Source organism: Mesorhizobium sp. BR-1-1-10, from assembly GCF_020165595.1.
GTDB lineage: Bacteria > Pseudomonadota > Alphaproteobacteria > Rhizobiales > Rhizobiaceae > Mesorhizobium > Mesorhizobium australicum.
In genome coordinates this window covers 1-55,609 of record NZ_JAIUIL010000020.1, presented here as the reverse complement: position 1 = coordinate 55,609, position 55,609 = coordinate 1, and the positions used below count along the sequence as shown (strand labels likewise).

Genomic DNA, 55,609 nt, shown 5'->3' with positions numbered 1-55,609 from the left:
GTAGGGCAGTAGGGCAGTAGGGCAGTAGGGCAGTAGGGCAGTAGGGCAGTAGGGCAGTAGGGCAGTAGGAATGGTTCCCTAGCCAATCTTTTCCCCCTACTCCCTTACTGCCCTACTCCCCTACTGCCTTCTCTTCTAATGCGCTTCGCGCCGGTAGATCCAAAGCTGCGTCGGGGGGATGTTGCGGAAGATGAAGTCGAAATGCTTCACCGTGTAGTCGCCGCGGCCGGCCGGGATCGGCGACATCGGACCATAGGTCAGCTGCACGATCGGCCGGCCGACCGGAATGCGATCGAGCAGGCTCTCGATATAGGCGATGCGCTGGGCGACCGGGAAATTGAGCAGCGGCACGCCGGAAACGACGCTGTCGAAGATCATCCCGCTCCTCTCGCCAAGCGTGGCGTTGAGGTTGAAGGCATCGCCCTCGATGACGTTGACGCCGGGGTAGATCTGGCGCAGGTGGCGCACGAAATCGGTGGAATATTCGACCGCGTAGAGGTTTTCGGGCCGCACGCCCTGGGCGAGGATGGCGCGGGTGATGACACCGGTGCCGGGGCCGACCTCGAGCACCGGCAGGCCGGACTTCGGATTGACGATCGAGGCCATCTTGCGCGCGGTGATCGAACTGGTCGGAACGATCGAGCCGACTGTCTTCGGCTTGTCGATCCAGCCCTTGAAGAATTTGAGTTCGTCGTCGAACTTCTCGGCAAACGCCTTCCGCAGTCCGTGACCACGTGCCATGCAAGCTCTCCTCAGCGCGCCCCTTGAAACTACTTAACATCTGGATGACGCAAGGCAAGGCGCGGCCTTGCCTATGGCGTGGATAAGATAGTTTTCGTCGCGTCTCAATGCTCGCCGAAAGACTCGAAAAAGTCCTTCATGCGGGCGAAAAAGCCGCTCGATTGGGGCGAATTGTCCTGCGAGGAAAGCTGTTCGAACTCTTCCAGCAATTCGCGCTGGCGGCGCGACAGGTTCTGCGGCGTCTCGACCGCGGTCTGGATGTAGAGGTCGCCGACATTGGGCTGGCGCAGCACCGGCATGCCCTTGCCCTTGAGCCTGAACTGGCGTCCGTTCTGCGTACCTTCGGTCACCTTCACCTTGGTCTGCGTGCCGTCGAGCGTCGTCACCTCGAAGGAGCCGCCAAGTGCGGCGGTGGTCATCGAGATCGGCACCTTGCAATAAAGATCGGCGCCGTCGCGCTGGAAGAATTCGTGCGGCTTGACCGCCAGAAAGATATAGAGGTCGCCCGATGGCCCGCCGCGCAGCCCGGCCTCACCCTCATTGGCCAAGCGGATGCGGGTACCGTCCTCGATGCCGGCCGGGATGTTGACCGACAGCGAACGCTCCTCGGTGACACGGCCCTGGCCGGCGCATTTCGGGCAGGGATCCTTGATTGTCTGGCCACGGCCCTGGCATTGCGGGCAGGTCCGCTCGATCGAGAAAAACCCTTGCGTGGCGCGCACCTTGCCGTGGCCGTTGCACATCGAGCAGGTGACCGGCTGGGTGCCCGGCTTGGCGCCGCTGCCGGAGCATTCGGTGCAGGAGATCGAAGCCGGCACGCGGATTTGCGCGGTCTTTCCCGCGAAGGCTTCCTCCAGCGAGATTTCCATGTTGTAGCGCAGGTCGGCGCCGCGCTCGCGGCCACCGGAAGAGCGGCGCTGGCGGCCGCCCATCATGTCGCCGAAAATGTCCTCGAAGATGTCGGCGAAGCCGCCGGCGCCAAAGCCCTGCGCGCCATTCATCCCACCCTGCTCGAAGGCGGCATGGCCGAAACGGTCATAGGCCGCGCGCTTCTGCGGGTCCTTCAGCGTCTCGTAGGCTTCGTTGATTTCCTTGAACTTGTGCTCGCAGGAATGATCGCCGGGGTTGCGGTCGGGATGGAATTGCATGGCCAGCTTGCGAAAAGCGCTCTTGAGCTCCTTCTCGTCGGCGCCCTTCTGCACGCCCAGCGTTTCGTAGAAATCAGCTTTCATTTTTTCCCGCAGTCCGGATATTCAACGTCTTGATGCAATGTTGCGTCGGTTGCCGGCACGTTGTTTCGATTTAGGAGCGGTGCTGCCCGTATGCTAGGGCCGGCGCGAACTTGTCCGTGGTTTTCAGTGATTTTTTCGGCAGTGCTCGCACTTTTTCAGCGAGGGTTGCAAAAAAGCCCGGCCTTGCGCCGGGCTTTTCGCATTGTCTTGCCGTCAAGCCGCTCAGGCCGACTTCTTCTTGTCGTCATCTTCGTCGATTTCTTCGAAATCGGCGTCGACCACGTCAGAGTCCTTGGCGGCATCCGCCTTGGCGTCGGCTTCCGCCGCTTCCTTCTGCGAGGCCTCGTACATGGCCTGGCCAAGCTTCATGGAAGCTTCGGCAAGCACCTGGCTCTTGGCCTCGATGTCGGCCGGATCGTCGCCCTCGGCAGCGGCCTTCAGCGCCGCGATCGCGTCCGAAATCGCCGTGCGCTCGGTCTCCGAGACCTTGTCGCCATATTCCTTCAGCGACTTCTCCGACGAATGCACCAGCGCTTCGGCCTGATTGCGGGCCTCGACGACGGCGCGACGCTTCTTGTCGGTATCGGCATTGGCCTCGGCATCCTTGACCATCTTCTCGATGTCGGCGTCGGAAAGTCCACCCGACGCCTGGATGCGGATTTGGTGCTCCTTGCCGGTGCCTTTGTCCTTGGCCGAGACGTTGACGATGCCGTTGGCGTCGATGTCGAACGTGACCTCGATCTGCGGCACGCCGCGCGGCGCCGGCGGAATGCCGACCAGGTCGAACTGGCCAAGCGCCTTGTTGTCGGCGGCCATTTCACGCTCGCCTTGGAAGACGCGGATGGTCACGGCGGACTGGCTGTCTTCGGCCGTCGAGAACACCTGGCTCTTCTTGGTCGGGATCGTCGTGTTGCGCTCGATCAGCCGGGTGAACACGCCGCCCAGCGTCTCGATGCCGAGCGACAGCGGCGTCACGTCGAGCAACAGCACGTCCTTGACGTCGCCCTGCAGCACGCCGGCCTGGATGGCGGCACCGAGTGCGACGACCTCATCCGGGTTGACGCCCTTGTGCGGCTCCTTGCCGAAGAACTGCTTCACGATCTCCTGGATCTTGGGCATGCGGGTCATGCCGCCGACCAGGACCACTTCGTCGATCTCGCCAGCCTTCAGGCCGGCATCCTTGAGCGCCGCCTTGCACGGCTCGATGGTGCGCTGGACGAGGTCTTCGACCAGGCTTTCGAACTTGGCGCGCGTCAGCTTCAGCGTCAGGTGCTTCGGTCCGGTCGCGTCGGCGGTGATGAAGGGCAGGTTGATTTCGGTCTGCGTCGTCGACGACAGCTCGATCTTGGCCTTTTCAGCCGCCTCCTTGAGGCGCTGCAGGGCGAGCTTGTCGTTCTTCAGGTCGATGCCCTGTTCCTTCTTGAACTCGGCCGCCAGATATTCGACCAGGCGCATGTCGAAATCCTCGCCGCCGAGGAAGGTGTCGCCATTGGTCGACTTCACCTCGAACACGCCGTCGCCGATTTCGAGCACCGAAATGTCGAACGTGCCGCCGCCAAGGTCATAGACGGCAATGGTCTTGCCTTCCTTCTTGTCAAGGCCATAGGCGAGCGCTGCCGCTGTCGGCTCGTTGATGATGCGCAGCACTTCCAGGCCGGCGATCTTGCCGGCGTCCTTGGTGGCCTGGCGCTGGGCGTCGTTGAAATAGGCCGGAACGGTGATGACCGCCTTCTCGACCTTCTCGCCGAGATAGGCCTCCGCCGTTTCCTTCATCTTCTGCAGGATCATGGCCGAGATCTGCGAGGGCGACTGCTTCTTGCCGCCGGCCTCGACCCAGGCATCGCCATTGTCGCCCTTGACGATCTTGTAGGGGACAAGCTTCTTGTCCTTCTCCGTCACCGGATCGTCATAGCGGCGGCCGATCAGGCGCTTGACCGCGAAGATGGTGTTTTCAGGATTGGTGACCGCCTGGCGCTTGGCTGGCTGGCCAACGAGACGTTCGCCGTCGCCCGAGATGGCGACGATGGAAGGCGTCGTGCGCGCGCCTTCCGCATTCTCGATTACCTTCGGCTCCTTGCCATCCATGATGGCGATGCACGAATTGGTGGTGCCGAGATCGATACCGATTACTTTTGCCATTTTTCTAGTCTCTCCGCTAAGCAGGCTCTCAGGACCCGGTAAGGCGTTCCGACGAAAGCCCCTGTTCACAAGAAATACCGTCCATCCACCGGTTCTCCGGCGCCGCACGGCTTGGCGCGTATATAAGAACAGGCGGCATCGCGCGCAAGCATTCTGCGCAACGCTTCCGTGAACCTTTCCGCGCCGGCCCGCGACTGATGTCCAGGTGCCGCATGGTGCGGCCCCGGAAAGGAAGCCCCCATGACCAGCAACCCAGAGACTCCATGGTCTCCGGGACCAACAGGAGCTCGGCGCGACCACCGCCTTCGGGACGGGGTCGATGCGCTGGGCTTCCCGCTGATTCCGTTGACCCTGCGCAGGAGCAGGCGTATCGTCACTATGAGGAAAGCAGACAATTCGATCAGGGAAGAACGAGCCGGACCACCGCGCCTTGCCCTGATTTGCGCGGCAAGTCCGGACGTCTCTCCCCTGGACTACGGGGGTAGTGTCATGTCTCGCATCCGCGGCGCGTTCGTGCCTTTTCTTGAGTTCGACAACCGCTTGCGCGGTGCATTGCAGGCCGCCGGCCTGCTGGCTCTGGCGCTTGCCGCCAGCCTGTGGCTGGGCGCGGCCGCCCAAGCGCAGGAAACCCAGATTATCTATCCAGGCTCGATGGCGGTCACCGGCTTTCCCGGCACCATCATCCCCAATGTCGATGAGGGGTTGCCGCCCGGCGTCGATCCGGTCGACGAGACCTTCATCGACATCTCGCGCGCCACCTTGCGCGTCTTCGACGTTTCACACCTGGGTGGTCCGGCCTCGGGCCAGCTCGTTTTCACGCCGCCGCCTTTCGAGGTGACAGCAGGCCAGATCGGCGAGGTGTTCGGCCTCACCTATGATGACGGCGTGCGCGACGGTGTGCCCTCTGGCGTTCCCAACCTCTATGCCGCCGCCACCTCGCTGCATGGCATTGAGATCGTCACGCCGGACGCAGACAAGGACGGCAGGCCGGAGCGGCAGCGCCGCGGCACGGCGGGCGCCATCTTCATGGAGGGCCAGTTCGGCACCGAAAACGGCGGCGGACCGGGCACCATCTGGAAGATCGACGGCATCACCGGCCAGGTCGCCAAATTCGCCGACATCGACACCAACAGCGGACCTGGCATCGGCAATATCACCTTCGATCCCGCCCACCGGCAGTTCTTTGCCTCCGATCTCGACACCGGCCTGATCCATCGCATCGACGCCGGCGGCAGACTGGTCGACACGTTCGACCATGGCGTCGCCGGCCGGCCGGCGCATGGGCTGGCCCCGGTCGCCGACGATGGCGCGGTGATGGACGTACAGGGCGCGGCCTTCGACACCGAGGACCCCGACAGCTGGGGCTACACCCAGGACGAGCGTCGCGTCTGGGCCGTCTCCTATCATGGCGGCCGGCTCTATTATTCGGTTGGCGAAAAGTCGGAAATCTGGTCGGTGGGCATTGCCCGAGACGGCACCTTCGCCGGCGATCCCCGCTGGGAACTGACTGTGAAGGCCGACAAGGACTACGCCGTCACCGACATCGCTTTCGACAACAGCGGCTTCATGTATCTCGCCCAGCGCGGCCCGATCGAAAACCGCTATGATTACAGCCGCTTCGCCGATTCCGGCAAAGGCGAGGTCATCCGCTACTTCAGGGAAAATCCCGACGATCCCTCGACGGAATCGGTCTGGGTGGAAGCGCCGCAGGAATATGCGGTCGGCTTCCCGCAAGGCAACAGGCAGTCGGCCGGCGGCCTCGATCTGCAATATGGCTACGATGCCGACGGCAATCTCGACACCTCGGTCTGCACCCAGACCTTGGTCAGCACAGGCGACAAATTGCGCGACAACCCCGAGTTCGCCGAAAAGCTCGCCGAGGGCGGGCCGCTTGCCGTGCACGGCGTGCAGATCACGTCCAAGGAGCTGGTCAAGCCGGCCAACGTGCCGCCCTTCGGCTCCTGGTTCGTCGATTTCGACGGCTATTTCGAGGATCCCGAAGTGGAAGGCCATGTCGGCGACGTCGCCGTCTGGCATCCCTGCGAGGGCCGTGCCGGCTATTATCAGGAAATACCGGGCGGTTATGAGCCCCCCTTCTACCCGCCGGATTTCCCGCCGCCGGGCAATCTGCCTCCCTGTCTCGATGTCGAGAACGTGCAGTATTACTGCACGCCGCGCGGTCTCGAGGCCGATCTCTATCTCCATGACCATGCCGGCTTCGGCGGTGATTCGATCAAGGCCCAATCCAGGACGCCAGGCGTCGCGGTGACCTCACCTATGTCACATGCGCCGGGCAAGCCTTACACGATCGACATCACCGGCCACTATCCGGGCGACAGAGTGGATGTTGGACTCTGCTTCTACAGGAAGTCCGACAAGGACAAGGGTGGCTACTACCCTTGCTGCAAGATGACCTTGCCGCTCCGGACCCCAGCCGTCAGCTGCGAACGTTGAGGAGGCAAAGATGAACAGTCTTGCCCCATCCCCGCTCGCGGCCAAATCCCCAAAAACCGTCATGGAGACGATCATGAAACCCCTGTCACTCGCCAGGCGCGGCGCGCGCTGGCTGATGGCGGCCGGGATCGCGGTCGCCCTTGCGCCCGCACTGCCGGCATCCGCCGCCCAGACCGTCCAGGCTGTCACCAGCCAGGATGTACAGCCGCTGCAGCTCGACAATCCGCGCATCATCAACCCGGAACCCGGACGTGTCGTGCCGTTCTTCACCAAGACCGGTGGCCAGCGCAGTTGCGACTATGTCTACTATACCTTGACCTTCGGACTGCGCGGCAATCCGCAAGGCTTTGCCAATCCTGCCCTCGAGGCGGCGCTGAAGAAAGCCAAGCTCGACTTCAAGGACCAGCTTCCGCACGGTCTTTCGATCGTCAATGTGACCGTCTCCGGCGACGGCACCGATGCATCGGGTGGGGCCTTGCCGGGCGCTGTCGTAAGCAATTCGGCCGGCCCCAACGACACGGCAACGGTTTCCGATTTCCGGATTTCCGCCAGCGATCTCGATGGCTCGGGCGCACTGAACGAACGCGTCATCACCTTCCGCATCACCGCCAAGATCGACCACGCCGCGTTTCCAGCGCCGGTCAACGTCGACAACCAGGGCACGATCAAGGTCACCGGCGGCACCGGCGCGGGCACCATCATCCCGTCGCAGGATCCGGGCAAGCCGGACGACGGCAACATCGCGACCGGGGAAAAGACCTCGATCCGGATCGACCTCACCAAATGCGACAAGCAACCTCCACCTCCAACCGACCATGAGTGTTTCAAGGTCGAACGCGGCACGGTCGACTGCGTGCCCGGCGGTGGCGCCTTCATCTACCACATGCCTGTCGGCCCCGAGATGGGCGGCAAATGGGTGCAGGTGTCGACGACCTCGCCAGGCATCAGCATCATCCCTGACACCCAGAAGGTGCCGGCGGGCGGCGGCGTGCTCAACTGGAAGATCGTCGGCGCGTCACCCGGCGACGTCATCCACCTCATCGTCACCGGTATCGAGACCTATGCAGGACCGAAGGAGGGCTGGGGCCTGTGCTGCACGCAAACCATCGACATCGTCATCCCGCGTGACCAGAGGTGCCCACCCAGGGATAAGGAACCGGACCTCAAGGTCGAAAAGCATGCCGACGTCACACGCTGCACGATGGGCGGCGGCTGCGACTTCACCATCCGGGTCACCAATGTCGGCACAGCGCCTTACAACGGTAAGATCGTGCTCGACGAGGTGACGCTGCCGGCCGGCTCGACGCTGAGTTCAGGGCCCAATCCGCCCTGGATCTGCGCGCCGGGAACCACCCCGATGACGTGCACCTACCCGGGGACCACGCTCGCTCCGGGAGCCTTTGTCGACCTCAAGCTCGGCTTCAAGCCGGCCGGAGGCTGGCAAGGCAGCGTGCTGCGCAACTGCGCCACCTACAATTACGGCGCCAGCGGCAAGCCGCTGTTCGGCAGTCAGGCCAATGACCGGGGCTGCGCGTCGATCCCGATCTGCCGGCGCGGCGACCGCAATCCGGATTGCCAGCCGCCGGTCGAGAAGAAGGTCGACCTGATCCTCAAGAAGCGTGCCCGCACCGAAGTCTGCACCGCCGACGGCGTCTGCACCTTCATCATCGACATCATCAACAACGGCACATCGACCTACAATGGGCCGCTGACGGTGATCGACAACTACCCCGGCGGCGCGCCGGCGTCCTCCACCTTCGGCCCGAGCCCGCCCTGGACATGCGGCCCCAACGGCCCCGGCCAGTTCCGCTGCGACAATGCCGGCATCTCGCTGCCCGCGGGCGCCTCGACACCGATCTTCGTCAAGGCGGTCATGCCGGCCGGCTACCGGTCCGACACGGTCGAGAACTGCGCCGAGGTGAAGGCCATCCCCGGGGAGGTCGATCTCACCAACAACAAGGCCTGCGCCAAGGAACGCATCCGCCATCCCAACAGCGGCCAGCCGGCCTTGCGCATCACCAAGGTGTGCAACGGCTCGCTGGCCGGCGCGGCGCTGGTTTCCTGCCGCATCACCGTCGCCAACGTCGGCACGGCTGCCCCCACCGGTCCGGTGCGGGTCAACGATGCCGCCACGCTGGTGTCGGGCGGAGCGCCTGTCCAGATCCAGACCGTAACCCCTGACGGCGCGGAATGGGCATGCGGACCGGTTCCGGCCAATGCGTTGTCGTGCCAGATACCAGGCGCCGTCATGACGCCCGGAACCTCCAGGCACTTCGACGTGACGGTTTCGGCCAATGGCGAATTCGAGAACTGCGCGCGCGGCTCCTATGGGCCGGCGCAGGGCGACGACGTCGTCTATCCGATCGGCCAGGCCTGCGCCAAGGGCGGCGGCTCCTCGACCATCCGTGTCGAGAAGACCGGCGACCGCGAATGCAGGCTGGGCCAGCCCTGCTCGTTCGACATCACCATCACCAATGACGGGACGAGCCCCTTCTCGGGCCCGGTCCGCATCGGCGACGCGATCGGCGTCGATGGGCTTGGCCGGCTGGAAGGCGTCGCGATCACTTCGATCGAGCCGCCCTTCGGCTGTTCGCCGGAACCGACGACCTTGCCGGCCTCCTGCATCGCCAACCTGACGCTCGGCGCCGGCGAAAGCCGCTCGCACCGTGTGACCGTGGTCATCCCCGACGATGGGCGTCTTGCCAACCTGCAGGGCAACGTCAACGGCCGGAACTGCGTTGGCGTGCTCTCTCCCGACACACGGGTGCAGGGCGGCGGCGACGTGCTGTCCAACGACGCGACCAACGTGCAGGGCGATCGCGGCAGGGCCTATGCGTGCCATCCCTTCATCATCACGCATGAGGTGAAGAACCAGTGCTCGCCGGGCTTCGTCATGAACGATGCCGGCCGCTGCGTCTGCCCGGAAGGCACCACCTTCCGCAACGGGCAATGCACCAACCTTCTGCCGCTGCCACCTCCGCCGCGCTGCGTGCTGCTCGAAGGCCAGATCCGCACCGAGGACGGACATTGCGTCTGCCCGCGCGGCACGGAGCTGGAGAACGGAAAATGCGTCGGGACCGACAAGCCCGAGCAGTGCACCATCCGTGGTCAGGTCCACAATGCGGACGGGGACTGTGTCTGCCCGCAAGGCACCGAGGTGCGAGACCGGGCCTGCCGCCAGATCCGGCCAAAGCCGCAGCAGTGCCGCATTCCTGGCCAGGTCCGCAATGCCGATGGCGATTGCGTCTGCCCGCAAGGCACCGAGATGCGCAATGGCGCCTGCCGTCCGGTCCGGCCGAAGCCCGAGCAGTGCACCATCCGTGGCCAGGTCCACAATGCGGACGGGGACTGCGTCTGCCCGCAAGGCACAGAGGTGCGAGACCGGGCCTGCCGGCCGATCAGGCCGAAGCCTGACCAGTGCACCATCCGTGGCCAGGTCCATGACTCCGACGGCAATTGCGTTTGCCCGAGGGGTACCGAGGTGCAAGGCAATGCCTGTCGGCGCAAGCAGCCGCAGTTGGAGCAGTGCGACATACGCGGCCAGGTCCACAACAAGCGCGGCGAATGCGTCTGCCCGCGTGGGACCGAGGTGATCGACGGCGCATGCCGCAAGCCCAGGCAAGAGAGCGAATGCGCGCCGGGCTCGCAGATGGTCAACGGCCAGTGCCAGCCGATCTTCACGCGGCACTGTCCGGAAGGCATGGTCGGGCGGTATCCGAACTGCCGGCCGATGCGCGGGCAGCCATCGCTGGAAATCGATCCGGGCCAGTTGCTGCAATTGCTGCCGCGGCGCAGGCAGCCGATCGACCAGCAGCAGGACCCGGTGCCAAACAGGGTGCTGAAGCTTCAGCAGCAATAGGCACCCGCGCGACGCCAAACGAAGACCCGCTGGAGCAATCCGGCGGGTCTTTCTTCATGATCCAGGCAGGCGGAGGTTGGCGGCGACAGGATAGGGAACGCCGCGACGTTACCCCTGCCTGTGGAACCGCTGTACTGGCGCCCTCGACAAGTCCGCGGGAGCGCTTTAGGCAGTCGGTACGCAGCGATCGTATCAAAAGGGCGCCCGGAAAGGCCGCGACATGAGCAAAAAAACCTTGATCGCACCGTCGGTGCTGGCATCGGATTTCTCGAAGCTCGGTGACGAGGTCGAGGCGGTGGCGGCGGCCGGTGCCGACTGGATCCATCTCGACGTGATGGATGGGCATTTCGTGCCAAACATCACCTTCGGCCCGCCTGTCATCAAGGCGATCCGCAATCGCACCAAGGCCTTTTTCGACTGCCACCTGATGATCGCGCCAGCCGATCCCTACCTCGCCGCCTTTGCCGAAGCCGGCTGCGACGGCATGACGGTGCATGCCGAGGCCGGGCCGCATCTCGACCGCTCGTTGCAGACAATCAGGAACCTCGGCAAGAAGGCGGGCGTCTCGCTCAATCCGGCGACGCCGGAAACGGCGATCGAATATGTGCTCGACCGGCTCGACCTGATCCTGATCATGACCGTCAATCCGGGTTTCGGCGGGCAGGCCTTCATCCCGGCGATGGTCGACAAGGTGAGAAGGATCAAGGCGCTGATCGGTGACCGGCCGATCCGCATCGAGATCGACGGAGGCGTCTCGCCGGAAACCGCCCCCTTGGTCACCACTGCCGGCGCCGACGTGCTGGTGGCCGGTGCTGCCATTTTCAGGGGTGGCAGTGTCGAGGCTTACCGCGCCAACATCGAAGCGATCAGGGCGGCGGCCGACAAGGCCGCCGGCTGACACAGCGCGGTCATTCCGGCACCAATTGCTACGGATCGGCGTCGTTGTACATCCGAATCAGGTTGCGCGACGATCTGATTCGGGCAGTCGTCCGCTGTCTTTGCGCGCGACAGAAAAGATGCTCGCATGGGAGCACAAGAAACAGATGATCCTGCGTGCATACAAAACACGTTAAACTTCTGCTGGTTGTAGAAATATTCGAATTCTCGCGATCGGCCCCGCGGATTGGGTATATTCCATTGTCCTAAAGTACAATAGCGCGATCTTCTGCTTGAGTGCCGGAAGCGTCACGCTATATGGTACGCGTACGGAGAGAGAATCTCGGACTCGAATTGCCCAAGACGACAGTAAGGGGACAAGGAGTCGCTTTTGACATACGGAGCTGCCAATCTGAACGACGACGGCACAGGAGCCAAGAGCACGCTTGCCAGCACGGTCTATCACCAATTGCGTGATGATCTTCTCAGCGGCGCTCTTGAAACCGAAAGCAAGCTGCGCGTCGAGTGGGTCGTTTCCAAGTATGGCGCCGGTGCCTCTCCGGTTCGTGAAGCCCTCAATCGCCTTGCCTCCGAAGGTCTCCTTGGCCGCCATGACCAGCGTGGCTTTTTCATCATGCCGGTCAGCGCGACGGAACTCGAGGAACTGACGCGCACGCGCTGCTGGCTCGAGGAGCGGGCGCTGCGCGAATCCATTGCCCACCGCACCGCCGAATGGGAAGAACAATTGGTGCTGGCGCTGCATCGCCTGGGGCGGGCCTCACGGCTCTCGCCGCAAAGTAGCTCGTCGCTCAATCCGGAGTGGGAGAAAGTGCATCGCACTTTTCATCGGGTGCTGATCTCGGCGTGCCGGTCGCACTGGCTGGTTGGTTTCTGCGACCAGCTTTCCGATCACGCCTACCGCTACAGGCAAATGGCCAATGACGGGGAGAGCATCCAGCGCGACGATTTCGCCGAACACCGGCTGATTGCTGAAAATGCGCTGGACGGCAATGCGGATGGTGCCGTCCAGGCCCTGATCGATCACTACCAGCTGACCGCCGCCATGTGCATGGAACGCTTCAGGCAAGGCGAGGCACCCGCCGGTCCGGGTAAGCGCGCCCAGCGTTGACGGCTGTTTGGTCGGCGCCCTCTGCCGTCCCATCCCTCGGACCTTTTCGGTGGACGCCGGGCAGCCGGCTGCGGCCTTGACGGCGGGGCTGGGAAACGCGAACTCTTCGTCGCGTGCCGCCCAAGATCGCGGCCGGCGTCACCTGGGAAGATTTCATGAGCAATCATCTGTTCGATGCGTTCCGGTCCCGGATGCCGGCGCTTGGGCGTCTGTTGATGGAAACCGATGATGGATGCTCGCTCACCTATGGCGACATGCTGGCACGGTCGGCGCAGCTTGCGCATGCGCTCCTGCAAATGGATGTCGCGCCCGGCGACCGGGTTGCCGTGCAGGTCGAGAAGAGCCCGGAGATGGTTTTGCTCTATCTCGCCTGCGTGCGCGCCGGCGCCGTCTTCCTGCCGCTCAACACCGCCTATACGCTGGCCGAGCTCGGCTATTTCTTTGGGGATGCCGCACCTCGGGTGATCGTCTGCGATCCGGCACGGTCGGCGGACATCCGTGGGGTCGAGCCGTCCGGTGCCGTCGTGGTCACGCTCGACCGCGGTGGCCAGGGATCCCTCGCGGACCAGGCATCGCGTCAGTCTTCCGAGTTCCACGATGTGGAGCGCGGCGCCGACGACCTTGCGGCGATCCTCTACACGTCGGGAACGACCGGCCGTTCGAAAGGCGCCATGCTCAGCCATGAGAATCTCGCCTCGAACGCGCGGGTGCTGGTCGAGCAATGGCGTTTCAGCAGGGATGACGTGCTGATCCACGCGCTGCCGATTTTCCACACGCACGGCCTGTTCGTCGCCACCAACGTCACCCTGATGGCCGGCGCCTCGATGCTGTTCGAGCAGAAATTCGACGCGAGCCGCATCGTCTCGCTGCTGCCGCGCGCCACCGCGCTGATGGGCGTGCCGACCTTCTATACCAGGCTGCTGCAGCAGGACGGGCTGGATCGCGAGGCGGCGAAAAACATCCGGCTGTTCGTGTCTGGTTCGGCGCCGCTGCTGGCCGAAACGCACAAGGCCTGGCGTGAGCGCACCGGCCACGCCATCCTCGAGCGCTATGGCATGACCGAGACCAACATGAACACCTCCAACCCCTATGAGGGCGAGCGGCGCGCCGGCACGGTCGGCTTTCCCTTGCCCGGCGTGTCGCTGCGCATCGCCGATCCCGATTCCGGCAAGCCGCTCGCCCAGGGCGAGGTCGGCATGATCGAGGTCAAGGGTCCGAACGTGTTCGGCGGCTACTGGCGCATGCCGGAAAAGACCAAGGCGGAATTCCGCGCCGACGGCTTCTTCATCACCGGCGACCTCGGCATGATCGACGCCGACGGCTATGTCCACATTGTCGGTCGCGGCAAGGACCTGATCATCTCAGGCGGCTACAACGTCTATCCGAAGGAGCTCGAAAGCGAGATCGACGCGCTCGACGGCGTCCTGGAAAGCGCCGTCATCGGCCTTGCCCATCCGGACTTCGGCGAAGGCGTCACCGCGGTCGTCGTACGCTCGCCCGCGTCGCGGATCAGCGCGGCCGAGATTCTCGACGCCATCACCGGCCGCATGGCGAAGTACAAGCATCCCAAACGGGTGATCTTCGTCGACGACCTGCCGCGCAACACGATGGGCAAGGTACAGAAGAACCTTTTGCGCGACAGCTACAAGGATCTCTACGTCTCAAATAAAGCCGGCTAAGCAGATGTCGCGCTCCGGCGCGCGCGAACGCTGGCTCAGGTCGGGTACAACAGTTCGGCGACATGGTCGGCGATCGCCAGGCTCGCCGTCAGACCGGGGCTCTCGATGCCGAACAGATTGACGATCCGGCCCACGCCGTGATCGGCCGGTCCCTGAATCACGAAGTCCGCCGCTGGCTGTCCGGGGCCCGAGAGCTTCGGCCGGATGCCGGCATAGGCCGGCTGCAGGGCGCCATCCGCGAGATCGGGCCAATAGCGGCGGATCGCCTCGTAGAAGACGGCGCTTCGGCTGGGATCGACAGTGTAATCCACGCTGTCGATCCATTCGACATCGGGGCCAAAGCGCGCATTGCCGGCGAGGTCGAGCGTCAGGTGGACGCCGAGGCCCCCTTCGACCGGAACCGGATAGATCAGCCGCGAAAACGGCGACCGCCCGGGAAGCGCGAAATAATTGCCACGCGCCAGCCACTGCCGGGGGATGAGATCCCTTGGGAAACCCTCGATCCGACTGGCCACGGCCTGCGCATCGAGGCCGGCTGCATTGACGAAAGCGCTGGCCTCTACGGCGAAGGTCTCGCCATTGGCGTCGCGCGTGTCGATCCGGATCCCATCGGCTTCGATCGTCGCCCCGGCAACGCAGGTGAGGAAAGCGAAGGACACGCCTGCGGCTTCAGCGTCACCGCGCAGCGACAGCATCAGCGCGTGGCTGTCGACAATGCCGGTTGATGGCGACAGCAGCGCGCCGGCGCATCTCAGCGCCGGCTCCAGGCTTTCGGCCTCGGCGCGTGTCAAAAGCTGGAGATCGTCGACCCCGCAGCGTTTCGCATTGGCCTCGATCGCCCGCAGCCCGCCCGTCTGGCCGGGTTCGCTGGCGACGATCAGCTTGCCGGCGCGGCGATGGCCGACAGTGTGTTCGGCGCAGTATGCATAGAGCTGCCGGCGCCCTTCGACGCACAGCCGGGCCTTCAGGCTGCCGGGCGCATAATAGAGCCCGGCATGGATGACTTCGGAATTGCGCGAGCTGGTGACGGTGCCGATCGCGTCGGCCTTTTCGATCACCACCACCTCGCGGCCCGACAAGGCAAGCGCCCTGGCGACGGCAAGCCCGACGACGCCTGCTCCGGCGACGACACAATCGATTGTCTGCATGGCCTCGCTCTCAGCGCGGAGCGACAGCCTCGAACACCTTGTCGCCGTCGATCCAGACGCTTCCTATGTCAAGATCGTCCGACAGCGCAACGATGTCCGCCGCCGTGCCATTGGCGAAGCGGCCAAGCCGGTGCGACTGGCCGATCGCCTGGGCCGGGTAGAGCGAGGCCATGCGCAAGACTTCGGACAGCTCGAGCCCGACAGTGCGGTGCATGAACCGGATGGCCGAGATCATGTCGAGGTCGGCACCGGCCAGCGTCCCGTCGGCAAGCCTGAGGCTGCCATCCCTGCGGTAGATGGTGCGGCCGTTGAGCGTGAACGAACTCATCTCGGTGCCGATCGTCGCCATCGCGTCGGTGACCAGCACGATCCTGCCCGGTCCCTGCTTGGCGTCGAGCGCGATCCTGATCGTGGCGGGGTGGACATGGATGCCGTCGGCGATCAGCCCCGCCGACAAGGCGCCGATGTCGATCGCGGCGCCCGCCAGCCCGGGCTCGCGGTTGCCGATCTGGCTCATCGCGTTGAACAGGTGCGTGACGACGCTGGCGCCGGCCTCGGCAAAGGCTTTAGCCGTGGCATGGCCAGTGTCGGAATGGCCGAGGCTGACGATGACCCCGGCCTTGGCCAAGTCCTTGACGCGGGCAGGATCGACGGATTCGGGCGCGATCGTGGTGAGCAGCACCGGCAGCTTCTGTCGCGCCGCGATCAGCATGGCCTGGTCGGCGTCCGTCATCGGCCGGATCAGCGCCGGATCATGCGCACCCTTGCGGGCAATCGACAGATGCGGACCTTCCAGATGCAGGCCGAGGAAACCCGGCACTTTTTGCAGCGCTGCCGCTTCGCCGGCGGCAATCGCGGCGGCCGTGATTGCGGGCGTGTCGGTGATCAGCGTCGGCAGCAGCGCCGTCGTGCCGAACGGCGCATGCGCGCGGCAGATGGTCTCGATCGAGGCGACATCGGGATGATCGTTGAGCATCACACCGCCGCCGCCATTGACCTGGATGTCGACGAAGCCCGGCACCAGCATGCCGCCGCCGGTGTCGACGGCACGGATATCCCCGGGCAGCGCGCCTTGCGGCAGCATGGCTTCGACGAGGCCGTCGCGCACGACAAGGGCCGCGCCTTCGTGCCAGTCGTCGCCGTCGAAGATGCGGGCGCCGGTCAGGGCAAAACGGTCGCTCATACGGTCTCCGTCACCTTGCGAAGGTTGCGCGGCGCGTCCGGATCGAGGCCGCGATGGCGGGCAAAGGCCTCGACGAACATGTAGAAGGAAACGATCAGCGTCAGCGGATCGGTCAGCGGGTGACCGGTGGCGACATGCGGCAGGCGCGTGGCGCGATTGGCGAGCGCCGAGGTGACGAAAACCGGCGCGCCCTTGGCCGCCAGGCTGTCGGCGGCGTCGGCCACTGAGGGCTCGGACGCGTCGCGAGCGGCCAGCGCCAGCACCGGAAAGTCGGGGCCGATCAGCGCCAGCGGGCCATGCATGACTTCGGCCGCGCTATAGGCCTCGGCATGCATGCCGCAGGTCTCCTTGAACTTCAGCGCCGCCTCGTTTGCCATCGCCGCCGACGGACCGCGGCCGAGAATGAACAGGGACTTCTGCTTCTCGATCGTCTCGGCCAGCACGCTCATCCAGTCGCAGGCGATCGCCTTGCCGAAATGCTCGGGCAGGCGGGCCAGGGCCGCGAGAAGCGCGTCGTCGCCGGTCGAATGCGCCATCAGGGCAAGACCGGCAACGGCGGAATTGATGAAGGTCTTGGTTGCCGCGACGCTGCGCTCCGGCCCGGCGAGTATGTCTATCGCATAGTCCGAGGCGCGCGCGAGCGGCGAATCGGCGGTGTTGGTGACGGCAATGGTCAGCGCGCCGCCGGCTCGTGCGGTTTCGGCCATCGCGACAATGTCGGGGCTCTTGCCCGACTGCGAGATCGCCAGGCAGGCCGAGCCGTCAAGCCGGAGCTTGCGGCCATAGATCGAGGCGATCGACGGTCCGACCGAGGCGACGGCAAGGCCCGCGGTCAATTCGACGGCATATTTCATGAAGGTGGCGGCATGATCGGACGAGCCTCGCGCCACGGTGACGACGAAATGCGGGTCGCGCTCCTTGATGCCGCGCCCTGCTTCGGCCAGCACGGCACCGGAGCCGTCGAGCAGGCGGGCGACGGCTTGCGGGATCTCCTCGATCTCGCGCTGCATATGCGTGGTGTTGGCAATCATGATCGGCCCTCTTCGCTCGGCCCTGTCAGCCGCAGTTCGGCGACGAAATCATAGGCGTCGCCCCGGTAGATGGAGCGGGTGAACTCGATCACCTTGCCGCTCGCCAGGTAGGAAATACGCTCGATATGCAGGCCGGCAATGCCCGGTGGCACTTCGAGCAGGCGCGCATCGCCCTCGCCGAGATTGGCGGCGGAGATGCGCTGCACCGCGCGCACCGGCCTGTTGCCGGTCAATTCCAGCGCCGCGTAGAGCGAGGAGCCAATTCCAGCCGGGTCCGGCAGCACGCTGGCCGACAGCGAAGCGCGTTCGATCGCCAGCGGCGTGTCGTTGGCGATGCGCAGGCGCGCCACGCGCGCCACCAGTTCGCTCGACGACAGGCCAAGCACCATCATCTCGTCGGGCGAGGGCGCGTAAAGGCCACGGTCGAGCCAGGCCGAGCGCACCGCCATGCCGCGCCGCGCCATGTCTTCGGTGAAGGAGGTCAGCCGCGACAGCGACTGCTCGACGCGCTCCATGCGCGGCGCCACGAAGGTGCCCGAGCCATGGCGCTGCACCAATATGCCGCCCTTGACCAGGTCTTGCACCGCCTTGCGCACGGTGACGCGCGAAATGTCGGCCTTGGTGGCGATGTCGCGCTCGGAAGGCAGCGCGTCGCCCGGGCCGATCAGGCCGCGGTTGACGGCGTCCTCGATGCTTTTCCTGAGCTGCAGGTAAAGCGGCGCGCCGCTTTGCGAGGATTGTTTGAGCGTGGCGAAGATCTGGTCGGCGGCATCGCTCATCGCGCAGCCTCCGCGCGTCCAGCGAAAAGGCGTGCCGCCATCTGCACGGCACCGCCTAGCGCATCGTCGAGCGGTTCCTTCAGCAGGGCGCGGTAGCGCGCCGACAGGCGCGGCGTATAAAGCGGCGCCAGCCCGCCGAGCAGGCAGAGCGGTGCTCCGGCGGCGAGGTCGAGCGCGCCAAGCGAGGCCTCGACATCGGCGACCGCCTTGTCGAGGATCCAGTTGGCGACAATGTCGCCTTTTTGCGCGTGCTCGAACACTTTCGGCGCGAAGCCGCCAAAATCGCCGGGCTTGGCGTTGGTGGTGAACTCGACGACGTCCTCGGGATTGTTGCGGAAAACGGCCATCATGCTGTCGGTCAGCGGCGAGGCCTGGCGCACGCCATCATGCGCGAGCAGGGTCTGCTCCAGCAGGTCGCGGCCGATGCGGGCGCCGCTGCCCTGGTCGCCGACCTGGAATCCCCAGCCGCCGATGGCGCGCGATTTACCATCCCTGCGCGCCATATAGGCGGTGCCGGTGCCCAGGATCGCCATCGCGCCGTCACCGGAACCGACCGCGCCTTCGAGCGCGATCTCCGCATCGGTCTCCACGCGGCTGGTGCTGAACGGCAGGATCGCCTCGAGCTGCTGCCGGTAAGTGCCGACATTGGCGCCAGCAAGGCCAAGGATGGCGGGTGTTTGCGGGATCAGGTCCGGATCTTGCCCGGCGGCGATGAAAGCCTGCCGCGCCGCATCGACGATGTTCGAGCGGGCGCCGGTGAGGTCGGTGCGGATATTGGCGGCGCCGCTTTTGGCGCGGCCGACAACAGCGCCGTCCGCCGTTGCCAGTGCGGCCCTGCAGCTGGTGCCGCCGCCATCGATACCGAGCACGAATTTCACGCGATTTTCTCCTCCGGCAGGATAATACCAATAAAATACCAATAGCCAAGAGTTAATTTCCGTTTCAAAAAGATTAAGCCGTATTTTATTGAAAAGCTTCCGCAATTCGTCGGCTTAGCGATTTCCTGACCGCGAATTCGTTAATGCATGTGGACAAGTGGTATTTTTTTGGTATTGTTTTGTGGATCGGAGGAACTGGGATGGCCGAAACGCGCACCGAAGCGCTGCATGGGAATGCCGAGGGGCTGGATATCCAGGCTCCCGAAGTCATCCTTGCTTCGCTGGCCGATGCGCAAGTCGAGGCCGCCAAAGCGGTCCGCAACGCCATTCCCTCCATCGCCAAGGCGGCCGAGATCATTGCCGGTCGCCTGAGCGGCGGCGGCAAGCTTGCCTATGCCGCGGCCGGCAGCTCCGGCCTGATGGCGCTGGCCGATGCGCTGGAATTGCCGGGCACGTTCGGCATCCAGCGCGACCGCATCGCCATCCTGATCGCCGGCGGCGACGACGCCTTGAGGACACTGGCCGGCGGGCCCGAGGACGACGCCGAGGAGGCCACGACGGCGGTTGCCAATGCGGGTGTCGGCGTGGGCGATTGCCTGATCTCCCTTTCCGCCAGCGGCACGACGCCCTATGCGGTGGGCGCCGTCGAGGAGGCGCGGCGCCGGGGTGCCGCCACCATCGGCATCGCCAACAACAGGGGTTCGGCTCTGCTCCAGCAGGCCGACACCGCCATCCTGCTCGAGACACCGCCGGAAGTCATCGCCGGCTCGACGCGCATGGGCGCCGGAACGGCGCAGAAGATCGCGCTCAACATGCTGTCTACGCTGACCGCGGTTCATCTTGGCCATGTCCATGACGGCTACATGGTCAACCTCATGGCCGACAACATGAAGCTGCGCGACCGGGCGGCACGCATCGTCGCCGCCGTCAGCGGCCGCGGCCAGGAAGAGGCCGCCAGCCTGCTCGAGAAGAGCGGCGGCGCGGTCAAGACAGCCATTCTGCTCGCCGCCGGCGCCGACAGCGCCGATGCGGCGCGCAAGATACTGGAACGGACAGGCCAGAAGCTGCGGCCAGCCCTTTCCGCGCTGGGGCATGATCCCGAAAAGTGGAAACCGCTTTTCGGAAAAGATCATGCTCGAACAAGGAAATAGGCCAGTTTCATTCCCGATTCCCATCGGGGTGAAACGGGCTTGCGAGGGGAACAAGGGCTCCAAAGCCCAGGTTCTCATCAAAACCGAACCTGAAAAAGGTCAACAGGGAGACTGAGCATGACAACGAAACTACTGACGGCACTGCTTCTGGGCACCAGCATTCTCGGCTCGGCCGGATTGGCTCACGCCGAGGACGTAACGCTCAACATCGAAAGCTGGCGCGGCGACGACCTTGCCATCTGGAAGGATAAGCTGATCCCGGCCTTCGAAGCCAAGAACCCCGGCATCAAGGTGGTGTTCGCCCCATCGGCCCCGACCGAATATGACGCCGCCCTCGGCGCCAAGCTCGCCGCCGGTTCGGCGGGCGACCTGATCACCTGCCGCCCGTTCGACAAGTCGCTTGAACTCTACAAGAAGGGCAACCTTGCCGACCTGTCGGCGCTGCCCGGCATGGAAAACTTCTCGCCGGTCGCCAAGTCCGCCTGGCAGACCGATGACGGCAAGGCGAGCTTCTGCGTGCCGATGGCATCCGTCATCCACGGCTTCATCTACAACAAGGACGCCTTCGACAAGCTCGGCATAAAGGTGCCCCAGACCCGTGACGAGTTCTTCGCCGCGCTCGACAAGATCAAGGCCGACGGCACCTATATCCCGATGGCGATGGGCACCAAGGACCTCTGGGAAGCCGCGACCATGGGCTACCAGAACATCGGCCCCAACTACTGGAAGGGCGAGGACGGCCGCAAGGCGTTGATCAAGGGCGATCAGAAGCTGACCGACAAGGACTGGGTCGCGCCGTATGAGGAACTGGCCAAGTGGAAGCCTTATCTGGGCGACGGCTTCGAGGCCCAGACCTATCCGGACAGCCAGAACCTGTTCACGCTCGGCCGCGCCGCCATCTACCCGGCCGGCTCGTGGGAAATCGGCCTGTTCAACACCCAGGCCCAGTTCAAGATGGGCGCCTTCCCGCCGCCGGTCGAGAAGGCCGGCGACACCTGCTACATCTCCGACCATACCGATATCGGCATGGGCCTGAACGCAGCCTCCAAGCACGCCGACGCGGCCAAGACCTTCCTGTCCTGGGTGGCCTCGCCTGATTTCGCCACCATCTACGCCAACGCGCTGCCGGGCTTCTTCAGCCTGAATTCCTCGCCGGTGAAGATGGAAGACCCGCTGGCGCAGGAATTCGTCTCCTGGCGCGGCAAGTGCAAGTCGACGATCCGCTCGACCTACCAGATCCTGTCGCGCGGCACGCCGAACCTCGAAAACGAGACCTGGGTTGAATCGGCCAACGTCATCAACGGCACCGATACGCCCGAAGCCGCGGCCAAGAAGCTGCAGACCGGTCTCGACAGCTGGTATAAGCCGGCCAAGTAAGAGCTCAGGCAACGGAGCCGGCTGGGCGCATGCCCGGCCGGTTCCGGATTATCCTGTCTTCATATTGCGATTGTCGGCTCTGCCTCACGGCCTTACCCTTACCCTTGCTGTTTTGGGGAAGGCTGGCTGATCAGTCGCAGGCCTTTGTCTTGCCGCACCGGGCAAGGTTTGGGCCATGCATCGGGGCATCATCTAGCATCACATCGTCTGGAACCGAGAGACGGCGGGGACCGAACTCATGGCCGCACAAACACGACCCAAAAGACCATTCCGCTGGCATATCGCCGTCTTCCTAGCGCCGGCGGTGCTCGTCTATACGGCGATCATGATCCTGCCGCTCGCCGGCACGCTGCAGCTCTCGCTGTTCCGCAATGTCGACCAGTCCCAGATCTTCGTCGGCCTGGACAATTTCCGCACCCTGTTCGGCGATCCCAACTGGTCGGTCAATTTCTGGAATGCGTTGCGCAACAATGTCTGGTTCTTCATCATCCACATGCTGGTGCAGAACCCGGTCGGCGTGCTGTTGGCGGCAATTCTCTCCAGCCCCAGGCTGCGGTTCGCCGCCTTCTACCGCACCGCGATCTTCGTGCCGACCATCCTGTCCTTCGTCATCGTCGGCTTTGCCTGGAAGCTGATCCTGTCGCCGCTATGGGGCGTGGCGCCGCATCTGCTCGACTTCGTCGGCCTGAAAAGCCTGTTCACGCCCTGGCTCGGCAAGGAGCAGTACGCGCTGACCGCGCTCAGCCTGATCTCGGTGTGGCAATTCATCGGCATTCCGATGATGCTGATCTATGCCGCGCTGCTGTCGATCCCCGAAGAGGTGATCGAGGCGGCCGAATGCGATGGCATCACCGGCCTGTCGCAGTTCTGGAAGATCAAGCTGCCGCTGATCCTGCCGTCGATCGGCATCATCTCGATCCTCACCTTCGTCGGCAACTTCAACGCCTTCGACCTGATCTACACCGCTCAAGGGGCTCTCGCCGGTCCGAACTATTCGACCGATATTCTCGGCACCTTCCTCTACCGCGCCTTCTTCGGCTTCCAGCTGCAGGTCGGCGATCCCAACATGGGCGCGACCATCGCCACGATCATGTTCCTGATCATCCTGGGCGGTGTCTGCGTCTACCTCTTCCTCATCCAGACGCGCCTGCGTCGCTACCAGTTCTGAGAGGCGAGAGATGTCGAGCTTGAGCACCCCCCTCTGGCCTGCCGGCCATCTCCCCCGCAAGGGGGGAGATCAGATGTCGCTACTGCTTTCGCCAGTCGCCATCGTTGCAAGGTGGACGGCAAGGCCGACGCTGCCAATCTCCCCCCTTGCGGGGGAGATGTCCGGTAGGACAGAGGGGGGTGTCTTGGCGCCAACCTCTCTGCGCAGGAAGGGTTTCCAATGAGCATCGCCACCCGTTCACTGCCCCGCACCATCGGCGCCCACGCGATCCTGCTGACCTACACGGCGATCGCGCTGTTTCCGGTGATCCTGGTCATCATGAATTCGTTCAAGTCCCGCGCTGGCATCTTTGGCGCGCCGCTGACGCCGCCGACGCCAAAGACCTTCGACCTGATCGGCTACACCACGGTGATCGGCCAGGGCGACTTCATCCACTATTTCCAGAACAGTCTCGTCGTCACCGTCGGCTCGCTGTTCTTCGTGCTTCTGTTCGGCGCCATGGCTGCGTTCGCGCTGTCGGAATATCGCTTTCGCGGCAACACGATGATGGGGCTTTATTTGGCGCTCGGAATCATGATCCCGATCCGCCTCGCCACCGTCGCCATCCTGCAATTGATGGTGGCGAGCGGGCTGGTCAACACGCTGACGGCGCTGATCCTGGTCTACACCGCGCAAGGCCTGCCGCTGGCGGTCTTCATCCTGTCCGAATTCATGAAGCAGGTGTCCGACGATCTGAAGAACGCCGGCCGCATCGACGGCCTGTCGGAATACACCATCTTCTTCCGTCTGGTCGTGCCGCTGGTGCGGCCGTCGATGGCAACCGTCGCCGTCTTCACCATGATCCCGATCTGGAACGATCTGTGGTTCCCGCTGATCCTGGCGCCGTCGGAAGAGACCAAGACGGTGACGCTCGGCGCCCAGCTTTTCCTCGGCCAGTTCGTCACCAACTGGAACGCCATTCTGGCAGCACTGTCGCTGGCGATCCTGCCGGTGCTGATCCTCTACGTCATCTTCTCGCGGCAACTGATCCGCGGCATTACTTCCGGAGCCGTCAAGTGAGTTCGCAAAAACCCCTTCGCGTCGTCGTCGCCGGCCTAGGCAATATGGGCCGCAGCCATGCGCTGGCCTATCACACCAATCCAGGTTTTCAGATCGCCGCGCTGGTCAACCGCTCCGACGTGCCTTTGCCTGGGGGGCTGTCCGGCTATGGCATCAGGCGTTCGTTCGATGACGCCCTGCGCGACGAAAAGCCCGACGTCGCCTGCGTCGCCACCTATTCCGACAGCCATGCCGATTATGCGGTGAAAGCGTTCGAGGCCGGCTGCCATGTCTTCGTCGAAAAGCCGCTGGCAACGACGGTGGCCGACGCCAGGCGTGTCGTCGCGGCAGCCAAGGCCAACGGCCGAAAGCTGGTGATCGGCTATATCCTGCGCCACCACCCGTCCTGGATCCGGTTGATCGCCGAAGCGCGCAAGCTCGGCGGTCCCTACGTGTTCCGCATGAACCTCAACCAGCAATCCTCGGGCCATACCTGGGAGACGCACAAGCAGCTGATGCAGACGACATCGCCGATCGTCGATTGCGGCGTGCATTATCTCGACGTCATGCTGCAGATCACCGATGCCAAGCCGGTCGAGGTGCGCGGCATGGGCGTGCGGCTGACCGAGGAAGTCGCGCCCTCCATGTACAATTATGGCCATCTGCAGGTGCTGTTCGATGACGGTTCGGTCGGCTGGTACGAGGCCGGCTGGGGCCCGATGATTTCGGAAACCGCCTTCTTCGTGAAGGACGTGATTTCGCCCAAGGGCTGCGTGTCGATCGTCATGAAGGAGGGCGTGAAGTCCGACGACATCGACACCCACACCAAGACCTCGACCATCCGCCTGCACAGCGCCGCGACCGGCACGGACGGCAAGTTCCTAAAGGCGGACGAGATGTTGTCGATGGAAGGCGAACCCGGCCATCAGGATCTCTGTGATCTCGAACAGGCATTTGTCCTCAAGGCGATCCGCGAGGATATCGATCTCACCAGACATATGGACGACGCCGTGCGGTCGCTCGCCGTCTGCCTTGCCGCCGACGAGAGCGTGCGCGGCGGAAAGGCGGTGCGACTGTGATCAGGCTGCCGTCGTCCGCGCCGTACAGGGGCCGCTTGGCGCCCACCCATCAATTTGGAGGACTGCCGTGGGCTCGCTGAAAATCGAGAACGTGAAAAAGGCCTTTGGGCCGGTCGAGGTGCTGAAGGGCATCGACCTCGAAGTGACGGATGGCGAGTTCGTCGTCTTTGTCGGCCCTTCGGGCTGCGGCAAGTCGACATTGCTCCGGGTCATCGCCGGTCTGGAGGATTCGACCTCGGGCCGGGTGCTGATCGATGGCGAGGATGTCTCGGTCACCCCGCCGGCGAAACGCGGCATTGCCATGGTGTTCCAGACCTATGCGCTTTATCCGCATCTGACGGTGAAGAACAATATGGGCCTCGGCCTCAAGCAGGCGAACACGCCGGCGGCGGAAATCGACCGCCGCATCGGCATCGCCTCGTCCATGCTGTCGCTGGAGCCCTATCTCGAAAGACGACCTGCGGAACTTTCCGGCGGCCAGCGCCAGCGCGTCGCCATCGGCCGCGCCGTGGTGCGCGAGCCGAAACTGTTCCTGTTCGACGAGCCGCTGTCGAACCTCGACGCGGCGCTGCGCGTCAACACGCGGCTGGAGATCGCGCAGCTGCATCGCCGGCTGAAGGCGACGATGATCTACGTCACCCACGACCAGGTCGAGGCGATGACGCTGGCCGACAAGATCGTGGTGCTCAATGCCGGAAAAATCGAGCAGATCGGCGGCCCGATGGAACTCTATAATTCGCCGGCAAACGAGTTCGTCGCCGGCTTCATCGGCTCGCCGAAGATGAATTTCGTCGACGGCGCCCGGCTCGGCCAGACAGCCAGGACCATCGGCGTGCGGCCGGAGCACCTGACGGTCGATCCGAAATCCGGCGCCTGGAAGGGCACGGTCGTGCATGCCGAACATCTCGGCGCCGACACCAATCTCTATCTGGATTGCGAGAAGGCCGGCCTGATCACCGTGCGGATTTTCGGGGTTTACGACGCGGAGCCGGGCGCCACGCTCTATGCGACGCCCGATGCGGCGAAGACCTATAGGTTTGGCGCTGATGGGAAGACGATAAAGTAATAGCTGAAGAGGGGCCGGCGCTGCCCCTCATTCGCCTGCCGGCACCTTCTCCCCGTATGGTGACGGGGAGAAGGAATGGCCGCAACGCTGGCGCTCCCTCTCCCCGTTCTGCACGGGGAGAGGGTAGGGGTGAGGGGCGGCGCTAACCTATCGATCTACACGTCCGCCCTGAACGTCTGCTTCTGCTGGCCGAGCCCTTCGATCCCCAGCTCCACGACATCGCCGGCCTTCAAGAACACCGGCGGCTTCATGCCGAGGCCGACGCCGGGCGGGGTGCCGGTCGAAATAATGTCGCCGGGGTGCAGCGACATGAACTGGCTGAGGTAGGAAACGAGATAGGCAACGCCATAGACCATGGTCTTGGTCGAGCCGTTCTGCATCGTCTTGCCGTTGACCGTCAGCCACATCTTCAGGTTCTGCGGGTCTGATACTTCGTCCTTGGTCACCAGCCACGGTCCGGTCGGGCCGAACGTGTCGCAGCTCTTGCCCTTGGTCCACTGGCCCTGGCGCTCGGCCTGGAAGGCGCGTTCGGACACGTCATGGGAGACGCAATAGCCGGCGACATGGTCGAGCGCGTCGGCTTGGCTGACATATTTGGCGGTTTTGCCGATAACCACGCCGAGCTCGACTTCCCAGTCGGTCTTCTCGGAGCCGCGCGGGATCAGCACGTCGTCGTCCGGGCCGACGATGGCCGAGCTTGCCTTCATGAAGATGATCGGTTCCGGCGGCACGGTGGCCCCGGTCTCGGCGGCATGGTCGGAATAGTTGAGGCCGATGCAAATGAACTTGCCGGTGCCGGCGACGCAGGCGCCGAGGCGCGGCTTGCCGGAAACCGCCGGCAGCGACTTCGCATCGAGCTTCGAAAGCATGTCCAGCGAGGCCGGATGAAGTGTCGTGCCGGCAATATCGGCAACATGGGCGGAGAGATCGCGGATCGTTCCATCCGCATCGAGCAGGCCGGGCCGTTCGCTTCCCACCTCGCCATAGCGCAGCAGTTTCATGCATCTTCTCCTGATTGCGGCCTCGTGGCCGTTCTACAAACTCTCCGCCGGGGCGGCCGTCTCTGGAACCGGGCGGACCCTAGCCATCGGCCTGCTTCACGACAAGCGCGAACAGCCTGTATTGGCGGCCGGCGATCCGATGTCCGGTTGTCTCAAGGCAGCGCTCAGATCGACCAGCCGCCGTCGATATTATAGGCCTGCCCGGACGTGTAGGTGGCACCGGCCAGGTAGACGGCGAGATCGGCGATCTCCTCGGGCGTGCCGAGCCGGCCCATTGGCTGGCGGGCGATGAAGGCGGCGCGGGCGGCGTCATAATCGCCCTGGGCGTGCATGCGGTCCTGCAGCGACGGGCTTTCGACCGTGCCGGGGCAGATGGCGTTGCAGCGTATGCCCTTGCCGACATAGTCGGCCGCGACCGCCTTGGTCAGCCCGATGACGGCGGCCTTGGTGACGCCATAGGCGAAGCGGTTCGGCACGCCCTTGGTCGAACTGGCCAGCGAAGCCATGTTGATGATCGACCCGTCGCCACGCTCCAGCATGCCGGGCAGCACCGCCCGGATGGTTCGGATCATGGCGCGCACGTTGAGATTGAAAGCGAAATCGAGATCGGCGTCCTTCATCTCCAGGATCGAGCCCGAATGGACGAAACCGGCGCAATTGAACAGCACGTCGACGGCGCCGATCTCTGCAAAGGCGGCATTGACCGCCTCGTCGTTGAGCACGTCGACCTTGCGGGTCTTGATCCCTGATGTCTTGGCGAGTTCCGCCAGCAGCGTCTCGTTGATGTCGGTGGCATGGACGGTGGCCCCAGCCTTGGCGAAGGCCAGCGCGCTCGCCTTGCCGATGCCTTGCGCCGCTGCCGTGATGACAACGACCTTGCCTTTCAGATCCGCCATGCTTTTTCCTCGCCTGCTTGGGTCAATTGCCTTTATCGGCGGCCGGCGAAAGCGTCATGTGCCACTCAGGCGCGATTGTGCGGCCTGTGCCAGTTCACTGATAAAGATGTTTTTTCTCGTTAAAGAACATATGGCCAGGCGTCAAGCCCGATCGCGATCCCTGTGTGACATGCCCTAGAGCCGGATGATTTCAGGTCGAGTCGACCTGAAAGCTGAATCCGTATCTAAATCAAAAGGATAGAGCATGATGTCGTCCGAAAACCGCTTCACACTTTTCGGCATCATGCTCTAGTCGCCGTAAGGCACCCAGACATTCTTCACCTCGATGGCACGGCGCAGAAAAACGTCGCCGGCGGCTTCTTCCGAGGCCCAGTCGAGGCTGCGGCCGTTGCCGCTCCAGACGCGTTTGAGGTTGCCGATGGACTCGGCTTCCGCCTTGGCGCAGGTATCCGCGTCGGCGAACAGCCAGAGCCCGTCGACGTCGTCGTGCTTGGCCAGCACGCCGGCAAGCTCCGCGGTGCGTCCGGTGACGATGTTGATCGCGCCGGCCGGCACATCGGAATATTCGATGACCTGATAGAGATCGGTGGCCAGCAGCGGATACCGTTCCGACGGCACGGCGACCACCGTGTTGCCCATGGCCAGCGCCGGCGCGACCAGCGAGATGAAGCCGAGCAGGGGCTGATTGTCCGGCGCGACGATGCCGACGACGCCGACCGGCTCATGCAGCGCCAGCGTCACGGCACGCGCCGGCGGCTGGTGCACGCGTCCCTCGAACTTATCGGCGAGGCCGGCATAGAGAAACAGCCGTTCGACCGAGAGCTCCACCTCGTCCCGCGCGGCCTTGGTGTTGGCTCCGGTCAGTTCGGTGAGCCGGGCGGCAAATTCTTCCGAGCGGCCGGAAAGGTTCTCGGCCAGGTAATAAAGCACCTGCGACCTGTTATAAGCGGTCGCCTCCGGCCAGCTTTTGCAGGCGCGGGCAGCCGAAACCGCATCGCGGATATCCTTGCGGCTGCCGAGCCCGACTTCGCCGGCGAGCTTGCCCTTGGCGGTGGCGACGGCAAGCGAGTAATTGCCGTCCGGCCGCACCTGCTTGCCGCCGATGAACAGCTTCGCGGTGCGGTCGATAGCGACGCCGTCCGCCTGTTCCACGGGCTGCACCGACGATGTCGCCTGCTTGATGACCGGGCCGAGCGGCAGTTTCGCCGCCAGATATTCGAACATGCCCTCGCGCCCGCCTTCGCGGCCGAAACCGCTCTCGCGATAGCCGCCGAAGCCGCAGGCGGCGTCGAACATGTTGGTGCCGTTGACCCAGACCACGCCAGCCTTCAATTGCGGCGCGACATGGAGCGCCAGGTTGACGTTCTCGCTCCACACCGAGGCTGCGAGGCCATAGCGCGTGTTGTTGGCGAGTTCGATCGCTTCCTCGGTGTTGCGGAAGGTCATGGTGGCGAGCACCGGCCCGAACACCTCTTCCTGCGCCAGAACATTAGCCGGCGAAACACCGGTAGCGAGCGTCGGCAGGTGATAGTAGCCGGAAGACGGCAGCGTTGCATCCGGCTGCCAGCAGACGGCGCCCTGCCGGGCACCTTCGGCGATCAGTCCCTTGACCCGGTCGAGCTGGGTCAGATCGACCAGCGGGCCGATATCGGTGTTCTTGTCGAGCGGGCTGCCGACACGCAGCCGGCTCATGCGCGTCTTGACCTTGGCGATCAAGGCGTCCGCGATGCCTTCCTGCACCAGAAGCCGCGACCCGGCGCAGCAGACCTGGCCCTGGTTGAACCAGATGCCGTCGACCAGGCCCTCGACGGCGCTGTCGAGATCGGCGTCCTCGAAGACGATGAAAGCCGACTTGCCGCCAAGCTCCAGCGACAGTTTTTTCCCTGACCCGGCGGTGGCCTTGCGGATGATCTTGCCGACTTCGGAAGAGCCGGTGAAGGCGATCTTCTGGATGCCGGGGTGGTTGACGATCGCCGCGCCCGCATCCGGGCCGCCCTGCACGATGTTGACGACGCCTTTCGGCACGCCGGCGCGTTCGCAGATCTCGGCGAACAGAATGGCGGTGAGCGGCGTGAACTCGGCCGGCTTCAGCACCACGGTACAGCCCGCCGCGAGCGCCGGCGCGATCTTCCAGGCCAGCATCAGCAGGGGAAAATTCCACGGGATGATCTGGCCGACGACGCCGACCCCCTTTTGGCCGGGAAAATCCCTCTCCAGCGCCTGCGCCCAGCCGGCATGGTGAATGAAATGGCGGATCGCCAGCGGCACGTCGATGTCGCGGCTTTCGCGGATCGGCTTGCCGTTGTCGATCGTCTCAAGCACCGCGAACAGCCGCTGGTGGCGCTGCATGGCGCGGCCGATGGCGTAGAGCACTTTCGCGCGCTGGTATCCGGAACTGGCGCTCCATTTCGGCAGCGCCTTTGCGGCGGCCGCAACCGCCGCGTCGATGTCGGCGGCATTGGCATCGGACACCTTGGCCAGCAGCTTGCCGGAAGACGGCTCGCTGGTGTCGAAGGTCTTGCCGCCGCCGGCCGCTTTCCAGTCGCCACCGATGAACAGCGCTTTGGAGAAATCGCGCCCGGCCAGCCATGCATCGGCCTGGTTGCGAGCCTCCGGCGCCGGGCCGTATTCCATGGCGTGATAGCGTTCAAGGACGTTCATCAGGTTCCTCCTTCACCCTCCCCCTTGTGGGGAGGGTCGATCGGCAAAGCCGATCGGGGTGGGGGTGCTCAAGCCATCGGGTGGCGGTGATTGGCCGAATAATGCCCGGTCAGATGATGCTCGAGCTGACGTTCGATATCGGTCAGCAGGCTCGAGGCGCCAAAGCGGAACAACTCGGGCTCCAGCCATGGACGGCCGAGCTCTTCCTTCATCAGCACCAGCCAGTCGAGCGAGACTTTCGCGGTCGAAATGCCGCCGGCCGGCTTGAAGCCGATGAGATAGCCTGTCTCCTCGAAATAGGCCCTGATGGCGCGCACCATGGCGAGGCCGACAGGCAGTGTGGCATTGACGCTTTCCTTGCCGGTCGACGTCTTGATGAAATCGGCGCCAGCCATCATCGCCACCATCGAGGCCAGCATGACGTTGCGCAGCGTGGCGAGGTCGCCGGTGCCCAAGATGACCTTGAGATGCGCGTCGCCGCAGGCGGCCCGCATCGAGACGATTTCATTATAAAGCTCGCGCCACTTGGCGCCGAACACCAGGCCGCGCGGGATGACGACATCGATCTCGTCGGCGCCGTCCTTCACCGAGGCCTCGATCTCCTGCAACCGGGTCGACAGCGGCGCCAGCCCATGCGGAAAGGCGGTGGAGACCGCGGCAACATGGATGCCGGTGCCGCGCACCGCGTCCACGGCCGTGGCGACGAAGGGATGGTAGACGCAGACGGCGGCGGGCCGGATGGTCTCGTCCGCAATGCCGAGGCCTTCCATGATGTCGCGGCGCAGCGGGTTGATCGCCTTGGCGCAGAGCCGGCGCACGCGCTCCTCGGTGTCGTTGGAGTTGAGCGTCGTCAGGTCCATGCAGGCGATCGCCCGCAGCAGCCAGGCTGCCTGGTTGTCGGCCTTGATCGAGCGCCGCTTGGTCAGGCTGGCGACGCGGCGTTCCAGCGCGGAGCGGTTGACGCTGCGTACCGATTCAAGAAAACCGAGGTCGAGTTTCAGGCCAGGATTGCGCGCGATGTGATGGTCCAGCGGCACCGGCGTGTTGGCGGCGGCGCGCGCGGGCAGCGGCGTCACCTTGGGGCCAAGATCGGCTTCGCGGATTGTGCTGCTCATCTCCTGCCCTTTCCTTCAGCGGCGTGCGCTTGATATCTCACGCGCGCATCCTTCTCCCAAAGCCGTCGACAGTTTTGGGCGACACGCACGAAGATAGCCCGCGAAGTCGCGCTTCACGAGTCCTCAAGCGAGGGATAGCTGAAAAAGGCCGCGAAAGCAGCTGGTTTTTGACCGGAAGGTCAAAACCAGCTTTCTGGGAGACGCGCTGGCCTCAGCCGACGAAGGCGCGTTCGACGACGAAGCTCGAGGGATGGCTGAGCGAACCTTCCTGGAAGCCGAGGCTTTCGGCCAGCTCCTTGACGTCCTTCAGCATGTGCATCGAGCCGCAGATCATGATGCGGTCGGTTTCGGGATTGAGCTTTTCGATGCCGAGGTCGCTGTAGAACTTGCCGGAGCCGATCAGCGCGGTAATGCGGCCCATGCGCGCCGACTCTTCGCGGGTCGTCGAATTGTACAGCGTCACGCGCCCAGTGGTCAGCTCGCCGATCAGCGGGTCGCTTTCGAGCGCCGCCACCAGCTCCTGGCCGTAGATCAGCTCGGCATTGTCGCGGCAGGTGTGGGTCAGGATCAGCTGGTCGAACTTCTCGTAAGTGTCGGGATCGCGCAGCAGGCTGGCAAAGGGCGCGATGCCGGTGCCGGTCGAGATCATGAACAGGCGCTTGGCGGGGGTCAGCGCGTCGACGACCAGCGTGCCGGTCGATTTCTGGCGCATGATGACGGTGTCGCCGACCTGGATCTTCTGCAGTTCCGAGGTCAGCGGGCCATCCGGCACCTTGATCGAGAAGAATTCCAGCTCTTCGTCCCAGGCCGGGCTGGCGACGGAGTAGGCGCGATACACCGGCTTCTCGGCTTTGGGCAGGCCGATCATGACGAATTCGCCCGAGCGGAAGCGCAGCGACTGCGGCCGGGTGATGCGGAACGAGAACAGCCGGTCGGTATAGTGTTTCACCGAGACGACGGTCTCGGCATAGACATTGGCCGGAATCGGAAACTGCAGCGGACGGGCTTCAGCGGTGTTGAACGCAGGCGTGGTGTTCATCGATTCCAACCTTCTCGCCCAATGAGAGACGCGGGCGCCAAACTTTCCCGTGCGCGCCCGAACCATTCAGGTTCCGGCATGCCATGCACGCTACCGAAGCGGTAAGCTCTTGTGTCCGGAATTTATTAGTATACAAACGATATTTGCGTCAAGATGCCGCCGTAAAACACCTTTCCAAACTGCGGCATTTCCGTAGTCTCAGCATTTCGGGTTTCGACAATGAAAGAGAATTTTTCGGTGCAGCCGCCGGATTCCCTGGGCAGCGTCGTCGCCGGCATCGATGTCGGCGGAACCTTCACCGACCTGCTCCTGATCGACGGCAAGGACGGTGGCAAGGTGTATCTGGCCAAGACCCCGACCACTGTCGACAACCAGGCCTTTGGCGTGGTTTCGGCGCTTGGCGTCACCGGCTTTCCGATCGAGGGAATCGACCTCATCGTGCATGGCACGACCACCACCACCAATGCGGTGCTGGAGCGCCGGCTGGCCAAGACCGGCATGGTCACCACGCGCGGTTTTCGCGACGTGATCGAACTCGGCCGGCGGACGCGGCCGCAACCCTATGGCATGACCGGAACCTTCGTCCCAATCATTCCGCGCAACCTGCGCCTCGAAGTGTCGGAGCGCGTCGAGGCGTCGGGTGCGGTGCGCACGCCGCTCGATGAAGCCGAGATGCGCGAGGCGGTACAGGCGCTCATCGCGGCCGGCTGCGAATCCCTCGTCATCCATTTCCTCCACTCTTACGCCAACCCCACGCATGAGCGGCGCGCCGCCGAGATCGCCGCCGAAGCCTGGCCGAACGGCTACATCACGTCAGGCCATGCGCTGCTGTCGGAGGCGCGCGAATTCGAGCGCGGGGTGACGGCCTCGGTCAACGCCTCGGTGCAGCCGATCCTGGAGCGCTACGTCGAGCGGCTGCGCAAGGAATTGGCCGACAAGGGCTATGCCCGCGACTTCCTGATCATGAACGGCAATGGCGGCATGATCTCGGCCCGTTTCGTCACACGTGAATCGGCCAAGACGGTCATGTCGGGCCCCGCCTCCGGCGTCATCGCCGCCGCCTATACCGGCAAGCGCGCAGGCTTCGAAAACCTCGTCACCTACGACATGGGCGGCACCTCGACCGATGTGGCGCTGATCCGCAACGCCGAACCGGCGGTCTCGAACGAGATCGAGATCGAATATGCCATGCCCATCCATGTGCCGATGGTGGCGGTGCACACGGTGGGCGCCGGCGGCGGCTCGATCGCCCGCGTCGATGCGGCCGGCCTGATCCAGATCGGCCCGGAAAGTGCCGGCGCCAATCCCGGCCCGATCTGCTATGGGCGCGGCGGCACCGAGCCGACGATCACCGACGCCAACCTGGTGCTCGGCCGGCTGGCGCCGAAGAAGCTGCTCGCCGTCGAAAACCCGGTCACATCGGAGCGCGTCACCAGGATTTTCGAGGACAGGATCGGCAAGGCAACCGGCCTGTCGGGTGTCGAGGCGGCGGGCGCTGTCCTCAGGCTCGGCAACATGAAGATGGCCGGCGCCATCCGCATGGTGTCGGTGTCGCGCGGCCATGATCCCCGCGATTTCGCGCTGTTCGCCTTCGGCGGCGCCGGGCCGCTGCATGCGACGGCGCTCGCGCGCGAACTCGGCCTGCCCAAAGTGCTGGTGCCGGCGCGGCCCGGCATCACCAACGCGCTCGGCTGCGTCGTCGCCGATCTGCGCCATGACTTCGTCAACACCATCAACCAGCCCGTGGCCGTGCTGGACGAAAGCCAGCTTCACCAGGTACTGGAACGGCACCGGAACGAAGGCGAAGAGCTGATCGCCAAGGAAGCGGTGAAGCCGGAAACGATCCGCGTCACCCACTCCGCCGACATGCAGTTCGTCGGCCAGACCCACATCATCAACGTGCCGCTGCCGTCCGCGTCGGTGACCCGAAGCCAATTGCAGGCGTTGTTCGAGAAAGCCTATTTCGCCCGCTTCAAGGTGGAGCTGCCGGAAATCCGCGCCAACCTCGTCAACCTCAACACCTCGGTCACCGGCGTGCGACCGGCGATCGACCTGTCGCGGCTGATCGACCCGGCCGGGCGGGCAAGGACGCTCGACGGGGCGCGGCGCGAGATCCGACCGGTCTGGTACGCCGGGCGTTGGCACGACACGCCGGTTTACAGCAGGGAAAAGCTGCCGCTCGATGCGGTCATCGAAGGGCCGGCGATCCTCGAACAGATGGATGCGACCACCGTGCTCGAACCCGGCGACCGCGCGCGCTCGGATGCCGACGGCAACATCATCATCGACATTGGCGAGGCCTGACATGCCAGTGGATAGCGCAAAGCTCGACGCCATCACGCTTTCGGTGCTCCAGGCCGCTTTGCAGCAGGTCTGCGACGAGATGGACCTGACCTTTTCCCGCGCCGCCTTCTCGCCTGTCATCGCCGAGGCCAATGACCGCTCGGACGGCATCTATTCCGCCGTAGACGGCTCGCTGATCGCGCAGGGCAGTGAGGGCCTGCCGGTGTTTGTCGGCGTCATGCAATATTCGACCAGGACGGTGATCGAGATGATCGCCGACGGCCGCTGCCTGGCCCCGGAGCCGGGCGACATCTACATCGTCAACGATCCCTATCTCGGCGGCACGCATCTGATGGATGTGCGCTTCGCCATGCCGGTCTATCGCGGCGGAAAGATCTTCTGCTGGCTGTCGAACACCGGCCATTGGCCCGACATCGGCGGCTCCGTGCCCGGCGGCTTCTCCGCATCCGCGACCGCTGTCGAGCAGGAGGGTCTGCGGCTGCCGCCGGTAAAACTGTTCAAGAAGGGCGTGCTCGACCCTGAAATCTACGCCATCATCTGCTCCAACATCAGGGTCGCCGACCAGCGCATCGGCGATATCCGGGCGCAGGCCGCCGCGCTGCTGATCGGCCAGGACAGGCTCAATGGAATCCTGGATCGTTACGGAGACGAAACCGTCGTCGAGGCGATCGCCGAGCTACGCCGCCGCGCCGCCGAGCAGATGCGCGCCAATATAGCGGCCATTCCCGATGGCACCTACCGCTCCAAGGCTTTTGTCGATTCCGACGGGGTGGTCAACGAACCGCTGACCATAGCGCTCGCAGTCGACAAGAAGGGCGACACGCTGACCTTCGACTTTTCAGGATCGTCAAAGCCTTGTGCGGGACCGATGAACAGCGTGCTGGCGACGACCCTGTCCTCGGTCTATCTCGCCATGCGCCACATCTTTCCGGACGTGCCGATCAGCGCCGGCGCCTTCGAGCCGCTCGAGGTCAAGCGGCCGGAAGGCACTTTCCTCGACGCCAAATATCCCCGCCCCGTGTCCGGCTGTGCGGCGGAAGTGTCGCAGCGCATCGCCGAGGCGGTGTTCGCGGCTATGGTGCAGGCGTTGCCCGACAAGGTGACGGCGGCCCCAGCCGGCTCCAGCGGCAATTTCGCGCTCGGCGGCAACGATCCGGCGCGCGGCCGCGACTACGTCATGTACCAGATATCCGGCGGCGGCTATGGCGGCAATTCGGGGCATGACGGCCTGACCAATGGCTGCTCGACCATCGGCATTTCGAAGTCGCCCCCGGTCGAGATCATGGAGCAGGCCTTTCCGGTGCTCTATCGCCACTATGCCTTGCGCGAAGGCTCGGGCGGCGCCGGCAAGCATCGTGGTGGTTTTGGCCTGGCCTATGAGGTCGAGATCCTGCGCGGCGAGGCGCGCGCCTCTTTTGTCATGGACCATGGCCGTTTCGGTCCGCAGGGCGCCCTTGGCGGTCGGGATGGCGAGCCCAACAGCGTGACCGTGTTCCGCAACGGCGAGGAGCATGTGCCGCCGCACCTCTCCAAGGAGCAGGACATCCCACTGAAGGCCGGCGACCGCGTGCGCGTCGGCACGCCGGGTGGCGGCGGCTATGGCGATCCGCGTGAGCGCGATCCGGAACTGGTCGCACGGGACGTCCAGCTTGGTTATTATACGACGGAGCAAGCCAGGGATCTGTTCGGGGCCGACGCACAAGGAACCTGACCGGACGCGGACTGCCCCGCGCCGTGATCGCCGCGGCACATGTCGTTTCCGTCTCCGCCGGGAGCATGAAAGCCCGTAGACTTCGCCGGTCAACGGAGATCTGGACCATGCGTCTTTTCGGTCGTTTCGTGCTTGCCGCTTCCGTAGCTTTTGCGCTCGCAACCGGTGCTGCTTCCGCCCAGGAGAAAAAGCTGAGGCTCGGTACCGAGGGTGCCTACCCGCCATTCAACCACGCCAATGCCGACGGCACGCTGGGCGGTTTCGACATCGATCTCGGCCAGGCGCTGTGCGCCCAGATGAAGGTCGAATGCGAGTTCACCGTACAGGATTTCGACGGCTCTATTCCGGCGCTGCAGGCCGGCAAGTTCGATGCCATCATCAACATCACCATCACGCCCGAGCGGGCTGAAAAGGTCGAGTTCACCCACAAATACTACCAGACGCCGCCGGCCATCGCGGTGCCGAAGGACTCGGCTATCGCGGGCACCTCGCCGGACGACCTGAAAGGCAAGGTGCTGGGCGTGCAGAGCGCCACCATCCACCAGAATTTCGCCGAGCAGAAATATTCGGGCTCGACCGTCAAGGCCTACCCGACCGGCGACGACGCCCGCACCGACATGGCCAATGGCCGCCTCGATGCGATGATGGACGGCTCGATCATCCTCACCGAATGGCTGAAGAAGCCCGACGGCGCCTGCTGCAAGCTGCTCGGTACGCTGACGGCCGATCCGGCCATTCACGGCCCGGGGGTCGGCATTGCGCTGCAGAAGGGCAACAAGGAACTGGCCGACAAGTTCAACGCGGCAATCGACGCGCTGCGCGCCAACGGAAAGTACAAGGAAATCAACGACAAGTATTTTTCGTTCGACGTCTACGGGAGTTGATCCCGGTACCAATCGAGCTCGGCGGCGCCACCCGGCGCTGCCGATTTTTTATGAATGATGGAGATTTTCGTGGCTGAGCGTCGCTCCCCCTTCTACAGCAGCATCGTTGGGCTGGGTGCGACCATGGGTCGGGTCGGCGGCGATTTCATCTCGGCCAAACATTATTCCGGCATCGCCGACGAACATTTGAATACGCGTAAAAATGTCGGCGTGCAGGACCTCAGCACCATGGGCAAGATGGACATCAAGGGTGCCGACGCGGAGGCGCTGGTCAACCATGTCATTGTCAATGACGCCGCGGCGATGAAGCCGGGCCAAGTACGCTATTCCACCGTCTGTCGTGAGGACGGCGGCATCATGGACGACCTCACCGTGTTCCGGCTGGGCGCGGAGCATTTCATGCTGGTCACCGGTTCGGTCAACCGCCTCAAGATGCTGCCCTGGCTCCAGCATCATGCGCAAGGGCGCAGGGCCTATGTCACCGACATCACGGCCGCCGTCGCCTTCCCCACCATCCAGGGCCCGCGCTCGCGCGATCTCCTGAAGGCGATGATTTCGGACGCCGATCTCGACGGATTGAAGCGCTGGGCCTTCACATCAGGCCATATCAACGGAACGCGGGTCCTGATCTCCCGTACAGGCGTGACCGGCGAACTCGGCTTCGAGCTGTTCGTGCCGGCCGACGAGGCGACCTCGGTTTGGGACGCGCTGATGCGCACTGGCCAAGCTTTCGGCTTGAAACCCTATGGCGTGCTGGCCATGTTCACGCTCGGCCTGGAAAAGGCCTATCCGGCGCACGGCGTCGACATGGACGAGACGCGCACGCCGTTCCATGTCGGCCTCGACCGCTGGATCAAGTTCGATAAGGGCGATTTCATCGGCCGGGACGCGCTGCTCGAGGTGCGCGACAAGAGCCTCTACGAGCGCTGGACCGGGCTGATCCTCGACGGCGACAAGCCGTCCGCGACGGATGCACGGGTGATGGCCGACGGCGAGGACGCCGGCGTGGTCACCTACAGCGACCACGGCTATTCCCTGGGCAAGGTGCTGGCGACAGCGCATTTGCGATTGCCCTTCACGGCCATAGGCACGGAACTTAGCATCGATATTGACGGCAAGCCGACCCGCGCGGTGGTGGTGCCGATGCCGTTCTTCGACCCGGAAGGGGCGAGGCTGAGGAGCTAGCGCGGCTTGGCTGGAAATCGTTGTGGTTCTCAAATTACTTATGGTGACCATCGCCGACGCTCCATGAGAAGCTCATGGTCGGCCCTGAATACCAGCCGGCTCACTATCCCCGCCGATCCAGCCTCGCCACCAGCCGGTCACCCACCCACTGGATGCCGCAGACCAGGATGATCAGCACGATCACCACGGCGATCATCACCGACGTCTCGAAGCGCTGGTAGCCGTAACGGATGGCAAGGTCGCCGAGGCCGCCGGCACCGATGGCTCCTGCCATCGCCGAGGCGCCGACCAGCGTCACCAGCGTCACGGTGAAGCCGGCAACGATGCCGGGGAGCGCCTCGGGCACCAGCACTTCGCGGATGATCGTCCAGCGATTGCCGCCCATGGCGCGCGCCGCCTCGATCAGTCCGTGGTCGACCTCGCGCAATGACACTTCGGCGATCCGCGCATAGTAGGGCGTGGCGGCGATCGACAGCGGCACGATGGCCGCCCATGTGCCGATCGACGTGCCGACGATCAGCCGCGTCAGGGGGATCAGCGCCACCAGAAGGATGATGAACGGCACCGAGCGGAAGCCGTTGATCACGGCGCCGAGCACGCGGTTCACCCACGGGCTTTCGGCGATGCCGCCGCGTTCGGTGGCAATCAGGGCCAGCCCGAGCGGCAGGCCGAACACCAGCGAGATCAGGCCGGAGGCGGCCGTCATCAGCACCGTCTCCCAGATCGATCGCAACAGAAGCTCAAACAGGATCGGCGACATGGCCAAGCACCTCCACCCGCGCTTGGCGGGATTTCAGGAATGTGATGATTTCTGCGAGATGGCTCGCATCGCTGCCGGGGACGGAAAGGAACAGCGTTCCGACCGGCTGCCGCTGGATGTGGTCGATGCCGCCATGGACGAGGCGGAAGGGACCGGGCACGGCGGCCGCAAGGTCGGACAGCAGCGGCTCGCGCGCCGCCTCGCCCGCCACGTCGACGCGCAGGACCGTTTCGGTGCCAGCTCCCGGCAGCAGCCGCGCCGCCAGCTCCGGCGGAAGTTGCGGCCGGATGGTCCCGAGCAGGCGTCTTGTGATGTCCGATTGCGGATCGGCAAACACCGACCAGACCGGCCCTTCCTCGACGATGCGTCCGGTGTCGATCACCGCCACGCGGTCGGCGATCGAGCGGATCACCTCCATCTCGTGGGTGATCAAAAGGATGGTCAGGCCAAGCTGGCGGTTGATATCCTTCAGCAGGGCGAGAATGGAGCGCGTCGTCTCCGGGTCGAGTGCCGAGGTCGCCTCGTCCGACAGAAGCAGCGCTGGCCGCGCGGCAAGCGCTCGGGCGATGCCAACGCGCTGTTTCTGCCCGCCGGACAGCGACGCCGGATAGGCTTTTGCCTTCTCCGACAGGCCGACGAGATCGAGCAGCTCCGCCGCCCGCTTCAGCCGCTCCGCCTTCGGCCGGCCCTCGATCTTGAGCGGCAACGCCACATTGTCCTCGACGGTCTTGACCGACAGCAGGTTGAAATGCTGGAAGATCATGCCGATGCGCCGTCGCAGCGGCTGCAACTCGCGCTCGCCAAGTCGGCTGATCTCGCGACCTTCGATGAACACCTCGCCGGTGTCAGGCCGCTCCAATCCGTTCAGGCAGCGGATCAGGGTGGACTTGCCGGCACCGCTGCGGCCGATGATGCCGAGAACCTCGCCCTTGCGCACCGTCAAGGAAATGCCGTCGAGCGCCGCCGTCTGGCCGAAGCGGCGCTTCAGGTCGACAAGGCGCACCACGTCCTGCGTGGCGGCCTGATCCGCGGCCTCGGTGGTTGCGATAAAATGCTGGTTCATCGGCAGGTCCCGAAATGCGATCGCGGCCCGCGCATCGCGCGGGCCGCTTAAGCTGTCAAAGGCACGTCGGTGCCCGCATAACTCAATAGGCACTGAGGCCGGTGCCCTTATAGACCTTGTCGAACTCGGCCTTCACAGCCTCGTTCTGGTAGGACGCGACCAGCGTCTTCACCCAGGCCTCGTTTTCATTGCCGACCTTGACCGCGATGAAGTTGCGGTACGGATTGTCCGCGATCGGCTCCTGAGCGACGCGGTTCTCCGGCGTCAGGCCGCTCTTCAGCGCCCAATCGGTGTTGACCACGGCGGCGTCGAGATCCTCGACCGAGCGGCCGACGATGCCGGCATCCAACTCCTTGATCTCGACCTTTTTCGCATTCTCGGCGATGTCGGCGGTGGTGGCGAGAATGCCGGTGCCATCCCTGAGCTTGATCACGCCCTCATTCTGCAGCACGCGCAGCGCCCGGCCTTCGTTGGACGGGTCGTTCGGCACGCCGATCACCGCGCCCTCCGGCAGATCGGCAACCTTGGTGTACTTCTTGGAGTAGAGGCCGATCGGCCACACGCCGGTATAGCCGACACGCACGATGTGATAGCCCTGCGTCTTGATCTGGTTGTCGAGATAGGGCTGGTGCTGGAAGGCGTTGGCGTCGATCTCGCCGCGCTCCAGCGCCTCGTTGGGCTGGGTGTAGTCGTTGAACACCACGGTCTCGATGCTGAGGCCCTTTTCGGCTGCTTGCGCGACGACGACACGCCAGACATCCTCGTCCTCGCCGCTGATGATGCCGACCTTGATCGCCTTCTTGTCCTCGGCCAAGGACGCATGCGGCGCCATCAGGCTGCCGATCGCGACGGCCGACGCGAACAGCAGAGCGAGGCCGCCGCGGCGGGTGAGGGGTGACCATGGGGAAAAGGGCAAAGTGTTGTTGGGATCGGACATGATTGATCTCTGCGGTTGTGAAGTCATGGCAGCAAGGCGGATTGCCGAGGCTTGTTCACATCGTCAGAAATTCTACTGATTTTATCAAAGAACGTGTTTCGCCGTTCTCGGCAAAGCCGGGAATATTCTCTCAAAAAACTCAGGGATGTGAGCACAGGACGCCGCCAGGTCGACCATGACGGCGCCGCGCCGCCATCCGGAGATGTCGGGAAGGCAGTCAAGTTTTCAACGAGCCCGCCTCTGCCGGCCGGCTCCGCAATATCTCATGCGTTCGATTTGAGCTTCGAGGACGTCGCCCGAAAATGATGGACGGCCCTCGTTGGCTGCCGGGTTCATCCAGGCGAAGTCAAAAAGCTTTGCGGCTTGCTCAGCCACTTTTTCGTGAAGCTGCGCGGGTTGATCCGACCGTCGGCTTGCCTAGGTAGAAAGGGCGGCCGGGCGCCACGCGATCTCAATAATCGGTATGACATTTTCCTGCATTCGAAAGCTTGCCCTTTCTGGCCTCCTCGTCGTCATCCAGTCCTCCTGCGTCGTTCCCGACGACACGTCGCGCATCGCCAAGGTCGATCCAACGGCGGCCGCGGCACGCAAGGAGATGGTCGGCCTCAGCGAAGCCGACGTCCGAATGTGCGCGGGATTTCCGACCGCCACCGCGGAAGTCGGCCAGTCCGGGCAGATCTGGACCTATAAGCGCGTCGTCCAGCGCGGCAATCTCAGCGTCGTCGTTCCTGCCTTGGCCGTGGGGGCGATCCCGACGGTCGGCGGTTCCGTCAATGTCGCTCCCGGCGGTTACTGCGACACGCAGGTTCGCATGGTCGGCGGCCGTGTCGCCGAAGTTGCCTACGCCGGCGACAACAACCTGCCGAAAAAGCGCGACGCGCTTTGTGTCAGCACCGTGGATGCCTGCGTGGCCTATGCCCGCCAACACAGGCCGGCGGCCAGATAGCGGCAGCGGATTTCGCGGGAACCAGCGATGGCCGGACACTCGGTGTTTGACGCGGATGGCGTTGAGGGCTTGACTGACCCGCCGGACCGAATACGCTAGGGCAAAATACCGGCTCTGATCGCCGGGCGGCAAATATGCCTCGTATGCCTCGCCCTTGCGGCGCTGGCTGCGGGGCATTGTCATTTTGGGGATCGGTTTGAAACGGCGCATCGAGATCGGCATCCTCTATTCCCGCTCGGGAAGCTATCAGCTCGTCTCCGACGCGTGCCGGATGGGCGCCATGCGCGCCATCGCCGACATCAACGCCGACAGGAGCTCAGGCATCGAACTGGTGCCGATCGAGCGCGACCCGCAAAGCAATGCCGACCGTTACGCGACGCTGTGCGAAGACATCTTCAGGACCAGCGGTGCACGCCATGTCGTCGGCTGCGTCACTTCCTGGAGCCGCAAGGAGACCATCCCTGTGCTGGAGAAGGCGGGCGGCATGCTCTGGTACGCCTGCCCCTATGAGGGCTTCGAGGCCAACGAGCATGTCGTCTACATGCACGCTTGTCCCAACCAGCATCTGGTGCCGCTTATGGCCCATGTCGTGCCGCGCTTCGGCGCCAACGGTTTCCTGCTCGGGTCGAACTACATCTGGGGCTGGGAGATGAACCGTGTTGCGCGCGACCTCATCGCCGATGCCGGCGGCAAGGTGCTGGGCGAGCGCTATCTGCGCATCGGCGAGACCGACGTGTCGCGGCTGATCGCCGAGATCCGCGCGACGCGGCCGAACTTCATCCTCAACAACCTGATCGGCACCTCGTCCTATGCCTTCCTGGCGGCCTATCGCGATCTGGCGGGCGAGGATGCGGCTTTCAGTCCTGAATCTTGCCCAGTGATCTCCTGCAACCTGACCGAAGGCGAACTGCCGGCGATCGGCGAAACAGGCAAGGGTCACCTGTCGGTCGGACCGTATTTCGCGCCGCGGCCGGCCGCCTTCGCCTCGTCCTTCGAAGCCTCCGCCTATGCCTCGGTGCAGGTAATGGCCGACGTGCTGTCGCGCGATCCCGACGCCGGCCCGGCGGAATTTTCCAAGGCCTTCGCCGAGCGGCGCTTCTCCACGCGGCTTGGCCCGATCGCCATCGACGCCCATTCCCAGCACGCCACGCTGCCTGTCATCATAGGCCGGATCGCGGACGGCTACTTCGAAGTCGTCAGCCGGCAGCACGAGGTCGCGCCGGACCCGTATCTGTCGCGCTACGACCCCGCAAAGACATTCGGCCGGCCGCGCTTGCGGGTGGTGTCGTGACCAGAACCCCGCGCATCCCCAATCTCGGCGGCGCCAGGGCCTTTGTCCTGCATCGCCCGCATCCGACGGTGCAAGCGATCACCAGGCAGTTGTCGGCCATCGGCCTTGTCACCGTGGATTGCTGGCCGGAACTGGCACCGGAGGCCCTGGCCGCCGACTTCGTCTTCTTCGACGCCGATCTCGGCTTCGACGAGCAATTCCCCTGGAAGCCGGGCGAGGCGCCGATGCCGCTGGTGGCGCTGATCGGTTCGGAGGCGCCGGGCCGCATCGAATGGGCGCTGTCGCACAAGGCCGACGCCCAGCTCCTGAAGCCGGTCGGCAATGCCGGGGTCTACAGCGCGCTGCTGATCGCGCGCCAGAGTTTCGAGGCGAGAAAACATTTAGCCGGCGAAATTGCCGCGCTGCGCCAGCGGGTCGCCGAACGCCAGACCATCGTGCGGGCTGTCTCGGCTTTGTCGAAGGGCGGCGACGACGACCGCGCCTATGCGCAGCTGCGCTCGCTGGCGATGAGCTGGCAGATCAGCGTCGAGGACGCCGCGCGCCGGATCGTGGCGATGATGGAGGAAGCCAAGACCGGGGAAGCCAGGACCGGGGAAGACCACATCGGAGATGAGAGCGGCGATGACCAGCCCCATCGCGCCTGATCTCATGGCAGGGCGCATGCCGGCCAAGCCGCGCGCCGGTGTCTGGCGCCGGCTGGTCAAGCGCCGCCTGGCGCTGCTCGGCCTAGTCACTGTCGCCATTGTCGTCGCCGGTGCGATCCTGGCGCCATGGCTGACCGGCTACGATCCCAACGAACAGATGTTCGACGGTCTCACCATCGAGGGCTCGCCTCTGCCGCCGAGCGCGAAATTCTGGCTGGGCACCGACCTGCTCGGGCGTGACCTGTTGACCCGCATCCTCTACGGCGCGCGCACCTCGCTGATCATCGGCATCGTCGCCAACGGCGTCGCGCTTTTGATCGGCACGCTGGTCGGCGTCACCGCCGGCTATTTCCGCGGCTGGATCGGCGGCGCGCTGATGCGCTTCACCGATTTGATGATGGCGTTTCCGGCGCTGCTGCTCGCCATCTGCCTGGCGGCGGTGTTCCAGCCGAGCCTGTGGATCGTCGCCATGGTCATCGCGCTGGTCAACTGGGTGCAGACCGCCCGCGTCGTCTACACCGAGACCTCGTCACTCGCCGAACGCGAGTTCATCGATGCCGAACGCACCATCGGGGCCGGCGCGCCGCGCATCCTGTTTCGCCACATCCTGCCGCATCTCCTGCCGACCATCATCGTCTGGGGCACGCTCGGCATCTCGACCACGGTGCTGCTCGAGGCCACGCTCTCCTTCCTCGGCATCGGCGTGCAGCCGCCGACGGCGTCATGGGGCAATATCATCTTCGAGAACCAGACCTATTTCCAGGCGGCACCCTGGCTGGTGTTCTTCCCCGGCGCCGCGATCCTGGCCCTGGCGCTGGCCTTCAACCTGATCGGCGACGCGCTGCGCGACATTCTCGATCCGACGCAAAGGGGCCGGGCATGATCGCCTATCTCGGCCGCCGGCTGATCCAGTCGCTGCTCATCCTGCTCGGCGTTTCGCTGATCACCTTCGCGCTGCTCTATCTCCTGCCCGCCGACCCGGTGCGCCAGATCGCCGGCCGCAGCGCCACGCCGCAGACGGTCGAGAACATCCGCCAGCAGCTCGGCCTCGACCAGCCCTTCGTCGTCCAGTACTGGCATTATCTGACGAGGCTCGTCAGCGGCGATCTCGGCCGCTCCTACATCCAGCGCTCGGAGGTGACCGAACTCATCGTCTCGCGGCTGCCGGCGAGCCTGCTTCTGATGGTCGGGGCCATCCTGTGCGAGCTGCTGATCGGCCTCTCGATGGGGCTGATCGCCGCCGTCAAGCGCGGCACCGCCACCGACCAGACCCTGATGGTCGCCTCCTTCATCGGCGTCTCGGCGCCGCAATTCGTCGTCGGCCTGCTGCTGCTCTATGTCTTCGCGGTCAGGCTGAGCTGGTTCCCGATCGGCGGCTATGGCACATGGCGCCATCTCGTGCTGCCGTCGCTCACCATGGGCATCCTCGGCGCCGGCTGGTATGCGCGCATGATGCGCTCGTCGATGATCGACGTGCTGCGCCAGGATTACGTCCGCACCGCGCGTGCCAAGGGCCTGGCTCGGGGCGCCATCATCTTCCGCCATGCGCTGCCCAACGCCATCCTGCCGGTCGTCGCCATGATCGGCATCGACATCGGCATCTTCATGGGCGGCATCGTCGTGGTCGAAAGCGTGTTTGGCTGGCCCGGCATCGGCCAGCTCGCCTGGCAAGCCATTCAGCGCGTCGACATCCCGATCATCATGGGCGTCACGCTGGTCTCGGCCTTCGCCATCGTGCTCGGCAATCTCCTGGCCGACATCATCGCGCCCTTCATAGATCCCCGCATCAAGCTCAGATGAACCAGAAAACAAACAGAGAAAGGGAACAGGACAATGAAGAAGTTTCTCGCATCGACCGTCGCGGCATCGGCGCTGGCGCTGATGCTCGGCATGACAAGCGCCCGCGCCGAGGACACCGTCGACCCGAACGCCAAGCAGGGCGGCGCCATCACCATCACCTACAAGGACGACGTCGCGACCCTCGACCCGGCCATCGGCTATGACTGGCAGAACTGGTCGATGATCAAGAGCCTGTTCGACGGCTTGATGGACTACGAGCCCGGCACCACCAACCTCAAGCCCGACCTCGCCGAAAGCTACGAGATTTCGCCCGACGGCAAGACCTTCACCTTCAAGCTGCGCCATGGCGTGAAGTTCCACAATGGCCGCGAGATGACCGCCGACGACGTGAAATATTCGCTCGACCGCGTCACCAATCCGAAGACGCAGAGCCCCGGCGCCGGCTTCTTCGGCTCGATCAAGGGCTATGACGATGTCGCCGCCGGTAAGGCCGAGACGCTTTCCGGCGTCACCGTCGTCGACCCCTACACGGTCAAGTTCGAGCTGACCCGCCCGGACGCCACCTTCCTGCATGTCATGGCCATCAACTTTTCCCATGTGGTACCGAAGGAAGAGGTCGAGAAATACGGCGCCGATTTCGGCAAGCATCCGGTCGGCACCGGCGCCTTCAAGCTGGCGGAATGGACGCTTGGCCAGCGCATCGTCTTCGAACGCAACGCGGACTATTGGCACAAGGGCCTGCCGCATCTCGACAAGATCACCTTCGAGATCGGCCAGGAGCCGATCGTGGCGCTTCTGCGCCTGCAGAAGGGCGAGATCGACGTGCCCGGCGACGGCATTCCGCCGGCCAAATTCCAGGAGGTGATGGCCGATCCCGAGCAGAAAGCGCGTGTCGTCGAAGGCGGCCAGCTGCACACCGGCTATGTCACCATGAACACAACCATGGCGCCGTTCGACAATGTGAAGGTGCGACAGGCTGTCAACATGGCGCTCAACAAGGCGCGCATCATCCAGATCATCAACGGCCGCGCCGTGCCGGCCAACCAGCCGCTGCCGCCGTCGATGCCCGGCTACGACAAGGCGTACAAGGGCTACCCCTATGACGTCGCCAAGGCCAAGGCGCTGCTGGCCGAGGCCGGTCATCCCGATGGTTTCGACACGCAATTGTTCGCCATGAACACCGATCCCAATCCGCGCATCGCCCAGGCGATCCAGCAGGACCTTGCGGCGATCGGCATCAAGGCCAGCATCCAGTCTCTCGCCCAGGCCAACGTCATCGCCGCCGGCGGCGACAAGGCCGGGGCGCCGATGATCTGGTCGGGTGGCATGGCCTGGATCGCCGACTTCCCGGATCCGTCCAACTTCTACGGCCCTATCCTCGGCTGTGCCGGTGCGGTGCCGGGCGGCTGGAACTGGTCGTGGTATTGCAACAAGGATCTCGACGCCAAGGCGGCCGAGGCCGATTCGGTGGTCGACCCGGCCAAGGCCCCCGAGCGCGACAAGATGTGGAGCGCCATCTACGACAAGGTGATGGAGGACGCCCCCTGGGCGCCGGTCTTCAACGAACAGCGCTTCACCATGAAGTCGGCCCGCATGGGCGGCGCCGACAACCTCTATGTCGACCCGGTCCATATCCCGATCAACTATGACAATGTGTACGTAAAAGATGTGCAATAACTGCGACTACACCATCCACGGGCGCCATCACCATTTCGGCTGGGACAATTCCTTTGTCCCGGCTGAGCGGGTGGCGCCCGGCTCGACCATCGAGTTCCAGTGCCTCGATTCCTCGGGCGGCCAGTTGCAGCCCGGCAGCACCGTCGCCGACATCGCCAAGCTCGACTTTGGCCAGATCAACCCGGTCACCGGGCCGATCTTCGTCGAGGGCGCCGAGCCGGGTGACGCGCTGAAGGTGACGATCGAGATGTTCAAACCGTCCGGCTTCGGCTGGACGGCGAACATTCCTGGTTTCGGCCTGCTCGCCGACGATTTCCAGGAGCCGGCGCTCAACATCTGGAAATACGATGCCGCCTCGCTGGAGCCGGCGTTGTTTGGCAAAAACGCTCGCGTGCCGCTAAAACCATTCGCCGGCACCATCGGCAACGCGCCGGCCGAAATGGGCCACCACTCGGTGGTGCCGCCGCGCCGCGTCGGCGGCAATCTCGACATCCGCGACCTTGCCGCCGGCACCACGCTCTACCTGCCGGTGGAGGTGGCGGGCGCGCTGTTCTCGGTCGGCGACACGCATGCCGCGCAAGGCGACGGCGAGGTCTGCGGCACGGCGATCGAAAGCCCGATGAACGTCGTGCTGAAACTCGACCTGGTGAAAGATGCGCGGCTGAAAACGCCGCGCTTCACCACGCCGGGTCCGGTGACACGCCATCTCGACGCCAAGGGCTATGAGGTGACGACGGGGATCGGGCCGGACCTGATGGCGGGCGCGAAGGAGGCCGTGGCGCAGATGGTCGACCTGCTCGCCGGCCGCTACCAGATCGACCCGGTCGAAGCCTACATGCTGGCCTCGGTCTGCGGCGATCTCCGCATCAGCGAGATCGTCGACATGCCCAACTGGGTGGTGTCGTTCTACTTCCCGCGCTGCGTGTTTGAATGACAGGTCAGCGTCTAGGCACCCCCCTCTGGCCTGCCGGCCATCTCCCCCGCAAGGGGGGAGATCGGATCGCGCTTGGGCTTTCGCCAATCGTCACCGTTGGAAGAGAGGCGGGGCGTGGGAACTGCCAATCTCCCCCCTTGCGGGGGAGATGCCCGGCAGGGCAGAGGGGGGTGTGCCGGAGTAAATCCCTTTCCGGGCTGCCTCCCCAATGACCTCAACTCCCGAAACCATCCTCACCATCGCCAACCTCTGCGTCTCGGTACGCGGCGAGGAGGGCTCCCGCGAGGTCGTCTCCGACCTGTCTCTGACGCTCAAGCGCGGCGAAACGCTGTGCATCGCCGGCGAATCCGGCTCCGGCAAATCGATGACCGCGTTGGCCATCATGCAGCTTCTGCCGCAGCCCGCCGCGCGCATCTCCGCCGGCACGATCCACCTTGGCGCCACCGAGCTGACCGCCCTCGACGAACGCCGCATGCGCCATATCCGCGGCGACCGCATCGCCATGATCTTCCAGGAACCGATGACCTCGCTCAACCCGGTGCTGTCGATCGGCCGGCAGCTCACCGAATCCATCGAGGCGCACACCAGCCTGTCGCGGGACGAGGCCCGCCAGCGCGCCATAGAGGCGTTGAAGGCGGTGCGCATTTCGGAGGCCGAAAGCCGGCTAAGGCAATTTCCGCACGAGCTCTCCGGCGGCATGCGCCAGCGGGTGATGATCGCCATGGCGCTGGCGCTGGAACCGGACGTGCTGATCGCCGACGAGCCGACCACCGCGCTCGATGTCACCGTGCAGGGCGAGGTGCTGGAGCTGCTGCGCGACCTGCAGCAGAAGCACGGCACCAGCGTCATCCTGATCACCCACGACATGGGCGTTGTCGCCGAAATGGCCGATCGCGTCATCATCATGCGGCATGGGCGAATGGTCGAGGAAGGCAAGACGTCGGACATTTTCGCCCACCCGCAAGCCGAATACACGCGCGAGCTGCTGGCCGCAGTGCCGCGCATCGGCAGCGGCGCCGGCCGTCAGAAATCTAGGGAAGCCGAAGCCGCAACGCCGGCGAAGGTCGCCGAGGTCACCGATCTGCACGTCCGCTTCGACTTGCGCGGCGGCGTCTTCGGCCGGGTCACCCGCCGCGTTCACGCCGTCGAAGGCGTCAGCTTTTCAATCGCGCCCAACGAAACGCTGGCGCTGGTCGGTGAATCCGGCTGCGGCAAGTCGACCACCGCCAAGGCGCTGGCCGGGCTGGTGCCTTATAGCGGCGACATCGTCGTCGGCGGTCGCAATTTGTCCGGCCTCGGCCGCGACGAGCGCAAGGCGGTGCGCCGCGACGTGCAGATGATTTTCCAGGACCCCTACGCCTCGCTCGACCCACGCATGCGCGTCGGCGACCTCGTCGCCGAGCCGCTGCTGATCCACGGCATCGCCTCGAAGGAAGAACGCCGCGAGCGCGTCGCCGCGCTGTTCGATCGCGTCGGCCTGTCATCGGACCAGATGGAGCTTTACCCGCACGAATTTTCCGGCGGCCAGCGCCAGCGCGTCTGCATCGCGCGTGCGCTGGCGCTGAGGCCGAAGCTGATCATCGCCGACGAGAGCGTCTCGGCGCTGGACGTCTCGGTGCAGGCGCGCGTGCTCGACCTCCTGAAGGAACTGCAGCGCGAATTCGGCGTCGCCTATCTCTTCATCTCGCACGACATGGCGGTGGTCGAGAATATCTCCGACCGTGTCGCCGTCATGTATCTGGGCCAGATCGTCGAGATGGGCACACGCGACCAGGTTTTTTCCAACCCCCGCCATCCCTACACCAGGCGCCTGATCGAAGCCGTGCCGGTGCCGGATCCGGCGCGTCGCCGAAGCCGTTTCGCCCGCCTCGACCAGGAAATCCCCAGCGCCACCCGCCGCATCGGCGAGGCGCCGCTGAAACTGGCGCTCAGCGACGTCGGCAACGGCCATCTCGTCGCCGCCGAGGGCTGAGGCCATGCGGGCCCAGACAAGCTCGGTCTGCGGCAGGTCGACCTTCACATAGTCGTGTCGCACGCCATGGGCCGTCTCGCCGTCACGAAATCCGGGGCCGCCCCTTGCCCTTCCGCCTCATTTTCCTAATGTTGCATAGTGCTTGCGGATGACGATCGTAGGGGGCGGGCGGATTCATCCACATTGGGAGGAAGTAAACTCATGAAGCTACGCTATGTCGTTTCCGCCGCGCTTCTCGCGGCCACCACTATTCCCGCCTCGGCCGCCGAGATTTCCGATGGCAAGGTCAAGATCGGCATCCTCAACGACCAATCCGGCGTCTACGCCGATTTCGGCGGCAAGTGGTCGGTCGAGGCGGCCAAGATGGCGGTCGAGGATTTCGGCGGCAAGGTGCAGGGAGCGCCGGTCGAGATCATCAGCGCCGACCATCAGAACAAGCCCGACATCGCCTCCAACATCGCCCGCCAGTGGTATGACACCGAGCAGGTCGACGCCATCATGGAGCTGACGACCTCTTCGGTCGCGCTCGCCGTGCAGGGGATTTCCAAGGAAAAGAAGAAGATCGACATCGTTACCGGTGCGGCGACCACCGACCTCACCGGCAAGCAATGCTCGCCCTACGGCTTCCACTGGGCCTATGACACCCACTCGCAGGCGGTGGGAACCGGCGGCTCCCTCGTCCAGCAGGGCGGCGACAGCTGGTTCTTCGTTACCGTCGACTATGCGTTCGGCTATTCGCTGAAGGAGCAGACCGCCAAGTTCGTCGAGAGCCATGGCGGCAAGGTGCTGGGCGAGGTGCGTTATCCCCTGGGCGCGACCGACTATTCGTCCTTCCTGCTGCAGGCGCAATCGTCGGGCGCCAAGGTCATCGGTCTGGCCAATGCCGGCCTCGACACCTCCAATTCCATCAAGCAGGCGGCCGAATTCGGCATCGTGCAGGGCGGCCAGCGACTGGCGGCGCTCCTGTTCACGCTGGCCGAGGTGCATGGGCTCGGCCTGCAGGCGGCGCAGGGCGTGGTGCTGACCGAGGGCTATTACTGGGACCGCGACGACAAGAGCCGCGAATTCGGGCAGCGCTTCTTCAAGCGCACCAACCGCATGCCGAATATGATCCAGGCCGCGACCTATTCGGCGGTGACGCAGTATTTGAAGGCGATCGACAAGGCCGGCACGGACGAGACCGAAGCGGTCGCCAAGCAACTCCATTCGCTGCCGGTGGACGACGCCGTCATCACCGGCGGCAAGGTCCAGGCCGATGGCAACATGGTCCACGATATGTATCTCTATCAGGTCAAGGCGCCCAGCGAGAGCAGCAAGGATTGGGACTATTACAAATACCTCGCCACCATCCCCGGCAAGGAGGCGTTCCTGAGCGAGAAGGACAGCGGCTGCGCGACGGCCGCCCAGTGACCGGCGCGGCCACGGTGCCGCCTGATCTGAACGCGGAAGAGCCGCGGGTGGTGCTTTCCGCCCGCGGCCTGCGGCGTGACTTTGCCGGCTTCGTCGCCGTCAGGAATGTCGATCTCGATGTCCGCCATGGCAACATCCATGCGCTGATCGGACCCAACGGCGCCGGCAAGACCACCGTTTTCAACCTGCTGACCAAATTCCTGGCGCCGACCAGCGGCAGGATCGAACTGCTCGGCCACGACATCACCCGCACCTCGCCGGCCAAAGTGGCGCGCATGGGGCTGGTGCGCTCGTTCCAGATATCGGCGATCTTTCCGCACCTCAGCGTGCTCGACAATGTGCGCGTCGCGCTGCAGCGGCCGGCCGGGCTCGGCATCCAGTTCTGGCGCTCGCTGGCGGCGCTCGACCGGTTGACGCCGCGTGCCATGGAACTGCTGCGGTCCGTCGGCCTCGACGATGCCACGAACAGGCTGGCCGGCGATCTTTCCTATGGCAGGAAACGCGTGCTGGAGATCGCCACGACGCTGGCGCTGGATCCCAAAGTGCTGCTGCTCGACGAGCCGATGGCCGGCATGGGCCATGAGGACGTGGCCACGGTTTCCGCCCTCATCCGCTCGGTGGCGGGCGACCGCGCGGTTCTGATGGTCGAGCACAATCTGACCGTGGTGGCCGATCTCTGCGACTGGATAACGGTGATGCAGCGCGGCGAGGTGCTCGCGGCCGGCGACTACGCCACCGTCAGCCGCGACGAGCGCGTCAAGGTGGCTTATATGGGCACCGCCGATGACTAGCGCTTCGCCCCTGCTCGCGGTCCGCGGCCTCAACGCCTGGTATGGCGAGGGCCATGCGCTGCACGGCGTCGACCTCGAAGTGTTTGCCGGCGAGACGGTCACATTGCTCGGCCGCAACGGCGTCGGCAAGACGACGACGCTGCGCGCCATCATGGGCCTGATCCGCCGGCGCACCGGCAAGGTCGTTTTCGACGGCGCCGACCTGATGCGGCTACCGCTGCACCGCACCGCGCACCAGGGCATCGGCTTCGTGCCGGAGGAACGCGGCATCTTCTCGACGCTGACCGTCGACGAGAACCTGGTGCTGCCGCCGGTCGTCGCCCCGGGCGGCATGAGCGTCGAGGAAATCTTCGATCTGTTCCCCAATCTGAAGGAGCGGCGCAACAGTCCCGGCACGCGGCTGTCGGGCGGCGAACAGCAGATGCTGGCGATCGCGCGCATGCTGCGGACCGGCGTCAAGATGCTGCTCTTGGACGAACCGACCGAGGGCCTCGCGCCTGTCATCGTCCAGCGCATCGGCGAGCTGCTGGCGACGCTGAAGCAGCGCGGCATGACCATCCTGCTGGTCGAGCAGAATTTCCGCTTCGCCAGCCGTGTCGCCGACCGTTTCTACCTGATGGAGCACGGCAAGGTCGTGGCCGGGTTTCCCACCGGCGAACTGGCGGACCGCATGACGCTGCTCCACGAAATCCTGGGTGTATGATGACGCCATGACGATGATCTTCGGCATCCCCGTCCAGGCATTGCTCGGCCAATTGCTGGTCGGGCTGATCAACGGCTCCTTCTACGCCATGCTGAGCCTTGGTCTGGCCGTGATTTTCGGCCTGCTGCGCGTCATCAACTTCGCCCATGGCGCCCAGTATATGCTGGGCGCCTTCATTGGCTATCTCCTGCTCACCCATCTCGGCATCGGCTATTGGCCGGCGCTGGTCCTGGCGCCGCTGATTGTCGGCATCTTCGGCGTCGTGGTCGAGCGCCTGGCGCTGTCGCGGCTCTACGACACCGATCCGCTCTACGGCCTGCTCTTCACTTTCGGCGTCGCGCTCGTGCTCGAAGGCATCTTCCGCTACTATTACGGCGTGTCGGGAAACCCCTACGCCGTGCCGCCGCTGCTGGCCGGCGGCACCAATCTCGGCTTCATGTTCCTGCCCATTTATCGCGGCTGGGTCGTGGTCGCCTCGCTGATCGTCTGCTTCGGCACCTGGGCGCTGATCGAGAAGACCAGGCTCGGTTCCTATCTGCGCGCCGCGACCGAGAATCCCCGCCTCGTCCAGGCCTTCGGCGTCAACGTGCCGTTGCTTTTGACCCTCACCTACGGCCTCGGCTCGGCGCTGGCCGGGCTCGCCGGCATCCTGGCCGCGCCGATCTACCAGGTCAGCCCGCTGATGGGATCGGATCTCATCATCGTCGTCTTCGCCGTCGTCGTGGTCGGCGGCATGGGCTCGATCCTCGGCGCCATCGTCACCGGCTACATGCTTGGCCTCGCCGAAGGCCTGACCAAGGTTTTTTACCCCGAGGCCTCCAACCTGGTGGTCTTCGTCATCATGGCGATCGTGCTTTTGGTCCGCCCGGCCGGCCTGTTCGGAAAGGACGCCTGAGATGGCGGAAGAGACATCCGACATGGCCGGGCTTTCGCTGCGCGAGGCATCGGCCAAACCCTCGCCAAGGCTCGAATGGGTGCTGGTCGGGCTCGGCATAGCGGCGCTGCTGGCGGCGCCGTTCTTCGTCTACCCGATCTTCCTGATGAAGATGCTGTGCTTCGCGCTGTTTGCCTGCGCCTTCAATCTCCTGCTCGGCTACACCGGCCTCTTGTCCTTCGGCCACGCCACCTTCTTCGGCGGCGCCGCTTATTTCACCGCGCACGCCGTCAAGGTCTGGGGCTGGCCGCCGGAAGCCGGCATCCTGCTCGGCATGGCGGGTGCGGCCCTGCTCGGCCTCGTCATGGGCTTCTTCGCCATTCGCCGGCAAGGCATCTATTTCGCCATGATCACGCTGGCGCTGTCGCAAATGTTCTTCTTCTTCTGCGTGCAGGCGCCGTTCACGCAAGGCGAGGACGGCATCCAGGGCGTGCCGCGGGGCGTCCTGTTCGGTGTCCTCGACCTCAACGCCCCGATGGACATCTATTATTTCGTGCTTGTCGTGGTCCTTCTCGGCATCTTCGCCATCTGGCGCATCGTCAATTCGCCCTTCGGCATGATCCTGCGCTCGATCCGCGAAAACGAGAACCGCGCCATTTCGCTGGGCTATTCCGTAGCCGGCTACAAGCTCGCCGCCTTCGTCATGTCGGCGGCGCTGGCCGGGCTCGCCGGTTCGCTGAAGGCGATCGTCTTCCAGTTCGCCACCCTCACCGACGTCACCTGGCAGATGTCGGGCGAGGTCATCCTGATGACCCTGCTCGGCGGCATCGGCACCATGGTCGGCCCCACCATCGGCGCCAGCCTCGTCGTCGGCCTGGAAAACACGCTCGCCACGTCAGGTTTCCCCGTGACCATCGCCACCGGCCTGATCTTCATGGTCTGCGTGCTGGTGTTCCGGCGCGGGATCGTGGGAGAGGTTTATGCGCGGGTGCTGGGGCGGGTGG

At 64.6% G+C, this 55,609-nt stretch carries 44 protein-coding genes; 28 read left to right on the top strand and 16 right to left on the bottom strand.

The genetic code is table 11. The features are described 5' to 3' along the window. Positions 1-135: 135 nt before the first annotated feature. The 3 genes from pmtA to dnaK all read right to left on the bottom strand — a co-directional run bounded on the left by pmtA (position 136) and on the right by dnaK (position 4,112). The gene (gene pmtA / locus LB555_RS29190; protein WP_224684383.1) at positions 136-741 is read right to left on the bottom strand and encodes a phospholipid N-methyltransferase PmtA; all 606 of its coding nucleotides are present in this window, start codon (positions 739-741) and stop codon (positions 136-138) included. A gap of 104 nt (positions 742-845) precedes the next feature. Next, positions 846-1,973 carry a molecular chaperone DnaJ gene (gene dnaJ, locus LB555_RS29185; protein ID WP_224684382.1) on the bottom strand — a complete coding sequence of 376 codons (1,128 nt, stop codon included), beginning with the start codon at positions 1,971-1,973 and terminating at the stop codon, positions 846-848. 222 nt (positions 1,974-2,195) lie between these two features. Next, on the bottom strand, positions 2,196-4,112 hold the full coding sequence (dnaK, locus tag LB555_RS29180) for a molecular chaperone DnaK (protein ID WP_140619792.1): 1,917 nt from the start codon (positions 4,110-4,112) through the stop codon (positions 2,196-2,198). 240 nt (positions 4,113-4,352) lie between these two features. Here dnaK and LB555_RS29175 point away from each other — a divergent pair, with 240 nt between their 5' ends. The 5 genes from LB555_RS29175 (at position 4,353) to LB555_RS29155 (ending at position 14,109) form a co-directional block, all read left to right on the top strand. Then, the gene (locus LB555_RS29175) at positions 4,353-6,566 is read left to right on the top strand and encodes a hypothetical protein (RefSeq protein ID WP_224684381.1); all 2,214 of its coding nucleotides are present in this window, start codon (positions 4,353-4,355) and stop codon (positions 6,564-6,566) included. A 10-nt stretch (positions 6,567-6,576) separates the two neighbouring features. Continuing rightward, on the top strand, positions 6,577-10,425 hold the full coding sequence (locus LB555_RS29170) for a DUF11 domain-containing protein (RefSeq protein WP_224684380.1): 3,849 nt from the start codon (positions 6,577-6,579) through the stop codon (positions 10,423-10,425). Positions 10,426-10,645: 220 nt separating this feature from the next. Further along, positions 10,646-11,323 carry a ribulose-phosphate 3-epimerase gene (rpe, locus tag LB555_RS29165; RefSeq protein WP_224684379.1) on the top strand — a complete coding sequence of 226 codons (678 nt, stop codon included), beginning with the start codon at positions 10,646-10,648 and terminating at the stop codon, positions 11,321-11,323. 369 nt (positions 11,324-11,692) lie between these two features. Continuing rightward, positions 11,693-12,430 carry a GntR family transcriptional regulator gene (locus LB555_RS29160; RefSeq protein WP_015314660.1) on the top strand — a complete coding sequence of 246 codons (738 nt, stop codon included), beginning with the start codon at positions 11,693-11,695 and terminating at the stop codon, positions 12,428-12,430. Positions 12,431-12,585: 155 nt separating this feature from the next. Next, positions 12,586-14,109: a malonate--CoA ligase gene (locus LB555_RS29155; protein ID WP_224684378.1), complete on the top strand. Its 1,524-nt coding sequence runs from the start codon at positions 12,586-12,588 to the stop codon at positions 14,107-14,109. Positions 14,110-14,144: 35 nt separating this feature from the next. Here the strand turns inward: LB555_RS29155 and LB555_RS29150 are convergent, their stop codons facing one another. The 5 genes from LB555_RS29150 to LB555_RS29130 are packed head-to-tail and all read right to left on the bottom strand — an operon-like array spanning position 14,145 to position 19,128. Continuing rightward, the gene (locus LB555_RS29150) at positions 14,145-15,257 is read right to left on the bottom strand and encodes an NAD(P)/FAD-dependent oxidoreductase (RefSeq protein ID WP_224684377.1); all 1,113 of its coding nucleotides are present in this window, start codon (positions 15,255-15,257) and stop codon (positions 14,145-14,147) included. 10 nt (positions 15,258-15,267) lie between these two features. Then, positions 15,268-16,440: an N-acetylglucosamine-6-phosphate deacetylase gene (gene nagA, locus LB555_RS29145; protein ID WP_224684376.1), complete on the bottom strand. Its 1,173-nt coding sequence runs from the start codon at positions 16,438-16,440 to the stop codon at positions 15,268-15,270. Then, positions 16,437-17,471 (bottom strand): SIS domain-containing protein, encoded by a 1,035-nt coding sequence (locus tag LB555_RS29140; protein ID WP_140660278.1) that lies wholly within the window; start codon positions 17,469-17,471, stop codon positions 16,437-16,439. The genes nagA and LB555_RS29140 overlap by 4 nt, the downstream gene beginning before the upstream one ends. Next, positions 17,468-18,250, bottom strand: coding sequence for a GntR family transcriptional regulator (locus LB555_RS29135; protein WP_140619779.1), 783 nt, complete (start codon positions 18,248-18,250; stop codon positions 17,468-17,470). Before LB555_RS29135 ends, LB555_RS29140 begins: the two co-directional genes overlap by 4 nt. After that, positions 18,247-19,128 carry a BadF/BadG/BcrA/BcrD ATPase family protein gene (locus tag LB555_RS29130; RefSeq protein ID WP_224684375.1) on the bottom strand — a complete coding sequence of 294 codons (882 nt, stop codon included), beginning with the start codon at positions 19,126-19,128 and terminating at the stop codon, positions 18,247-18,249. The genes LB555_RS29135 and LB555_RS29130 overlap by 4 nt, the downstream gene beginning before the upstream one ends. 200 nt (positions 19,129-19,328) lie before the next feature. Between LB555_RS29130 and LB555_RS29125 the strand changes: the two genes are divergently transcribed. The 6 genes from LB555_RS29125 (at position 19,329) to LB555_RS29100 (ending at position 26,007) form a co-directional block, all read left to right on the top strand. Beyond that, positions 19,329-20,279, top strand: coding sequence for an N-acetylmuramic acid 6-phosphate etherase (locus tag LB555_RS29125; RefSeq protein WP_224684374.1), 951 nt, complete (start codon positions 19,329-19,331; stop codon positions 20,277-20,279). Positions 20,280-20,396: 117 nt separating this feature from the next. Continuing rightward, positions 20,397-21,656 (top strand): ABC transporter substrate-binding protein, encoded by a 1,260-nt coding sequence (locus tag LB555_RS29120; RefSeq protein ID WP_224586845.1) that lies wholly within the window; start codon positions 20,397-20,399, stop codon positions 21,654-21,656. Positions 21,657-21,894: 238 nt separating this feature from the next. Further along, positions 21,895-22,824 carry a carbohydrate ABC transporter permease gene (locus LB555_RS29115; protein WP_015314651.1) on the top strand — a complete coding sequence of 310 codons (930 nt, stop codon included), beginning with the start codon at positions 21,895-21,897 and terminating at the stop codon, positions 22,822-22,824. Between the two features lie 219 nt (positions 22,825-23,043). Beyond that, positions 23,044-23,883, top strand: coding sequence for a carbohydrate ABC transporter permease (locus LB555_RS29110; RefSeq protein WP_140660275.1), 840 nt, complete (start codon positions 23,044-23,046; stop codon positions 23,881-23,883). After that, positions 23,880-24,941 (top strand): Gfo/Idh/MocA family protein, encoded by a 1,062-nt coding sequence (locus LB555_RS29105; protein ID WP_224684373.1) that lies wholly within the window; start codon positions 23,880-23,882, stop codon positions 24,939-24,941. Before LB555_RS29110 ends, LB555_RS29105 begins: the two co-directional genes overlap by 4 nt. A 67-nt stretch (positions 24,942-25,008) precedes the next feature. Next, the gene (locus tag LB555_RS29100; protein WP_224684372.1) at positions 25,009-26,007 is read left to right on the top strand and encodes an ABC transporter ATP-binding protein; all 999 of its coding nucleotides are present in this window, start codon (positions 25,009-25,011) and stop codon (positions 26,005-26,007) included. 155 nt (positions 26,008-26,162) lie between these two features. On the opposite strand, the gene LB555_RS29095 is transcribed toward LB555_RS29100, so the two are convergent. From LB555_RS29095 to LB555_RS29075, 5 genes are all read right to left on the bottom strand, one after another. After that, positions 26,163-27,008, bottom strand: a complete 846-nt coding sequence (locus tag LB555_RS29095) for a fumarylacetoacetate hydrolase family protein (protein WP_224684371.1) — start codon at positions 27,006-27,008, stop codon at positions 26,163-26,165. 164 nt (positions 27,009-27,172) lie between these two features. Beyond that, positions 27,173-27,904 carry an SDR family oxidoreductase gene (locus tag LB555_RS29090; protein ID WP_224684370.1) on the bottom strand — a complete coding sequence of 244 codons (732 nt, stop codon included), beginning with the start codon at positions 27,902-27,904 and terminating at the stop codon, positions 27,173-27,175. Positions 27,905-28,192: 288 nt separating this feature from the next. After that, the gene (locus LB555_RS29085) at positions 28,193-30,565 is read right to left on the bottom strand and encodes an aldehyde dehydrogenase family protein (protein WP_224684369.1); all 2,373 of its coding nucleotides are present in this window, start codon (positions 30,563-30,565) and stop codon (positions 28,193-28,195) included. 68 nt (positions 30,566-30,633) lie between these two features. Continuing rightward, positions 30,634-31,680, bottom strand: coding sequence for a deoxyribose-phosphate aldolase (gene deoC / locus LB555_RS29080; protein ID WP_224684368.1), 1,047 nt, complete (start codon positions 31,678-31,680; stop codon positions 30,634-30,636). A 211-nt stretch (positions 31,681-31,891) separates the two neighbouring features. Continuing rightward, positions 31,892-32,719, bottom strand: a complete 828-nt coding sequence (locus LB555_RS29075; protein WP_224684367.1) for a ferredoxin--NADP reductase — start codon at positions 32,717-32,719, stop codon at positions 31,892-31,894. A gap of 219 nt (positions 32,720-32,938) precedes the next feature. On the opposite strand from LB555_RS29075, the gene LB555_RS29070 reads away from it, so the two are divergent. The 4 genes from LB555_RS29070 to LB555_RS29055 all read left to right on the top strand — a co-directional run bounded on the left by LB555_RS29070 (position 32,939) and on the right by LB555_RS29055 (position 38,803). Beyond that, on the top strand, positions 32,939-35,023 hold the full coding sequence (locus tag LB555_RS29070; RefSeq protein WP_224684366.1) for a hydantoinase/oxoprolinase family protein: 2,085 nt from the start codon (positions 32,939-32,941) through the stop codon (positions 35,021-35,023). A gap of 1 nt (position 35,024) precedes the next feature. Continuing rightward, the gene (locus LB555_RS29065) at positions 35,025-36,734 is read left to right on the top strand and encodes a hydantoinase B/oxoprolinase family protein (RefSeq protein WP_224684365.1); all 1,710 of its coding nucleotides are present in this window, start codon (positions 35,025-35,027) and stop codon (positions 36,732-36,734) included. 107 nt (positions 36,735-36,841) lie between these two features. Then, positions 36,842-37,618: an ABC transporter substrate-binding protein gene (locus LB555_RS29060; protein ID WP_140792331.1), complete on the top strand. Its 777-nt coding sequence runs from the start codon at positions 36,842-36,844 to the stop codon at positions 37,616-37,618. Positions 37,619-37,672: 54 nt separating this feature from the next. Continuing rightward, positions 37,673-38,803 (top strand): aminomethyltransferase family protein, encoded by a 1,131-nt coding sequence (locus LB555_RS29055; protein WP_263489370.1) that lies wholly within the window; start codon positions 37,673-37,675, stop codon positions 38,801-38,803. A 103-nt stretch (positions 38,804-38,906) separates the two neighbouring features. Here LB555_RS29055 and LB555_RS29050 read toward each other — a convergent pair whose 3' ends face one another. The 3 genes from LB555_RS29050 to LB555_RS29040 form a co-directional block, all read right to left on the bottom strand. Further along, a complete protein-coding gene (locus tag LB555_RS29050) occupies positions 38,907-39,563 on the bottom strand; it encodes a methionine ABC transporter permease (protein WP_224684363.1) in 657 nt (218 codons plus the stop codon). Then, entirely contained in the window at positions 39,544-40,626 is a 1,083-nt protein-coding gene (locus LB555_RS29045) for a methionine ABC transporter ATP-binding protein (RefSeq protein ID WP_224684362.1), read from the bottom strand. Before LB555_RS29045 ends, LB555_RS29050 begins: the two co-directional genes overlap by 20 nt. 82 nt (positions 40,627-40,708) lie before the next feature. Next, positions 40,709-41,563, bottom strand: a complete 855-nt coding sequence (locus LB555_RS29040; RefSeq protein WP_224684361.1) for a MetQ/NlpA family lipoprotein — start codon at positions 41,561-41,563, stop codon at positions 40,709-40,711. 463 nt (positions 41,564-42,026) lie between these two features. Here LB555_RS29040 and LB555_RS29035 point away from each other — a divergent pair, with 463 nt between their 5' ends. The 13 genes from LB555_RS29035 to LB555_RS28975 all read left to right on the top strand — a co-directional run. Beyond that, positions 42,027-42,509 carry a hypothetical protein gene (locus LB555_RS29035; RefSeq protein ID WP_224684360.1) on the top strand — a complete coding sequence of 161 codons (483 nt, stop codon included), beginning with the start codon at positions 42,027-42,029 and terminating at the stop codon, positions 42,507-42,509. Between the two features lie 196 nt (positions 42,510-42,705). Further along, on the top strand, positions 42,706-43,800 hold the full coding sequence (locus LB555_RS29030; RefSeq protein ID WP_224684359.1) for a transporter substrate-binding protein: 1,095 nt from the start codon (positions 42,706-42,708) through the stop codon (positions 43,798-43,800). Beyond that, positions 43,797-44,444: an ANTAR domain-containing response regulator gene (locus LB555_RS29025; protein WP_140792321.1), complete on the top strand. Its 648-nt coding sequence runs from the start codon at positions 43,797-43,799 to the stop codon at positions 44,442-44,444. The genes LB555_RS29030 and LB555_RS29025 overlap by 4 nt, the downstream gene beginning before the upstream one ends. Further along, positions 44,422-45,327 carry an ABC transporter permease gene (locus LB555_RS29020; RefSeq protein WP_015314629.1) on the top strand — a complete coding sequence of 302 codons (906 nt, stop codon included), beginning with the start codon at positions 44,422-44,424 and terminating at the stop codon, positions 45,325-45,327. Before LB555_RS29025 ends, LB555_RS29020 begins: the two co-directional genes overlap by 23 nt. Continuing rightward, the gene (locus LB555_RS29015; protein ID WP_140660257.1) at positions 45,324-46,244 is read left to right on the top strand and encodes an ABC transporter permease; all 921 of its coding nucleotides are present in this window, start codon (positions 45,324-45,326) and stop codon (positions 46,242-46,244) included. The genes LB555_RS29020 and LB555_RS29015 overlap by 4 nt, the downstream gene beginning before the upstream one ends. 33 nt (positions 46,245-46,277) lie before the next feature. Next, the gene (locus tag LB555_RS29010) at positions 46,278-47,921 is read left to right on the top strand and encodes an ABC transporter substrate-binding protein (protein ID WP_224684358.1); all 1,644 of its coding nucleotides are present in this window, start codon (positions 46,278-46,280) and stop codon (positions 47,919-47,921) included. After that, positions 47,911-48,855, top strand: a complete 945-nt coding sequence (locus tag LB555_RS29005) for an acetamidase/formamidase family protein (protein ID WP_015314626.1) — start codon at positions 47,911-47,913, stop codon at positions 48,853-48,855. Before LB555_RS29010 ends, LB555_RS29005 begins: the two co-directional genes overlap by 11 nt. Positions 48,856-49,063: 208 nt before the next feature. Continuing rightward, positions 49,064-50,827 carry an ABC transporter ATP-binding protein gene (locus LB555_RS29000; protein WP_224684357.1) on the top strand — a complete coding sequence of 588 codons (1,764 nt, stop codon included), beginning with the start codon at positions 49,064-49,066 and terminating at the stop codon, positions 50,825-50,827. Between the two features lie 201 nt (positions 50,828-51,028). After that, a complete protein-coding gene (locus LB555_RS28995; RefSeq protein ID WP_015314624.1) occupies positions 51,029-52,237 on the top strand; it encodes an ABC transporter substrate-binding protein in 1,209 nt (402 codons plus the stop codon). After that, complete coding sequence (locus LB555_RS28990) at positions 52,234-53,028, top strand: ABC transporter ATP-binding protein (RefSeq protein ID WP_015314623.1); 795 nt, start codon at positions 52,234-52,236, stop codon at positions 53,026-53,028. The genes LB555_RS28995 and LB555_RS28990 overlap by 4 nt, the downstream gene beginning before the upstream one ends. Further along, positions 53,021-53,731, top strand: coding sequence for an ABC transporter ATP-binding protein (locus LB555_RS28985; RefSeq protein WP_015314622.1), 711 nt, complete (start codon positions 53,021-53,023; stop codon positions 53,729-53,731). Before LB555_RS28990 ends, LB555_RS28985 begins: the two co-directional genes overlap by 8 nt. 7 nt (positions 53,732-53,738) lie before the next feature. Continuing rightward, positions 53,739-54,626 (top strand): branched-chain amino acid ABC transporter permease, encoded by an 888-nt coding sequence (locus LB555_RS28980; RefSeq protein WP_224684356.1) that lies wholly within the window; start codon positions 53,739-53,741, stop codon positions 54,624-54,626. Between the two features lie 22 nt (positions 54,627-54,648). Then, a partial coding sequence (locus LB555_RS28975) for a branched-chain amino acid ABC transporter permease (RefSeq protein ID WP_411970842.1) occupies positions 54,649-55,609 on the top strand: 961 nt, incomplete at its 3' end.

What these genes read in the sequence shown, in the direction of transcription:
- pmtA (WP_224684383.1), bottom strand. Translation starts at nt 741, where the DNA reads ATGGCACGTGGTCACGGACTGCGGAAGGCGTTTGCCGAGAAGTTCGAC.
- dnaJ (WP_224684382.1), bottom strand. Translation starts at nt 1,973, where the DNA reads ATGAAAGCTGATTTCTACGAAACGCTGGGCGTGCAGAAGGGCGCCGAC.
- dnaK (WP_140619792.1), bottom strand. Translation starts at nt 4,112, where the DNA reads ATGGCAAAAGTAATCGGTATCGATCTCGGCACCACCAATTCGTGCATC.
- LB555_RS29175 (WP_224684381.1), top strand. Translation starts at nt 4,353, where the DNA reads ATGACCAGCAACCCAGAGACTCCATGGTCTCCGGGACCAACAGGAGCT.
- LB555_RS29170 (WP_224684380.1), top strand. Translation starts at nt 6,577, where the DNA reads ATGAACAGTCTTGCCCCATCCCCGCTCGCGGCCAAATCCCCAAAAACC.
- rpe (WP_224684379.1), top strand. Translation starts at nt 10,646, where the DNA reads ATGAGCAAAAAAACCTTGATCGCACCGTCGGTGCTGGCATCGGATTTC.
- LB555_RS29155 (WP_224684378.1), top strand. Translation starts at nt 12,586, where the DNA reads ATGAGCAATCATCTGTTCGATGCGTTCCGGTCCCGGATGCCGGCGCTT.
- LB555_RS29150 (WP_224684377.1), bottom strand. Translation starts at nt 15,257, where the DNA reads ATGCAGACAATCGATTGTGTCGTCGCCGGAGCAGGCGTCGTCGGGCTT.
- nagA (WP_224684376.1), bottom strand. Translation starts at nt 16,440, where the DNA reads ATGAGCGACCGTTTTGCCCTGACCGGCGCCCGCATCTTCGACGGCGAC.
- LB555_RS29140 (WP_140660278.1), bottom strand. Translation starts at nt 17,471, where the DNA reads ATGATTGCCAACACCACGCATATGCAGCGCGAGATCGAGGAGATCCCG.
- LB555_RS29135 (WP_140619779.1), bottom strand. Translation starts at nt 18,250, where the DNA reads ATGAGCGATGCCGCCGACCAGATCTTCGCCACGCTCAAACAATCCTCG.
- LB555_RS29125 (WP_224684374.1), top strand. Translation starts at nt 19,329, where the DNA reads ATGGCCGAAACGCGCACCGAAGCGCTGCATGGGAATGCCGAGGGGCTG.
- LB555_RS29120 (WP_224586845.1), top strand. Translation starts at nt 20,397, where the DNA reads ATGACAACGAAACTACTGACGGCACTGCTTCTGGGCACCAGCATTCTC.
- LB555_RS29115 (WP_015314651.1), top strand. Translation starts at nt 21,895, where the DNA reads ATGGCCGCACAAACACGACCCAAAAGACCATTCCGCTGGCATATCGCC.
- LB555_RS29110 (WP_140660275.1), top strand. Translation starts at nt 23,044, where the DNA reads ATGAGCATCGCCACCCGTTCACTGCCCCGCACCATCGGCGCCCACGCG.
- LB555_RS29095 (WP_224684371.1), bottom strand. Translation starts at nt 27,008, where the DNA reads ATGAAACTGCTGCGCTATGGCGAGGTGGGAAGCGAACGGCCCGGCCTG.
- LB555_RS29090 (WP_224684370.1), bottom strand. Translation starts at nt 27,904, where the DNA reads ATGGCGGATCTGAAAGGCAAGGTCGTTGTCATCACGGCAGCGGCGCAA.
- LB555_RS29085 (WP_224684369.1), bottom strand. Translation starts at nt 30,565, where the DNA reads ATGAACGTCCTTGAACGCTATCACGCCATGGAATACGGCCCGGCGCCG.
- deoC (WP_224684368.1), bottom strand. Translation starts at nt 31,680, where the DNA reads ATGAGCAGCACAATCCGCGAAGCCGATCTTGGCCCCAAGGTGACGCCG.
- LB555_RS29075 (WP_224684367.1), bottom strand. Translation starts at nt 32,719, where the DNA reads ATGAACACCACGCCTGCGTTCAACACCGCTGAAGCCCGTCCGCTGCAG.
- LB555_RS29070 (WP_224684366.1), top strand. Translation starts at nt 32,939, where the DNA reads ATGAAAGAGAATTTTTCGGTGCAGCCGCCGGATTCCCTGGGCAGCGTC.
- LB555_RS29065 (WP_224684365.1), top strand. Translation starts at nt 35,025, where the DNA reads ATGCCAGTGGATAGCGCAAAGCTCGACGCCATCACGCTTTCGGTGCTC.
- LB555_RS29060 (WP_140792331.1), top strand. Translation starts at nt 36,842, where the DNA reads ATGCGTCTTTTCGGTCGTTTCGTGCTTGCCGCTTCCGTAGCTTTTGCG.
- LB555_RS29055 (WP_263489370.1), top strand. Translation starts at nt 37,673, where the DNA reads ATGATGGAGATTTTCGTGGCTGAGCGTCGCTCCCCCTTCTACAGCAGC.
- LB555_RS29050 (WP_224684363.1), bottom strand. Translation starts at nt 39,563, where the DNA reads ATGTCGCCGATCCTGTTTGAGCTTCTGTTGCGATCGATCTGGGAGACG.
- LB555_RS29045 (WP_224684362.1), bottom strand. Translation starts at nt 40,626, where the DNA reads ATGAACCAGCATTTTATCGCAACCACCGAGGCCGCGGATCAGGCCGCC.
- LB555_RS29040 (WP_224684361.1), bottom strand. Translation starts at nt 41,563, where the DNA reads ATGTCCGATCCCAACAACACTTTGCCCTTTTCCCCATGGTCACCCCTC.
- LB555_RS29035 (WP_224684360.1), top strand. Translation starts at nt 42,027, where the DNA reads ATGACATTTTCCTGCATTCGAAAGCTTGCCCTTTCTGGCCTCCTCGTC.
- LB555_RS29020 (WP_015314629.1), top strand. Translation starts at nt 44,422, where the DNA reads ATGACCAGCCCCATCGCGCCTGATCTCATGGCAGGGCGCATGCCGGCC.
- LB555_RS29015 (WP_140660257.1), top strand. Translation starts at nt 45,324, where the DNA reads ATGATCGCCTATCTCGGCCGCCGGCTGATCCAGTCGCTGCTCATCCTG.
- LB555_RS29010 (WP_224684358.1), top strand. Translation starts at nt 46,278, where the DNA reads ATGAAGAAGTTTCTCGCATCGACCGTCGCGGCATCGGCGCTGGCGCTG.
- LB555_RS29005 (WP_015314626.1), top strand. Translation starts at nt 47,911, where the DNA reads ATGTGCAATAACTGCGACTACACCATCCACGGGCGCCATCACCATTTC.
- LB555_RS29000 (WP_224684357.1), top strand. Translation starts at nt 49,064, where the DNA reads ATGACCTCAACTCCCGAAACCATCCTCACCATCGCCAACCTCTGCGTC.
- LB555_RS28995 (WP_015314624.1), top strand. Translation starts at nt 51,029, where the DNA reads ATGAAGCTACGCTATGTCGTTTCCGCCGCGCTTCTCGCGGCCACCACT.
- LB555_RS28985 (WP_015314622.1), top strand. Translation starts at nt 53,021, where the DNA reads ATGACTAGCGCTTCGCCCCTGCTCGCGGTCCGCGGCCTCAACGCCTGG.
- LB555_RS28980 (WP_224684356.1), top strand. Translation starts at nt 53,739, where the DNA reads ATGACGATGATCTTCGGCATCCCCGTCCAGGCATTGCTCGGCCAATTG.